Origin of the sequence: Mesorhizobium sp. BH1-1-4 (assembly GCF_020165665.1) — a bacterium.
GTDB lineage: Bacteria > Pseudomonadota > Alphaproteobacteria > Rhizobiales > Rhizobiaceae > Mesorhizobium.
Genome location: NZ_JAIUIN010000006.1, coordinates 277371 through 333255 on the forward strand (window position 1 = coordinate 277371; position 55885 = coordinate 333255).

The 55885-nt window shown below is 63.8% G+C and carries 56 protein-coding genes and 1 riboswitch (2 of these 57 only partly in view); of the genes, 36 read left to right on the forward strand and 20 right to left on the reverse strand.

Annotated features, from left to right (window positions below; translation table 11 throughout):
- On the reverse strand, positions 1-453 hold the beginning of the coding sequence (locus tag LB569_RS14180) for a carboxypeptidase M32 (RefSeq protein WP_224692858.1). It extends 1032 nt beyond the left edge of the window; 453 of the gene's 1485 nt are visible here — the first part of the coding sequence; it begins with the start codon at positions 451-453; the stop codon falls past the left edge of the window.
- Between the two features lie 140 nt (positions 454-593).
- On the opposite strand from LB569_RS14180, the gene LB569_RS14185 reads away from it, so the two are divergent.
- The gene (locus LB569_RS14185; RefSeq protein WP_224692859.1) at positions 594-947 is read left to right on the forward strand and encodes a DUF1304 domain-containing protein; all 354 of its coding nucleotides are present in this window, start codon (positions 594-596) and stop codon (positions 945-947) included.
- Between the two features lie 151 nt (positions 948-1098).
- On the opposite strand, the gene LB569_RS14190 is transcribed toward LB569_RS14185, so the two are convergent.
- From LB569_RS14190 to LB569_RS14220, 7 genes are all read right to left on the reverse strand, one after another.
- Positions 1099-1524 carry a hypothetical protein gene (locus tag LB569_RS14190; protein ID WP_224692860.1) on the reverse strand — a complete coding sequence of 142 codons (426 nt, stop codon included), beginning with the start codon at positions 1522-1524 and terminating at the stop codon, positions 1099-1101.
- Between the two features lie 250 nt (positions 1525-1774).
- Positions 1775-2806 carry a peptidoglycan -binding protein gene (locus LB569_RS14195; protein WP_140702405.1) on the reverse strand — a complete coding sequence of 344 codons (1032 nt, stop codon included), beginning with the start codon at positions 2804-2806 and terminating at the stop codon, positions 1775-1777.
- A gap of 1 nt (position 2807) precedes the next feature.
- Entirely contained in the window at positions 2808-3833 is a 1026-nt protein-coding gene (locus LB569_RS14200; RefSeq protein ID WP_140702403.1) for a MotA/TolQ/ExbB proton channel family protein, read from the reverse strand.
- A gap of 181 nt (positions 3834-4014) precedes the next feature.
- Positions 4015-4701, reverse strand: a complete 687-nt coding sequence (gene trhA / locus LB569_RS14205) for a PAQR family membrane homeostasis protein TrhA (RefSeq protein ID WP_224692861.1) — start codon at positions 4699-4701, stop codon at positions 4015-4017.
- A gap of 138 nt (positions 4702-4839) precedes the next feature.
- Positions 4840-5640: an inositol monophosphatase family protein gene (locus LB569_RS14210; RefSeq protein ID WP_224692862.1), complete on the reverse strand. Its 801-nt coding sequence runs from the start codon at positions 5638-5640 to the stop codon at positions 4840-4842.
- Between the two features lie 86 nt (positions 5641-5726).
- Entirely contained in the window at positions 5727-6293 is a 567-nt protein-coding gene (efp, locus tag LB569_RS14215) for an elongation factor P (RefSeq protein ID WP_019861758.1), read from the reverse strand.
- 140 nt (positions 6294-6433) lie between these two features.
- Complete coding sequence (locus LB569_RS14220; RefSeq protein WP_224692863.1) at positions 6434-7303, reverse strand: LysR family transcriptional regulator; 870 nt, start codon at positions 7301-7303, stop codon at positions 6434-6436.
- A gap of 104 nt (positions 7304-7407) precedes the next feature.
- Here LB569_RS14220 and LB569_RS14225 point away from each other — a divergent pair, with 104 nt between their 5' ends.
- The gene (locus LB569_RS14225; protein WP_224692864.1) at positions 7408-8424 is read left to right on the forward strand and encodes a zinc-dependent alcohol dehydrogenase family protein; all 1017 of its coding nucleotides are present in this window, start codon (positions 7408-7410) and stop codon (positions 8422-8424) included.
- 15 nt (positions 8425-8439) lie between these two features.
- Here the strand turns inward: LB569_RS14225 and LB569_RS14230 are convergent, their stop codons facing one another.
- From LB569_RS14230 to LB569_RS14240, 3 genes are all read right to left on the reverse strand, one after another.
- Complete coding sequence (locus LB569_RS14230) at positions 8440-9435, reverse strand: tetratricopeptide repeat protein (RefSeq protein ID WP_263494572.1); 996 nt, start codon at positions 9433-9435, stop codon at positions 8440-8442.
- 46 nt (positions 9436-9481) lie between these two features.
- Positions 9482-10129: a thiamine phosphate synthase gene (locus LB569_RS14235; protein WP_224692866.1), complete on the reverse strand. Its 648-nt coding sequence runs from the start codon at positions 10127-10129 to the stop codon at positions 9482-9484.
- A 130-nt stretch (positions 10130-10259) separates the two neighbouring features.
- The gene (locus LB569_RS14240) at positions 10260-11165 is read right to left on the reverse strand and encodes a DMT family transporter (RefSeq protein ID WP_224692867.1); all 906 of its coding nucleotides are present in this window, start codon (positions 11163-11165) and stop codon (positions 10260-10262) included.
- A gap of 132 nt (positions 11166-11297) precedes the next feature.
- On the opposite strand from LB569_RS14240, the gene LB569_RS14245 reads away from it, so the two are divergent.
- The 3 genes from LB569_RS14245 to LB569_RS14255 all read left to right on the forward strand — a co-directional run bounded on the left by LB569_RS14245 (position 11298) and on the right by LB569_RS14255 (position 13448).
- Complete coding sequence (locus LB569_RS14245) at positions 11298-11756, forward strand: Lrp/AsnC family transcriptional regulator (protein WP_224692868.1); 459 nt, start codon at positions 11298-11300, stop codon at positions 11754-11756.
- Positions 11757-11832: 76 nt separating this feature from the next.
- A complete protein-coding gene (locus LB569_RS14250; protein WP_224692869.1) occupies positions 11833-12561 on the forward strand; it encodes a class I SAM-dependent methyltransferase in 729 nt (242 codons plus the stop codon).
- A gap of 116 nt (positions 12562-12677) precedes the next feature.
- Entirely contained in the window at positions 12678-13448 is a 771-nt protein-coding gene (locus LB569_RS14255) for a sulfite exporter TauE/SafE family protein (protein WP_224692870.1), read from the forward strand.
- Positions 13449-13483: 35 nt separating this feature from the next.
- Here the strand turns inward: LB569_RS14255 and LB569_RS14260 are convergent, their stop codons facing one another.
- Positions 13484-14035, reverse strand: coding sequence for a DUF2269 family protein (locus tag LB569_RS14260; RefSeq protein WP_224692871.1), 552 nt, complete (start codon positions 14033-14035; stop codon positions 13484-13486).
- Between the two features lie 335 nt (positions 14036-14370).
- Here LB569_RS14260 and LB569_RS14265 point away from each other — a divergent pair, with 335 nt between their 5' ends.
- From LB569_RS14265 to LB569_RS14300, 8 genes are all read left to right on the forward strand, one after another.
- Positions 14371-14751 (forward strand): hypothetical protein, encoded by a 381-nt coding sequence (locus LB569_RS14265; RefSeq protein ID WP_224537546.1) that lies wholly within the window; start codon positions 14371-14373, stop codon positions 14749-14751.
- 385 nt (positions 14752-15136) lie between these two features.
- Positions 15137-15670 (forward strand): DUF1465 family protein, encoded by a 534-nt coding sequence (locus LB569_RS14270; protein ID WP_140702380.1) that lies wholly within the window; start codon positions 15137-15139, stop codon positions 15668-15670.
- Between the two features lie 93 nt (positions 15671-15763).
- Positions 15764-16273 carry a crossover junction endodeoxyribonuclease RuvC gene (gene ruvC / locus LB569_RS14275; protein ID WP_224692872.1) on the forward strand — a complete coding sequence of 170 codons (510 nt, stop codon included), beginning with the start codon at positions 15764-15766 and terminating at the stop codon, positions 16271-16273.
- Between the two features lie 13 nt (positions 16274-16286).
- Positions 16287-16907, forward strand: coding sequence for a Holliday junction branch migration protein RuvA (gene ruvA / locus LB569_RS14280; RefSeq protein WP_224692873.1), 621 nt, complete (start codon positions 16287-16289; stop codon positions 16905-16907).
- A 64-nt stretch (positions 16908-16971) separates the two neighbouring features.
- Positions 16972-17256 (forward strand): AbrB/MazE/SpoVT family DNA-binding domain-containing protein, encoded by a 285-nt coding sequence (locus tag LB569_RS14285; RefSeq protein ID WP_140702371.1) that lies wholly within the window; start codon positions 16972-16974, stop codon positions 17254-17256.
- Complete coding sequence (locus LB569_RS14290) at positions 17253-17657, forward strand: PIN domain-containing protein (protein WP_224537547.1); 405 nt, start codon at positions 17253-17255, stop codon at positions 17655-17657. Before LB569_RS14285 ends, LB569_RS14290 begins: the two co-directional genes overlap by 4 nt.
- Positions 17654-18691, forward strand: a complete 1038-nt coding sequence (ruvB, locus tag LB569_RS14295) for a Holliday junction branch migration DNA helicase RuvB (protein WP_140702370.1) — start codon at positions 17654-17656, stop codon at positions 18689-18691. The genes LB569_RS14290 and ruvB overlap by 4 nt, the downstream gene beginning before the upstream one ends.
- A gap of 165 nt (positions 18692-18856) precedes the next feature.
- Positions 18857-19753 (forward strand): metallophosphoesterase, encoded by an 897-nt coding sequence (locus LB569_RS14300; RefSeq protein WP_224692874.1) that lies wholly within the window; start codon positions 18857-18859, stop codon positions 19751-19753.
- An 8-nt stretch (positions 19754-19761) separates the two neighbouring features.
- Here LB569_RS14300 and LB569_RS14305 read toward each other — a convergent pair whose 3' ends face one another.
- Positions 19762-21012 (reverse strand): glycoside hydrolase family 5 protein, encoded by a 1251-nt coding sequence (locus LB569_RS14305; RefSeq protein ID WP_224692875.1) that lies wholly within the window; start codon positions 21010-21012, stop codon positions 19762-19764.
- Positions 21013-21065: 53 nt separating this feature from the next.
- Between LB569_RS14305 and ybgC the strand changes: the two genes are divergently transcribed.
- The 9 genes from ybgC (at position 21066) to ftsH (ending at position 31003) form a co-directional block, all read left to right on the forward strand.
- Positions 21066-21539, forward strand: a complete 474-nt coding sequence (ybgC, locus tag LB569_RS14310) for a tol-pal system-associated acyl-CoA thioesterase (RefSeq protein ID WP_224692876.1) — start codon at positions 21066-21068, stop codon at positions 21537-21539.
- 273 nt (positions 21540-21812) lie between these two features.
- Entirely contained in the window at positions 21813-22523 is a 711-nt protein-coding gene (gene tolQ, locus LB569_RS14315; protein ID WP_140702365.1) for a protein TolQ, read from the forward strand.
- 10 nt (positions 22524-22533) lie between these two features.
- Complete coding sequence (gene tolR / locus LB569_RS14320) at positions 22534-22989, forward strand: protein TolR (RefSeq protein ID WP_140702364.1); 456 nt, start codon at positions 22534-22536, stop codon at positions 22987-22989.
- 7 nt (positions 22990-22996) lie between these two features.
- A complete protein-coding gene (locus LB569_RS14325; RefSeq protein ID WP_224692877.1) occupies positions 22997-24154 on the forward strand; it encodes a TonB family protein in 1158 nt (385 codons plus the stop codon).
- Positions 24155-24192: 38 nt separating this feature from the next.
- A complete protein-coding gene (gene tolB, locus LB569_RS14330; RefSeq protein ID WP_140702362.1) occupies positions 24193-25497 on the forward strand; it encodes a Tol-Pal system beta propeller repeat protein TolB in 1305 nt (434 codons plus the stop codon).
- A gap of 247 nt (positions 25498-25744) precedes the next feature.
- Positions 25745-26251 (forward strand): peptidoglycan-associated lipoprotein Pal, encoded by a 507-nt coding sequence (gene pal, locus LB569_RS14335; RefSeq protein ID WP_127279987.1) that lies wholly within the window; start codon positions 25745-25747, stop codon positions 26249-26251.
- Between the two features lie 179 nt (positions 26252-26430).
- Positions 26431-27525, forward strand: coding sequence for a tol-pal system protein YbgF (gene ybgF / locus LB569_RS14340; protein ID WP_224692878.1), 1095 nt, complete (start codon positions 26431-26433; stop codon positions 27523-27525).
- A 58-nt stretch (positions 27526-27583) separates the two neighbouring features.
- Positions 27584-28951, forward strand: coding sequence for a tRNA lysidine(34) synthetase TilS (gene tilS, locus LB569_RS14345; protein WP_224692879.1), 1368 nt, complete (start codon positions 27584-27586; stop codon positions 28949-28951).
- Between the two features lie 123 nt (positions 28952-29074).
- Positions 29075-31003 (forward strand): ATP-dependent zinc metalloprotease FtsH, encoded by a 1929-nt coding sequence (gene ftsH, locus LB569_RS14350; protein WP_140702355.1) that lies wholly within the window; start codon positions 29075-29077, stop codon positions 31001-31003.
- Between the two features lie 229 nt (positions 31004-31232).
- Here ftsH and LB569_RS14355 read toward each other — a convergent pair whose 3' ends face one another.
- Entirely contained in the window at positions 31233-31691 is a 459-nt protein-coding gene (locus tag LB569_RS14355; RefSeq protein ID WP_224692880.1) for a hypothetical protein, read from the reverse strand.
- A 224-nt stretch (positions 31692-31915) separates the two neighbouring features.
- Complete coding sequence (locus tag LB569_RS14360; protein WP_140702352.1) at positions 31916-32755, reverse strand: hypothetical protein; 840 nt, start codon at positions 32753-32755, stop codon at positions 31916-31918.
- Positions 32756-33124: 369 nt separating this feature from the next.
- Here LB569_RS14360 and glmM point away from each other — a divergent pair, with 369 nt between their 5' ends.
- From glmM to LB569_RS14400, 8 genes are all read left to right on the forward strand, one after another.
- On the forward strand, positions 33125-34477 hold the full coding sequence (glmM, locus tag LB569_RS14365) for a phosphoglucosamine mutase (RefSeq protein ID WP_140702350.1): 1353 nt from the start codon (positions 33125-33127) through the stop codon (positions 34475-34477).
- A 237-nt stretch (positions 34478-34714) separates the two neighbouring features.
- Entirely contained in the window at positions 34715-35575 is an 861-nt protein-coding gene (locus LB569_RS14370) for an outer membrane protein (protein WP_140702348.1), read from the forward strand.
- A gap of 203 nt (positions 35576-35778) precedes the next feature.
- Entirely contained in the window at positions 35779-36636 is an 858-nt protein-coding gene (locus LB569_RS14375) for an outer membrane protein (RefSeq protein WP_224692881.1), read from the forward strand.
- A gap of 237 nt (positions 36637-36873) precedes the next feature.
- Positions 36874-38049 (forward strand): phosphoserine transaminase, encoded by a 1176-nt coding sequence (locus LB569_RS14380; RefSeq protein WP_224692882.1) that lies wholly within the window; start codon positions 36874-36876, stop codon positions 38047-38049.
- A gap of 64 nt (positions 38050-38113) precedes the next feature.
- Positions 38114-39715, forward strand: coding sequence for a phosphoglycerate dehydrogenase (serA, locus tag LB569_RS14385; RefSeq protein ID WP_224692883.1), 1602 nt, complete (start codon positions 38114-38116; stop codon positions 39713-39715).
- Between the two features lie 419 nt (positions 39716-40134).
- On the forward strand, positions 40135-40887 hold the full coding sequence (locus tag LB569_RS14390; RefSeq protein ID WP_224692884.1) for a gluconate 2-dehydrogenase subunit 3 family protein: 753 nt from the start codon (positions 40135-40137) through the stop codon (positions 40885-40887).
- Between the two features lie 2 nt (positions 40888-40889).
- Entirely contained in the window at positions 40890-42656 is a 1767-nt protein-coding gene (locus tag LB569_RS14395) for a GMC family oxidoreductase (RefSeq protein WP_224692885.1), read from the forward strand.
- Positions 42653-43870 (forward strand): cytochrome c, encoded by a 1218-nt coding sequence (locus LB569_RS14400; RefSeq protein WP_224692886.1) that lies wholly within the window; start codon positions 42653-42655, stop codon positions 43868-43870. The genes LB569_RS14395 and LB569_RS14400 overlap by 4 nt, the downstream gene beginning before the upstream one ends.
- Before the next feature lie 13 nt (positions 43871-43883).
- Here the strand turns inward: LB569_RS14400 and LB569_RS14405 are convergent, their stop codons facing one another.
- Positions 43884-44777, reverse strand: coding sequence for a DMT family transporter (locus tag LB569_RS14405; RefSeq protein WP_224692887.1), 894 nt, complete (start codon positions 44775-44777; stop codon positions 43884-43886).
- A gap of 211 nt (positions 44778-44988) precedes the next feature.
- Between LB569_RS14405 and LB569_RS14410 the strand changes: the two genes are divergently transcribed.
- Together LB569_RS14410 and LB569_RS14415 are read left to right on the forward strand one after the other, a co-directional pair.
- Complete coding sequence (locus LB569_RS14410) at positions 44989-46287, forward strand: adenylosuccinate synthase (RefSeq protein WP_224692888.1); 1299 nt, start codon at positions 44989-44991, stop codon at positions 46285-46287.
- A 75-nt stretch (positions 46288-46362) separates the two neighbouring features.
- The gene (locus tag LB569_RS14415; protein ID WP_224692889.1) at positions 46363-48081 is read left to right on the forward strand and encodes a hypothetical protein; all 1719 of its coding nucleotides are present in this window, start codon (positions 46363-46365) and stop codon (positions 48079-48081) included.
- Positions 48082-48107: 26 nt separating this feature from the next.
- On the opposite strand, the gene LB569_RS14420 is transcribed toward LB569_RS14415, so the two are convergent.
- From LB569_RS14420 to LB569_RS14435, 4 genes are all read right to left on the reverse strand, one after another.
- Positions 48108-48407, reverse strand: a complete 300-nt coding sequence (locus LB569_RS14420) for a CcdB family protein (RefSeq protein ID WP_140702330.1) — start codon at positions 48405-48407, stop codon at positions 48108-48110.
- On the reverse strand, positions 48407-48649 hold the full coding sequence (locus tag LB569_RS14425; RefSeq protein ID WP_140702328.1) for a type II toxin-antitoxin system CcdA family antitoxin: 243 nt from the start codon (positions 48647-48649) through the stop codon (positions 48407-48409). Before LB569_RS14425 ends, LB569_RS14420 begins: the two co-directional genes overlap by 1 nt.
- A gap of 192 nt (positions 48650-48841) precedes the next feature.
- The gene (locus LB569_RS14430; protein WP_224692890.1) at positions 48842-50659 is read right to left on the reverse strand and encodes an ABC-F family ATP-binding cassette domain-containing protein; all 1818 of its coding nucleotides are present in this window, start codon (positions 50657-50659) and stop codon (positions 48842-48844) included.
- A 1-nt stretch (position 50660) separates the two neighbouring features.
- Positions 50661-51320 (reverse strand): thiamine diphosphokinase, encoded by a 660-nt coding sequence (locus LB569_RS14435; protein WP_224692891.1) that lies wholly within the window; start codon positions 51318-51320, stop codon positions 50661-50663.
- 86 nt (positions 51321-51406) lie between these two features.
- A riboswitch (TPP riboswitch) is annotated at positions 51407-51521 on the forward strand.
- Positions 51522-51564: 43 nt separating this feature from the next.
- On the opposite strand from LB569_RS14435, the gene thiB reads away from it, so the two are divergent.
- The 4 genes from thiB to LB569_RS14455 all read left to right on the forward strand — a co-directional run.
- A complete protein-coding gene (gene thiB, locus LB569_RS14440) occupies positions 51565-52563 on the forward strand; it encodes a thiamine ABC transporter substrate binding subunit (protein WP_224692892.1) in 999 nt (332 codons plus the stop codon).
- 64 nt (positions 52564-52627) lie between these two features.
- On the forward strand, positions 52628-54247 hold the full coding sequence (thiP, locus tag LB569_RS14445; protein WP_224692893.1) for a thiamine/thiamine pyrophosphate ABC transporter permease: 1620 nt from the start codon (positions 52628-52630) through the stop codon (positions 54245-54247).
- Positions 54240-55016 (forward strand): thiamine ABC transporter ATP-binding protein, encoded by a 777-nt coding sequence (thiQ, locus tag LB569_RS14450; RefSeq protein WP_224692894.1) that lies wholly within the window; start codon positions 54240-54242, stop codon positions 55014-55016. Before thiP ends, thiQ begins: the two co-directional genes overlap by 8 nt.
- Before the next feature lie 323 nt (positions 55017-55339).
- Positions 55340-55885 carry the beginning of a M48 family metalloprotease gene (locus LB569_RS14455; RefSeq protein WP_224537818.1) on the forward strand. It continues 861 nt past the right edge of the window, so the window shows 546 of its 1407 coding nt (coding positions 1-546); it begins with the start codon at positions 55340-55342; its stop codon lies beyond the right edge, outside the window.

Below are 55885 nucleotides of genomic sequence, written 5' to 3' on the forward strand. Positions count from 1 at the left end.
GTCATAGGGAGCCAGGCCGAGCACGTCGGAGCGTAGGGCCGCCTCCTCGCGCACCAGAGCCACCACGCCCTCCAGCGCCGGCTGGAAGCCAGCCCAGTCGTTCTTGGCGCGCAGCGCGCGCCACAATTGCTCGCAGTGCATGCGCGCCGTGGTCTGGCGCTCGACGAATTCGACCGGCAGGCAGGTCAGGTTGGTGTATTGCCGCCGCAGTTCGGCGAGGGCCGCCCGCTGCTCATCGTCCAATGCCTCGCCTTCGGCCGCGGCGATCCAGTCCGATATTTCGGGCGCTGTCGCCCTGGCGTGGTACATGCCGGCAAGGGCCGCCATCGCCTCGGCGCGCTTCTCGCCGCCACCGACGGCCATGTGGGTCGCTTCATCGGCGCCGAGGATGGCCAGTGCATGTTCAAGCGCTTCGAGCTTGTGGCCGAGATCGTCGAGTTTGTGAAAGGACATGGCGGCTTCCGTGCTTGAGGACGGGGCGAAAAGACACCAACGCAAAAGCAATGGCAACCCTCGGATGCCTCCGGCGGATACACCTTGCGCAGGCGATGCCAGACATGAAATGCTGCGGGCGAGGCATGAAGGGGGAGCAGATGATCGGCAACCTACTGGTCGGGCTGGTGGCCCTGATCCATGTCTACATCGTCTATCTCGAGATGGTGCTCTGGGACACGCCGCGCGGGCACAAGACATTCCGCCTGACGCCGGAATTCGCCAGCGCCTCCAAAGTGCTCGCCGCCAATCAGGGTCTCTATAACGGCTTTCTCGCCGCCGGCCTGATCTGGGGGCTTTACCTCGGCGCCGGCGGTTTCCAGGTCAAGGTCTTCTTCCTGTTGTGCGTGGTCATTGCCGGTCTCTATGGCGCGGCGACGGTCGGCCGCAAGATCCTGTTCATCCAGACCGTGCCGGCGGCGATCGCCCTGATCGCGGTCTGGCTTGGGTGGTAGGCAGAATGGGTTGGTAGGCAGGATGGGTTGGTAGGCAGGGCAAGGCTGGCAGGCAAGATGGGCCGGTGAGGAAAAAGGACGCCCGCGGGATTGGGGTCCCGAAGGCGCCAAGATGGTCCCTTCCTCTTGGACCCTCTCAGACAGGATGGCTTCAGCCGTTCGGATAGTTTCCGCCGTCGGCACCATCACCCATCAGGAAACCGCTGCCGGTGTCGACCATCAGACGTTGATCGACATTGTCGAGCCGGCGCAGCAGGTCATGGTATTGCGCGGCCGGGATCCTGCCGTGATCCGACGCGGCTATCTTTTCGGCGGCCTGACCGATGCGGGCGGCGCGCATTTCCAGGCGCTCCGCGACGGCCGGGGTGATGTTGTTGGCCTGCCTGGCGTCGACGATGCCTTGATGGACGCCCTGAACCTGGTCAATGAGGGCTTCGACACGCGGACCCGTCAAGTCGGTCGGGGCGGTGGCATCGAGAGCGCCCTTGTGATGGCCCGCGGCGTAGGCGCCGGCGAGCGGGACGGCAATGAGAATTGCGGCAAGCGTTGCAGTCTTGAGAGATGCTGATGAGCGCATGGTGCGCTTCCTCCTGCTGGGAAGGGAGAGCGGCCGCGCCGCTCGCCTTCCGACCATTTTGGGTCGTCCAGTTCCGTCGCGTCGCGATGGGAGGCATCGCCGGCGGTTCTCGGCCCTGCACGGCAAGCTAGGAGCGCCTTGGCGCGAAGTGTAATTAAAAAAAGATAATCTTTTCAGGCCTTGCCGGCCGGTCTCTGCGTCCTAGAGTTGAGCCGGCGAACAACTTCGCGTGAGTTCGCGTGATGATGGATCAACGTTCGGTGAGCTTCAGCTCGATGCGGCGATTCTTGTTGCGCGCTTCGTCGGTGTCGGCAGGATCGAGCGGCTGGAACTCGCCGAAACCGGCGGCGACCAGCCGGTTGGCCGGCACGCCGTTCTCGATCAGGAACTTGACCACCGAGGTCGAGCGTGCCGTCGACAGTTCCCAATTGTCGCGGTAGCGGCCGTTGCCTGAAAGCGGCTTGTTGTCGGTGTGGCCGTCGACGCGCAGCACCCAGTTGATCTCCGGCGGGATTTCTTTCTGCAATTCGATGATGGCGTCGGCGAGCTTCTTCATCTCGACCTTGCCGGCATCGTTGATCACTTCGGAGCCGGTCGGGAACAGCACCTCCGACTGGAAGACGAAGCGGTCGCCGACGATGCGGATGTTCTCGCGGTCGGCGAGGATTTCGCGCAGCCGTCCGAAGAAATCGGAGCGGTAGCGGTTCAATTCCTGCACACGCTGCGCCAGCGCCACGTTCAGGCGGCGGCCGAGATCGGCGATCTTGGTGTTGGAATCGCGGTCGCGCGTTTCGGAAACGTTGAGGGCATCCTCGAGCGCGCCGATCTGCTTGCGCAAGGCCGCGATCTGCTGGTTGAGGATCTCGACCTGGCTCAGCGCCTGCTGGCTGATCTGGCGCTGGTTGTCGAGTTCACCGCCCAGTTCGGCGGCACGCTGGTTGGCGGCGTCACCGGCGCCGGCACCTTGTGCCAGCAATTGTTCGAGCCGGCTTTTTTCCGCCTCGGCCGCCGACAGGGACGCCTGCAAATTGGCGAGCGAATCCTCCTTGTCCTGCGCCGTCGAGCGCTCCAGCGCGAGTAGCTGGGTCAGTTCGTTGATCTGCGAATTGAGGCGCGACAGCGCCGTGTCCTTGCCGGAGATCTCGCGGCCGAGCAGGAACTGCGCCAGCACGAAAACGGTGAGCAGGAACATGATGGCGAGCAGCAGCGTCGACAGCGCGTCGACGAAGCCAGGCCAATAATCGATGCGGCGATCGGTACGCCGGCCCCTGGCAAGCGCCATGCTAGTGAACCTCGGGCTTCTTCAGGGCGTCGGCGATCTTCTCCAGCGTGTTGCGCATCGCCTTCTGCTCGTCGGACTGGGCCTCGACCCAGTCGCGCATGATCTGCTGCTCGGAGCGCATGTTCTTCACAAGGCCGGAAATGCCGTCGGCGAGATTGGCCATGGCGGTGGCGACACGAGGGTTGGAGCCGCCGCCGTTCTCCTGCATGCTGCGCAGCCGCTCCGACAACAGGCGGATCTCGTCGGAAGGTTCGGCCTTGGCCGGGTCGGAGACGACGATGTCGGACGACAGATCGGTGACCGAGGACAGCCAGTTTTCGAGTTCGGTGTAGAAGCGCGTCTGGGCGCGGCCGGCCTGCAGGTCGAGGAAGCCGAGTACCAGCGAGCCGGAGAGGCCGAACAGCGAGGACGAGAAGGCGGTGCCCATGCCGGCCAGCGGCGCCGACAGGCCCTGTTTCAGCGAATCGAGCACCGCCGCGGCGTCACCCGTGCCTGGATCGAGGGATTCGATGGTCTCGCGGATCGAGCCGATCGTGTTCAACAGGCCCCAAAAGGTACCGAGCAGGCCGAGGAACACCAGCAGGCCGACCAGGTAGCGCGAGGTATCGCGGCTTTCGTCGAGGCGCGTTGCGATGGAATCGAGCATTGTGCGCATCGAGGAGGTCGAAAAGGCCATAGACGAGGAGCGGCCGATCATCGCCTTCATCGGCGCCAGCAGCACCGGTTCCGTGGTTTCGGAGCCGGCGCGGAAGGAGTTGACCCAGCGCACCTCGCGAAACAGCCGCCCGACCTGCGTGAACGCCAGCAGGATACCGACGACCAGCACGCCGACGATCAGGCCGTTGAGGCCGGGATTGGTGACGAAAGCGGTCGTGACCTGGCGGGTCAGGATGGCGGCGATGAAGGCGACGATGGCCAGGAAAATGACCATGGTCAGCAGGAAGACCTGCGGACTCGACAATTTGTGCGGATCGTAGACCAGTACGTCGGAGCGCCTGCCCATGCCGAAGGATCTGAGAAAAGCCATCCGTGCCCCGTTTCCGATGCTCTATTTTGCCTTCACGCAATTCCGAACGGGAAACCGCTCACGCTTTCCCTGGAATTGCTCCAGCGCCGCCGATCACGTAGTTGGCGACTCTAAACGGAATTGTGACCAAATTGAATGGTGCTTGGCAATATTGCCACAGGCGGCCTTTGCGGCCGGCGCATCAGAGGCGGTTGATGACCAGGCAGTCGACCATGGCCGCCAGATGCAGGCCGGCGCCGGTGACGACGAAGCCGTGCCAGAGCGCGTTGTGGAAACGCAGCGCCTTCCAGGCGAAGAAGATGACGCCGCAGGAATAGACGACACCACCGGCGACGATGAGCATGATCGACGTGGTCGGCAGCGTCTCGACGAGCGGTTTGACGAGGATGATGCCGCTCCAGCCGATGGCAAGGTAGAAGACGATCGCCAGCCTGTCGAAGCGCCCCGGGAAAAACACCTTGATGATAATCCCCGTTGCCGCCGCGGCCCAGACCAGTACGATCATCCATCTCGCCAGCGGCGAGGCTCCCAACTGGGCCAGAAAGGGTGTGTAGGTGGCGGCGATCAACAGATAGATCGCGGCATGATCGAAACGCCGCAGGATCCATTTCGCGGGCGAGGTCACCGGCCACAGATTGTAGGTCAGCGATACCGAGAGCACGGTGAGCAAGGAGACGACATAGAAGGCGGCGGCGATGTATTCGCCGGGCCCGACCCGGAAGGCGGCGAGCGCCAGCAACGCCGAACCGGCGGCGATCGCCAGCACGATGCCGACCGCATGGACGATCCCGTCGGCGATCATCTCGGCGCGCGAATAATGCCAGCGTCCGATGAAGGGAATTTCCGTCTGTGGCGGCGTGTTGGTCATCTATCGTCCTAGCGTCGCCCTTTATCTGGGCAACCGCCGGACAGTATTTCAAGCTTTGTTTGCGGTTTTGCGACTGCGGCGGTTCAGCGCGCCAGGCATTTGCTTCCAGGCAAATTCCTGGGCGGCCCGCACTTTTCCTCAGCGCGGCGCCAGCGGCTTTTTCACCGCCTTCAGCAACGCGCGCTGGATGATCTCGTTGCCGGCGACGACCGAGCCGGTGTCGAGCATATCTTGTCCGCCATCCATGTCGGAGGCGAAGCCGCCCGCTTCGCGGATCAGGAGCAGGCCGGCGGCGATGTCCCAGGCCGACAGACCGACTTCCCAGAACCCGTCCATGCGGCCGGCGGCGACATAGGCAAGATCGAGCGAGGCCGAACCCAGGCGCCTGACGCCGGAGACCTCGGCCATGACGTTGCGCAGTTCGACCAGGAAATTGCCGTGATGGCCACGGCCGAGATGCGGTACGCCGCAGCCGATCACCGTGTCGACAAGCTTCGTGCGGCCGGCGACGCGCAGGCGGCGATCATTCATGAAGGCGCCGCCGCCGCGCTCGGTCGTATAGAGCTCGTCCATGGCCGGATTGTAGATGACGCCGGCAACGATCTGGCCCTGGCGCTCGAGCGCGATCGAGACGGCGAACAGCGGAATGCCGTGCAGGAAATTGGTGGTGCCGTCGAGCGGATCGACGATCCAGCGGTGCTGGCTGTCATCGCCGGCGACGGCGCCGCGCTCTTCCATCAGGAAGCCGTAGCCCGGGCGTGCCTTCGACAATTCGGCGAAGACGATGTCCTCGGCCTTGCGGTCGGCCTGGCTGACATAATCGCCGGGACCCTTCATCGAAACCTGGAGGTTCTGGACCTCGCCGAAGTCGCGCGACAGCGAGCGGCCGGCCTTCATTGCGGCCTGGACCATGACGTTGAGGAGGGCTGAGCGTGCCATAGTGCTTCTTCCTGGTGCGGCGCTTTAAACTCTGTCTCGATGCATGCCGGTGACCCAAATTGGGGGCCACTTTTGGGCGGCACGGATCAGTCGGCGCGGCGCACGTAAGTGATTTCGTTGGTGTCGACGATGATGCGCTCGCCGGCGCCGATGAAGGGCGGCACCAGCACGCGAATGCCGTTTTCCAGTACCGCCGGCTTGTAGGAGGACGCCGCCGTCTGGCCCTTCACCACGGGATCCGCCTCGGTGATGGTCAGCGTCACGTAGTCGGGGAGCGATATGCCGATCGGCCGCTCCTCGTAGAGCTGGACCGTCACCATCATGCCGTCCTGCAGGAACGCGGCGCGGTCGCCGACGAAGTCCTTGTTCAGTTCGAGCTGTTCGTAGCTTTGGGTGTCCATGAACACCAGCGCGTCGTCCTGCTCGTAGAGGAAGGAGAAATCCTTCAGGTCGAGCCGGATCTGCTCGACGGTCTCGGCCGAGCGGAAGCGCTCGTTGAGCTTGGTGCCGTTGATGAGGTTCTTCAGTTCGACCTGGTTGTACGCGCCGCCCTTGCCGGGCTTGACGGTGTTGGTCCTGACGGCCACCCAGAGGCCGCCATCGTGTTCGATGACGTAGCCGGGACGGATTTCGTTGCCATTGATCTTGGCCATGATGATGGGATCCGGGATGCTGCCAACGGCTGGGCCGTCGGTATGGGATGTTCGCCGTTACAAGCGATTTAGGGCTCCAAGACCACAAATCGCCCGGAGAGGCAAGGGAGGGCGGATCGCCTCCAGCCGGCAAGCCGGCATCAGGTCTCGATCTGGATGACTTCGCCGACGGTCCTTGCAATGGCCTGCGCTGCCTTTGCCAGACGGTTGAGATGCGGAGAGCGCAGCGCCACAACCTGCAATGAAAGGTCGAAATCTCCGGCATCGACAAGCGCCAGATCGTCGGGAAGCCCACGAGCCGCGAGCCGCGACGGCATGAGCCCGAGACCGTGCCCCCGACGTACCCATTCCATCTGCATCGCCGGGTCCTGAATTTCCGCCGCCAAGACGAGCCGATGCTGCTCGGCGCCCAAAATGGAGACGAGCCTCTGACGCGCGTCGCAGGGTTCGGGGCTAAGCACCCAGGGCGTGGAAGCCAGAGCGGCGTCCGTGAGGTGGGGTTTGGAAGGGCCAGCTTGCGCTATAATGGCGAGACGTTCGATGCCGAGGACGTCCAGGTTTTGATGATCGGCGGATCGCAGGACGATCGCCATATCGAGTTGACCGCGTTCGAACTGCTCGATCAGCTCCGCGCTCCAGCCGGTCTTGAGCCGCAAGGATATTTTTGGAAACGCGGCAGCCGCGCGGGCGATAGCGCCCGCAACAGTGGCGTCGGACAAGCCATGCGCCAGGCCGAGGCGCAGCACGCCCTGCGGTTCGGTGTCGCCGGCGAAGGCTTTCAGGGCCTCGACCGAAGCCAGTATGTCTTTGGCGCGCTCCAGGATCTCCAGTCCCGCGGCGGTCAGACGCGGCGGCTTTTGCCGGCGATCGAGAAGCGTGGTGCCCAGCATATCCTCCAGCCGCTGCATCTGACGGGTGACGGCAGGCTGCGTCAGAGGCAGGCGGCGGGCCACATTCTGGATCGAGCCCTCCTCGGCGAACAGAACGAGCGTGCGCAATTCCTCCAGCATTCGAATACCTCAAACACATAATCATTGTGATTAATATGAATTTGAAATCTGGATGCCGGCAAGCGATTTTCCTGGCGACGCGTATCCAAAGGAAAGCGGAGACAATGAAGGCAATCGAATTGCAAGCCCCTGGCGGCATCGACAATCTCAGACTGGTCGAGCGGCCGATGCCGGAACCAGGCCGCCAGGAGATGATCATCAAGGTCAAGGCGACGGCGTTGAATTATCGCGATGTGGAAATCGCCCGTGGCAGCTATCACACCGCCTTTGCGCTGCCGCTGGTGCCGCTTTCGGACGGTGTCGGGGAAGTGGTCGCGGTTGGCGCCGAGGTGACGCGCTTCAAGGTCGGCGACCGCGTCTGCGCCACATTCTGGCAGCGTTGGGTCGGTGGCAGTTTCGCTATGGCTGAGCCCTCCTATCAACGGGGCGGCCCGATCGACGGATTGCTCAGCGAGTTCGCCAGGCTGGATGAGCAGGCGGCCGTCCTTGCGCCGGACCACCTGAGCGATGTCGAGGCCGCGACGCTGCCTTGCGCCGCCGTGACGGCCTGGCATGCGCTGTTCACGGAAGGCCGGCTGGAGCCTGGCGAGACGGTGCTGAGCCTGGGCACCGGCGGCGTCTCGCTGTTTGCGGTGCAATTCGCCGCCGCCGCCGGCGCACGCGTTATCGTCACGTCGAGCAGCGACGACAAGCTCGCGCGCGCAAAGGCGCTTGGCGCCCATGACGGCATCAACTACCGCAGTGACCCGGATTGGGCGGCCGCCGTGCTGGCGCTCACCGGTGGGCGCGGCGCCGATCACATCATCGAAGTCGGCGGGCCGCAAAGCTTCGCCCAGTCGCTGAGGTCTTCGGCGCGCGGTGCTCAGATCAACGTGATCGGCTATCTCGGCGGCAGCGAGGGGACAATCAATCCACTCGACATCTTCCGCCGCCAGGTCAGGGCACGCGGGATACCGGTCGGCTCACGCGAATCCTTCGAAGCGATGAACCGGGGCCTTGCCGTCAACCAACTGAAGCCGGTGATCGACAGGGTCTTGCCGTGGCGCGAGGCGGCTAGCGCCTTCCACCATCTCGAACACGGCTCGCCCTTCGGCAAAGTCGTCCTGGATCACATGCAATGAGCGCGCGCCGTCCCCTCAGGGCAGGCGGTTCGCCTTCTGCAGGGCCTGCTTGGTCTGGTCGTCGCTCAGCCCTTGCAGGAAATCGTCCATCTCCGGATCGATGAGGCCGGCGCGGCGGGCGACTATGTACCAAGCGCCGGCGAGCACGAGATCCGGATCGGTGCCGATGCCTTGCATATAGAGTTTTGCCAGGCGGTTCTGGGCCGCGACATTGCCGCCTTCGGCGGCCTGCTTCGTCCAGCCGAAAGCCGATTTCAGGTCGCGCGCGCCGCCGCGGCCTTCGATCATCCAGGCGGCGAGGTCGATCTGGGCGGTGTCGTAGTTCTGGCGGGCGGCCTGCGCCAGCAGGCGCCGTGCCTGGGCATCGTCGCGCGGCTTGCCGCCGACGCCGTTGGCATAGATCTGCGACATGGCGTACTGCGCGTCGGCGAGACCCGTCGCAGCAGCGCGCTCATAGTAGGAAACCGCCTTGGCCAGGCCGGCGTCGCCTGGATCCTGCTGGACAAGCATCTGCGCGAAATTGAATTGCGCCAGCTGGTTGCCGGCCTCGGCGGCGGCCTGCATCAGGGCGTAGGCGCCCTTGGCGTCCTTCTTGACGTAACGGCCGTCGAGCAACATCAGCGCATATTGGAACTGCGATTCCGGCACGCCCTGCTCGGCGGCCAGCGCGTACCATTTCGCGGCCTCGGCTGAGTTCAGCGGCACACCCAGCCCACGCGACAGGATCTCGGCCACCAGCGTCTGCGCCGCCGGGTCGCCGTTCTGCGCGCGGACCAGCGCCAGATTGTATGCCGTCTTGTAAAGCCCGCGCTGGAAGGCGCCATAGGCGGCGTCCGCCGGCTTGGCGCCGAAGCGGTCGGGATTGACGCTGTCGACCGAGGGCAGCGGTGCGGGCTCCGCCGTGGTGGCGGGCTGCGGCAACTGGTTTTCGATCGGCTTGTCGGTGTGCACGCCGGTTTCAGGCTTGGGTTGCGGCAAGGGTATGGTTTCGGCGGCGGCGCCCTGGATCATCGCCGCCGCAAGCAGGGCCTGAAGGGAAAGCCTTGCCAGGGACACGTCAATCCTCGAAGCGCGGCGCTGTTTCGTCGAGCAGCGCATTGGCCCGGGCTATCGCTGCCTTCGGATCGACGCCGTCGGCGAACACGGCACTCGACAGCGCGACGAATTCGGCGCCGGTGGCGGCCACGGTTTCGACGGATGCAAGATCGGAACCGGCCTCGACGATGCAAGGGATCTGGATCATCCGCGCCCACCATTCCCCCAATGACAGGTTGCGCGGATGGGGCTCGGGCTTGTTGTCGTAGCCGAAGCGGCCGAAGAAGATGTAGTCCGGCCTTGTCTCGCCAAGCTCGAGCGCGTCGTCACGCGTCTTGGCGCCGCCGGCGCCGACCATCATTTTCGCCTGGAAATGCTCGATCGTCTCGGCGAGTTCGGCCTTGGAGACCTCGACATGGATGCCGTCGGCCTGGACCCGGCCGGCAATGCGGGTGTCGCCGGCGATGATGACAGCCACGCCCGCGGCCTGCGCCGCCGGCACGACCTGCTCGGCGAAGGCCTGGAAGGAGGCCTCGTCCATGCCGTTCTCCGGCAGGATCAGCGAGGCGACGTCGCCGCCGTCGAATGCGGCGGCAATGCGGGCGGCCGGCACGCCGGGCGGCGCGATCAGCACGATGCGGCAACGATTTGGGGGTGTGGCGTCGTTCATGGTTCTTCGATCCCGGGTTTCGCCTATGCCGGGCGAAGATGGTTGGATTGCGGCATAGAGCAAACTGCCCGCTTTGAACAGGCGGGCAGCCAGGATCGCGTTTTGACCGGCCTGCAGCCGGCGTGCCGCCTTACTTGATCGGCTGGGGGCTCGCGGCGGACGGTCTCGATTTCCACAATGTCCAGCCGAGGTTCATGCCGGCGGCAGCGATCAGGATGGCGGCGGCGCCGACGACCTGACTGAGATGCAGCCGGTGGCCGAAGGCGGTGACATCGACCAGGATCGCCACCACCGGATAGATGAAGGACAGCGACCCCTGCAGATGCGTCGGCAGTTTCTGGATGGCGCCGTACATCAGGATGTACATCAGGCCGGTGTGGACGATGCCGAGCGTTGCCAGCATGGCCCAGCTCCATGGGTCGGCGGGAAGATGCGAAAGATTGGCGAAGGGCGCCAGCATGACGACGCCGACGCAGACCTGGATGAGCGCGATCAGATGCGGCGGGGTGCCCTTGAGTTTCTTGGTGACGATTGCCGCGACGGCCCAGAAGAAGGCGGCGGCGAGCGCCATCAGGATGCCGGCGAAATAGTTCGTGCCGACATCGCCGGCGTCTGGGGCGGCCCCGACGATCAGAACCATGCCGGCGAAGGCGATGGCGAGCCAGGTCAGCTTGGCCAATGTCAGCCGCTCGGCGAAGAAGACCGCGCCGAAGCCGACCAGCATGAAGGGTTGCGTGTTGTAGACCGCGGTGGCGATCGAGATGGAGGCGCGTGAGAATGCGCTGAACAGCAGCAGCCAGTTGATGACGATGGCCGCGCCGCCAAGTGCCGCGAGGCCGACGATGCGCAACGACAGCCTGTTGCGCAACAATCCAAGCGAAACGCAGATGACGAGCAGCGTCAGCGCGCCGAACGCGCAGCGCCAGAACACGACATCCATGATCGGCTGGCCGGACATGATGACGAACCATCCGATCGTTCCCAGGATCGCCATTGCGGCCGACATCTCGACCGTGCCGCGTACCGTATCGTTCATGATAAGCCTCTGAACCCGTTGAGCCAGCATAATCTCATGCGATGTCGGGGCTTTCCATCTGCTCGTAAAGGCGATATGGATATATTTCCTAATTATATTAGGCGTCACCTTGGAATCCGCGAGAAAAAAGAAATGCTGGACGAGCTCGACCGAAATCTGTTGGAAATCCTGGTCAGGGATGCGCGGACCTCGCTGAAGGATCTGGCGGCCCAGGTCGGGCTGTCGTCGCCGAGCGTTTCGGAGCGGTTGCGGCGCCTCGAGGAGCGCGGCGTCATCCGGGCGTTCACCGTCGAGATCGATCCGCTGGCGCTGGGCTATACGCTGCAGGCGATCGTGCGGATCAAACCTCTGCCGGGCAAGCTGCACATCGTCCAGAAACTGATCGAGGAAATGGAAGCGTTTGGCGAATGCGACAAGGTGACCGGCGACGATTGTTTCGTCGCCCGTCTGTTCGTGCGCTCGATCGGCGATCTCGACTGCATTCTCGACCGTATCGCCGACAAGGCCGAGACCAGTACCGCCATCGTCAAGGCGCAGCCGATCCGGCGGCGTCCGCCGCCACTGGGGTTGCCGCCGGCCTCATCGTCTTGACTCCGCCAGGCCATGGTGGAAAGGCGCGGCCACCAAATGCCGGTCTTTCCGCCGGATGCCCGAGGAGCAAGAGAACATGGCGCAGAACATCTACGATCAGCCGGATTTCTTCGCGGGCTATAGTAAGCTTGGCCGCTCGGTCGAGGGCCTGGATGGTGCCGCCGAATGGCCGGCGCTGCGCGCGATGCTGCCCGGTGTCGCGGGCCTGAGGATCGTCGACCTCGGCTGCGGCTTTGGATGGTTCTGCCGCTGGGCGCATCAGCATGGGGCGGCGCAGGTGCTTGGGCTGGACCTATCGGAGAAGATGCTTGCCCGCGCGAGAGCGGCCGGCCCGGATACGGGCATCACCTATGCCGGAACCGACCTCGACCAGCTCAGCCTGCCACAAGCCAGCTTCGATCTCGCCTACAGTTCGCTCGCCTTGCATTATGTCGAGGACATCGAGCGCCTGTTCGGGACCGTGCATCAGGCCCTGTCACCCGGCGGCCATGTCGTCTTCTCGATGGAGCATCCGATCTACATGGCGCCGACCAGTCCCGGCTGGTCGATCGACGGGGCGGGGAAAAAGACCTGGCCTGTCGACCGGTATCTGGTGGAAGGGCCGCGCAAGACCGACTGGCTGGCCAAGGGAGTGGTGAAACATCACCGCACCATCGGCACCACGCTCAACACGCTGATCCGGACGGGTTTCACGATCGAACATGTCGAGGAATTCCGTCCGACGGACGCGCAGATCGCGGCCAGGCCGGAGCTGGCGGAAGAGCTGGAACGGCCGATGTTCCTGCTGGTTTCGGCGCGCCGATAGGTGTTCAAAGCTGGTCGGCCCGATATGCCGCTGCCAGCCTATATTTGCGGTCGCCGAGCAGGCGATTCTGGGCTATTCAGGCGTTGACGCGCTTTCCCTCCAGACCAGTCCCTTCCATGTCAGGCCTGCTTCTCGATCCGTGGTTCTACGCGGCCGCCATCCCGGCGGTCATTCTGGTCGGCCTGTCCAAGGGCGGCTTCGGCGGCGCCGTCGGTTTCGTCGGCGTGCCGCTGATGGCGCTGACCATGCCACCGGTGCAGGCTGCCGCCATCCTGCTGCCGATCCTGTGCCTGATGGACATCGTCTCGGTGTGGACGTGGTGGGGCGTGTACGATCGCAAGATGCTGGTCGACATGATGCCGGGCGCCATCATCGGCATCGGGCTTGGCTGGCTGACGGCGGCACTCGTCACCGAGGAAGCGGTGCGGCTGATCGTCGGCGCCGTCGCCATCATCTTCGTGCTGCGCTGGCTCTATCTGGAGTTTCGTCATGGTTCCGACCATGCAGCCCCACCCAATCGCGTGGCTGCGGCCGTATGGGGCACGGTCGCCGGGTTCACCAGCTTCGTCGCCCATGTCGGTGGACCGCCCTTCCAGGTCTATGCCTTGCCGATCCGGCTCGACCCCAAGGTGCTGTCGGGCACGGCGGCGATCTTCTTTGCCGCCACCAACGCGCTGAAGCTCATCCCCTATTTCGCGCTCGGCCAGTTCGACACCGCCAATCTGACGGCATCCGCCGTGCTGATGCCGCTGGCGCCGCTGTCGACCATCGCCGGCGCGTGGCTGGTGCGGCGCATGCGGCCGGAGGTTTTTTATCCCTTTACCTACGCCACTGTCGCGGTCGTGGCGCTGAAGCTTCTGTGGGACGGCATCGCTGGCCTGATGTAGCGGGCGTGTCGGCTTTGCGCCGCGCTCACGGTTGGTCAGGCGGTGCTCGGGACGAGGCGCCGGGCGCCAGCGAATGCCAGGATGGCGCCGATCGCGACAACCAACGCCATGCCGGCCAGAATGCCGATGTCATGTGGTGTCGGCTTGAGCACCATGTCGGCGACGACGACCAGCATCACGGCATAGTCGAACCGCGCTACGCGCATCATCCGCTGGCCAACGCCAAGAACGGCTGGCGCGACGCCGTCCTTGGCGATCATCGCGCCCATGCGCTCGCCGGTCGGCTTGAAGACGAACATGCCGATGAAGAAGGTCGTGGCGTAGCCTGCGAGGCCGATCACGACCCATAGATCGGAAAAGCCGACCCATAAGCCGCACATGACGAGGCCGAAGACCAGGGTCAGCATCGACATCGGCGCGAAGAAGCGGCCGCCCAGTTCGCCGCTGGCGCGCATCGCCTGCAGCTTGTCGTCGATGTTGCCGGCGCGCTCGGCAAGCAGGCCAAGCAGGAACAGAACGAAGCCGCCGCCGACCCACAGGGTGGCCGTGACGACGTGAAGGAATTTGACGATCGAATACCAGTCCATGCGTTGCTCCGTGGGACAGTTCGTCCGGGTTCGCGGTGGCGCGGATCTGCGCCAGCCGCCAGAGGAGCGGGCGTTTAGCGCGGCGCGTGTTTCGGAACGATGTCGTGAAAAATCCGGCTGTGTTTCGCCCCCCTTTTTCACGGGTACAACCTACAACGAACGCGGGTGCCCGGATTTGTTTCTGCTAATATACGACCTGTCGGGAGGGGAGGCGCGACATCGTCCGGAAACATGGGCGATGCTAGAGCGCCGACGCTGGCGAGCCGGCGGCGATGAAAATCGTCTGACAATCAACCCATTCCCGAAAACGGGAAAAGGCATCCAGGGGGACTAATATGCAAGGGGTAGCACGGAATTTCTTCACGCTGGCGATCATCTACGCGCTGTGCGGCATGGCGCTCGGCATTCACATGGCGATCAGCGAAGACCATGGCCAGATGCCGACCCACGCCCACATCATGGTGGCTGGCTGGCTGATGTCGGCGGTCTTCGGGTTCTTTTATCACCTGTTTCCGGCGGCCGGGCAAAAGACGCTGGCCCTCGTCCATTTCTGGCTGACGGCAATCAGCGGCATCGGGCTGATGATCGGCCTTTATATACTGCTTGCCGGAAATCCGGGGATCGAGCCATTGCTGGGGATATCTTCGATCGGCTTCTACGCGGGCATGCTGCTGTTCGCCTTCATTGCCTTGCCGGTGGTGTGGAAAAAGGCCTGAGGGAAGGCCGAAACCTGGCCTGTGCGGCTGTGCTGTTACGGCACAGGAGCAGCGTGTCGGGTCAAAAAATATCAGGGATGTTAAGGATTCATTAAGCTTTACAGGCGTTTACTATGTCCATCCAGTGATCTGGATTCTTACCGAGTGGTTGGAGCCACTTTGTTTGACGCCTCCCTGTTAAACTCCTGAGAGCCGCCTTATCCGCGGCTCTTTTTTTGTCCGCGTTCCGGCGGCATCCCGCGACGCCGGTCGCCGTTAACCTTCTGTTAAACATGTACTTGCCTTCACCCCGGACGAAGCGCATTTTCAAGCTTCAGTTTTATAAGGTCACGGGTGTATCGGCACAGAGCCGAATCGACCGGTTGCAAGTGCAGGGGCGTTATCAATGAACGAGCCGTCGAAGGGCATTGCGAAAACCGTCAAGCTGGCGGAACGCCGGGTGTTTTCGCACTCCTTCAAACCGCTTTACCAGGAAGGCATGGGCCTGGTTGAACAGGCGGCGGAGTATCTCGACGGCAAGGGTCGGGCCGAGGCCAAGAAACTGTCGCGGCTGGCGGCCACGCTCTACGCGGCCGAATCGATGCGGCTGACAACCAGGCTGATGCAGGTCGCCTCATGGCTGCTTTTGCAGCGCGCGGCGAATTCCGGCGAGATGACGCGCGATCAGGTCGCTTCGGAAAAGTCGAAGGTGCGCCTCGACACCGCTTCCGCCCATGACGAGGCGGCCGGCTGGGCTGAACTGCCGAACGATTTCCTCGACCTCGTCAACCGGTCGCTGCGCCTGCAGGCCCTGGTGCGCCGCATGGACGAAGAGATTTATGGCGCTGGCGCGATGGTCGACATGCAGCCCGTGGCTCGCCGGCCCAATCCGGTCTCGGACCAGATCAGCCTCCTCAACACCGCCTTCGCCCGCAACTGAGAAACGTCGAAGCCTTCCCCTGTTGGCGGGCGGTCGTTTCCGGTTTGTTCACTTTTCGCTGGCATCGCTGTCCGCCGGAGGTACACTCACGGCATGGGGGACGCGATTCGCATCATCGGTATCGATCCGGGGCTCAGGCGCACCGGCTGGGGCATCGTCGAGAGCCTCGGCAATTCCTTGCGCTTCGTCGCTTCGGGCACCGTGCGCTCCGAGGACAAGGCGGCGCTGGCGACGCGGCTCTGTCAACTGCATGACGGGCTCGCCGAGATCCTGCACCAGGCCATGCCGCATGAGGCCGCGGTCGAACAGACTTTCGTCAACAAGGACGCCGTGGCGACGCTGAAACTCGGCCAGGCGCGCGGCATCGCCATGCTGGTGCCGGCGCGGGCGGGCCTCGTCGTCGCCGAATACGCGCCCAATGCGGTGAAGAAAGCGGTGATCGGCGTCGGTCATGGCGACAAGAAGCAGATCCACATGATGGTGAAGGTGCTGTTGCCGAAAGCGACCTTCGACACCGAACATGCCGCCGACGCGCTGGCCATCGCGATTTGCCACGCGCATCACCGGCAAAGTGCCGCCTATCGGCTGGCGCTGGCATCATGAGAGGCTGTTTGTGATGATCGGCAAACTCAAGGGCACGCTCGACGAGATCGACGAAGACCATTGTCTCGTCGATATCCACGGCGTCGGATATGTCGCTTACTGCTCGACCCGCACGCTTGCCGCACTGCCTTCGCCCGGCGAAGCGGTGGTGCTGTTCATCGAGACCTATGTGCGCGAGGACATGATCCGGCTCTATGGTTTCCAGTCGCAACTCGAGCGCGAATGGTTCCGGCTGCTGATGAACAATGTGCCGGGTGTCGGCGCCAAGGTGGCGCTCGCCATCCTGTCGACGCTGGCGCCGGCCGACCTCGCCAATGCCATCGCGTTGCGCGACATCGCCATGGTTTCGCGTGCGCCCGGTGTCGGCAAGAAGGTGGCCGAGCGCATCGTCACCGAATTGAAGGCCAAGGCGCCGGCCTATGCCGGCGCTGCCTCCGGCACGATCGGCCTGAAACAGGAGCTCGGCGAAGGCGTGGCGCCGGCGCCGATCACCGACGCCGTCTCGGCGCTGGTCAATCTCGGCTATTCCCGCGACACCGCCGCCAATGCGGTGTCGGCCGCGCTGAAGACCGCGGGCGAGGATGCCGATGCCTCGAAGCTCATCCGCTTCGGGCTGAGGGAACTGGCGCGGTGATTGCTTGAAAACAAAATTCCAACTACAATATCCTTTGTAAGGAATTTCTTAGAAAGTAAGAAGAATGGGTGCTTATGCAAGCCTGACATCGAAAGGCCAGCTTACCATCCCAAAGGACGTCAGGGATGCGTTGTCGCTCAAGGCCGGTGACATGATCGCCTGGACGGTGGTGGATGGCTACTTGATCGGAACGCCGCGCAATCTCGACTTTGCTGACCTCGCCGGATTCCTGGGAGATCCACCCGGCGGTCCGGCTTCGTTCGAGGAAATCGATGCCGAGGTTCGGGACGCGGTTGGGCGGCATGTTGTCGGGGGTGCGCCGAATGGCGGGCGTGAGGGCGACGCGTGACGTCGATAGGCATCGATACGAACGTTCTGCTTCGAATGGTACTGAACGATGATGCCGAGCAAAGGGCAAAAGCCTTGGCTTTCGGCAAAGGTCTTAGTGAGGATACCCCAGGCTTTGTCAGTCTGATTGTCCTGGTCGAGTTCAGTTGGTCGCTCATTTCTCGCTACAGGATGTCCAAGGAACAAGTCCTTGCGGCAGTCCAAAGGCTGCTGAAAATCAGAACGTTGGTGTTCGAGGATTTCGATGCCATCGTGATCGCGCTCGAAAGGTCTAACATGCCGCAGGTTGACTTTTCCGATGCGCTCATCGCCGAACACAACCGAAATGTGGGCTGTTCCCACACGGTCACTTTCGATCAGCGGGCTGCAAGGTCCATTGCAAGCATGGAATTGCTGGCATGAGCCTTTCTCCCCGCCTCATTGCTCCCGACAAACGCGGCGAGGATGCCGAGCAGACCTTGCGGCCGCAGACGCTTGACGATTTCGTCGGCCAGGCGGCGGTGCGGGCAAACCTCAAAGTCTTCATCGAGGCCGCCAAGGGCCGCAAGGAAGCGCTCGACCATGTGCTGTTCGTCGGACCGCCGGGGCTAGGCAAGACGACGCTGGCGCAGATCATGGCGCGTGAGCTCGGCGTCAATTTCCGCTCAACCTCCGGCCCGGTTATCGCCAAGGCCGGCGATCTCGCGGCCCTGCTCACCAATCTCGAGGAAGGCGACGTGCTGTTCATCGACGAGATCCACCGGCTCAACCCGGCGGTGGAGGAAATCCTCTATCCGGCGATGGAGGATTTCCAGCTCGACCTGATCATCGGCGAGGGGCCGGCGGCGCGCTCGGTCAAGATCGACCTTGCCCGTTTCACGCTGGTCGCCGCCACCACGCGGCTTGGCCTGCTCACCAATCCGCTGCGCGACCGCTTCGGCATTCCGGTGCGGCTCAATTTCTACACGGTCGAGGAGCTGGAACAGATCGTGCGGCGCGGCGCCCGCATCCTGCAGATGCCGCTCGGCGACGACGGCGCGCTCGAGATCGCGCGGCGCGCGCGCGGCACGCCGCGCATCGCCGGCCGGCTGTTGCGCCGCGTGCGCGATTTCGCCTCGGTCGCCGGAGACGGCCATGTCGACCGGCTGGTCGCCGACGAAGCCTTGACCCGGCTCGAGGTCGACGCACTCGGCCTCGACGCGCTCGACCGCCGCTACCTCTCGATGATCGCCCGCAATTTCGGCGGCGGGCCGGTCGGCATCGAGACGATCGCGGCCGGCCTGTCCGAACCGCGCGACGCCATCGAGGACATTATCGAGCCCTATCTGATCCAGCAGGGCTTCATCCAGCGCACGCCGCGCGGCCGCATGCTGACCGCCAATGCCTGGCGTCATCTGGGCCTCGATGCGCCAAAGGATCTTGCGCAACAGCAGATCAACCTGTTCCAGGAAGAATAGCCGGGCAAGCGATCAGCGACGGGTTCCCGAACCCGTGATCAAGCATCAGTGAACGGGCCTGCGCAAATTCTCCTCATCTTCGCCGGCTTGCCGGCGTATTCATGGATTGTATCGGCCCGCTGCCTTCAGGGCATGCGTGAACGATCCAGGTGCCGGAGCCAACCAATGATAACCAGACGCGGATTCCTGCGCTTCATCGGCGGGTCGTTCCTGTCGGTTGCCTCGTTCAGCGCCTATGCCGTCGGCATCGAGCCGATGCTGCTGACGCATGTGAAGCGCTATGCGCTGACGCCGCCGCATTGGCCTGACGGCCTGAAGCTGCGCGTCGTCGCGCTCGCCGACATCCATGCCTGCCGGCCGTGGATGACGCCGGAACGGATTGCCTCGCTTGCCGAGGAGGCGAATGCCTTGCAGCCGGACCTGATCGTGCTGCTCGGCGACTACATCGCCGGCATGCGCCTGGTGTCGCAAAGGGTGACGCCGCCGGAATGGGCTGGTGCCCTGTCGGGCCTCAAGGCGCCGCTCGGCGTGCTGTCGATCCTCGGCAATCACGACTGGTGGGCCGACGGGTTCGCGCAGCGTGCCGAGGTTGGCCCGACGATCGCGCGCAAGGCCCTGGAGAAGGCCGGCATCCCGGTGCTGGAGAACGACGCCGTGCGCCTGGAAAAGGACGGACATGGCGTGTGGATCGCCGGCCTTGCCGACCAGTTGGCGCTATTGCCGAAAAGGAAGCACGAGCCTCCGAGGGGACTGGACGATCTCGACGGCACGCTGGCCAAGGTCAGCGACGCCTCGCCTGTCATCCTGCTGGCGCACGAGCCGGACATATTTCCAAAAGTGCCGTCACGTGTGTCGCTGACGCTGTCGGGACACACCCATGGCGGGCAGGTGCGGCTGTTCGGCTATTCGCCCATCGTGCCGTCGCAGTACGGCAATCGGTATGCCTATGGCCATGTCGTGGAGAACGACCGCGATCTGATCGTCTCGGGCGGGCTCGGCTTCAGCAACCTGCCCATCCGTTTCGGCATGCGCCCGGAAATCCTGCAGATCGACCTCGGCTGACCGGCACTTCAGGGCAGGCTTCGGATCGCGTCCATAACGTCAGGCTCGGCCTTGTCGCCATTGAACGCATCGACGACGCCGAAAGCGCCGCCATAGCTCCACACCGACCATGAAAAGCCGTGCGCCTCGGCGCGCGCGATCATGTCCCTGACATAGGCGGCACGGTAGCGCGCCGGCATGACATAGGCATTGCCATATTCCTGGCGGATCATGCCGAACTCGCCCAGCGTGATGTCCTCCGGCTTGATGCCGTTGGCCTTCGCCCAGGCTTCGACGGCCTTGAACGGCGCTTCCATCAGGCCAAGCAGCTTCTCGGGGCTGTCCATGCTGGCGACCTGCTCGTCGAGATAGGCAAGCAGGCCGCTCTGCCTCGCCCATGGCGCCTCGGCCTTGATCCGGGCGCGGATGGTGTCGAGCGTCACGTCGAGCTCAGCCTTGGGCACCGCCGTCAGCGGATAGGGCAGGCCGGTCACGTAAGGGATGAAGTCGCCAGCCCAGGTCGCGCCCTGGTGGGTGAGCAGGAACGGATCGTAGGAATGGAAGGTCCAGATCACGTTGTCGTCGGGGATCGCCTTCGGGTCGATCTTCTGCAGCGACGAGGCAGAGGAATAGCAGGCTCCGGTCAGGATCAGCGTCAATTTCGTCGCCGAGGCGCGCGCCGCGGCGAACAGCTTGCGCTCGCGGTCGGGCCACAGGCTGGTGCCGTCGCTGTCGCAATCGACGATCGGTTCGTTCATCGGTTCGAAAGCGACCTTTCCAGGATCCTCGCCCGCCAGCGTGCGCGCCATGCCGCGCACCATCTCGACGTAGCGGTCGAAGGTCGCGGGGTCGTCCATCACCTCAGCCATGCCGATCTTGCGGCTGCCGCCGGCCGGGATCAGGTGCATGTCGACGATGACTTTCAGCCCGGCGCGGTTGATCATGCGCGCCGAGTCCAGCACGCTGGCATAGAGTTGGTCACGCAGGTCCGTTGTCTTTTCCGAGAGGAAAGGCGACGGATCGACCGGCATGCGCAGGAAATCGAAGCCGGCATCCTTCAGCGCCTTGAGGTCATCCTCATTGAGGAACTTGCGCCATTCCGGGTAGGGCAGGATGGTTTTGGCATCGCGCCACTGATCCTCGCCCGGCCAGGTGATCCATTGGTCGAGGTTGAGACCGCGCTTCATCGAGAAGGTCGCCGCCTCACCCGAAAGTGTCGAAGCCGCCAGCGCCAGCACGACTGCCGTCAAGGTCTTGATCATCGTCGTCAACAGTGCCATCGGATCATTGCGCCAAAAATACCTGCCGTGTCGGCATCCAAAAGGGAAGCGCAATGGGCGATCATGGTGAATCCACGGCATTGCTGGCTGGGCTCTCCGGCGCGCTGACGACGTCCGGCCACCGGCTGATGGCGCGGGTCTATTATGCCGACACCGACTTCTCGGGCGTCGTCTACCACGCGCGCTATCTCGAATTCCTCGAGCGCGGCCGCTCCGACTATCTCAGGCTCACCGGCGTGCGTCACACCGAACTCGCCGAAGGCAAGCATGGCGAGAAGATCGTGTGGGTGGTGCGCCGCATGGAGATCGACTTTCGCGTCCCCGCCCGCATCGATGACATTCTGACCGTCGACACCCGCACGCAGGAGATTTCCGGCGCGCGCATCTTCATGGCGCAGCAACTCAAGCGGGGCGACGAGGTGCTGGTCGAGGCCAAGGTCGAGGCGGCGATCATCGGCGAGAACGGCCGGCCGCGCCGGTTTCCAAAAGAATGGGTCGCGGCGTTTATGCCAAAGACCTCCGGCTAGACCCCTGGTCTCAGCCGCTGGCAAATACCGGTCGCCCTGCTCCGGGCGCGGCAATGCGCCGCGCCTTATATACTAACCCATCCTTAACCATAACGGTTCATGAAGAGATTGGTGAAGATTGGCGTTATCCAGCGCCTTCCTTTCACCAATATTTGCCCCGAAAAGGCCGCTAACGGCACGGTTTGGGGTGTCCGGTAGCTTCGTGCGAACCGACCACAAGGGATGCCATGGGCCAGCCGCCAGCTTCGCCCGGAAAATCTTAAGGACGTAACGATGGAAAATATCGCACTCGCCGACCCGGGCGCGCAATTGTCGATTTGGGCGCTGTTCATGCAGGCCAGCTGGGTGGTCAAGCTGGTCATGATCGGGTTGCTCTGCGCCTCGGTGTGGACCTGGGCGATCATTGTCGACAAGCTGGTCGCCTATGGTCGCATGCGGCTGGCGCTGAACCGCTTCGAGCAGGTCTTCTGGTCCGGGCAGTCGCTGGAGGAGCTCTACCGCACCCTCGCCGACCGCAAGACGACAGGCATGGGCGCCATTTTCGTCGCCGCCATGCGCGAATGGAAGAAGAGTTTCGAGAAAGGCGCCAAGTCGCCGCTCGGCCTGCAGACCCGCATCGACAAGGCCATGGACCTGGCGCTGACGCGCGAGATGGAGAAGCTCGAGGGCCGCCTCGGCTTCCTCGCCACCACCGGCTCGGCGGCACCCTTCATCGGCCTGTTCGGCACCGTCATCGGCATCATGACCTCGTTCCAGGCCATTGCCGGTTCCAAGAACACCAGCCTGGCGGTGGTCGCGCCCGGCATCGCCGAGGCGCTGCTGGCGACAGCCATCGGCCTGCTCGCCGCCATTCCCGCGGTCATCGCCTACAACAAGCTGTCGTCCGACGCGAGCAAGATCGCGGTGCGCATGGAAGGGTTCTCCGACGAGTTCTCCGCCATACTCTCGCGCCAAATCGATGAAAAAGTCGCGCCGAAGGCCTGAGGAGTAACTGATGGGTATGTCCGTAGGCATGGGTGGAGGACGCGGCGGGCGCGGCCACAGGCGGCGCGGCCGCCATCACGCGCTGATGTCGGAAATCAACGTCACGCCGATGGTCGACGTGATGTTGGTGCTTTTGATCATCTTCATGGTCGCGGCACCCATGCTGACGGTCGGCGTGCCGATCGATCTGCCGGACACGCAGGCCAAGGCGATGAATGCCGACACGCAGCCGATCACCGTTTCGATCGACGCCACCGGCAAGATTTTCCTGCAGGAGACCGAGATCCCGATGGACGAGTTGGTCGCCAAGCTGCAGGCGATTTCCAAGACCGGCTACGAGGAACGCATCTTCATTCGTGGCGACAAGTCGACCGACTACGGCACGGCGATGAAGGTCATGGCCCGCATTTCGGCCGCTGGCTACAAGAACATCGGCCTGGTTTCACTGCAGGAACAGGATCAATAGACCCACGATGAGGACCGGCCTCACCACATCGGTGATCCTGCATACGGCGGCGCTGGCCTTCGGCCTGTTCACGCTGTCGGCGCCGGCCGCGCTGCCGTCGGCCGACGTGGAGTCGGTCGCGGTCGATATCGTGCCGATGGAAGCCATCGCGCAGACGCTGCAGGGCGACAAGAAGGCCGTGATGCATGAGAAGCCGGCGCCAACGCCGACCAAGCGTCCCGATATCGTGGCCGATGCGCAGAAAGTGGGCGAGAACAGCACCGACACGGACAAACCGATAACGCCGGAAGCCAGGCCGAAACCGGTCGACACGACGTCGGCCCCGCCCCCCGCGCCCACGCCCAAGGAACAGCCGAAGACCGAGGACGTGCCGAAACCGCAGGAAAAGCCGAAACCCACTCCGGCGACGGAAGTGGCGCCGGCGCCGACGCCCAAGGAAGAGGTCAAGCCCGAGCCGGTCAAGCAGACGGAACCCAAGCCGACACCGGCCAAGCCGGCGCCGACCCCGCCGCCGCAGGACAAGACCGCGGCCATCGATCCGACGCCCGAGGTCAAGCCGGATGCCGTCGCCGAGGCGATAGCCAAGGATCCGCCGACCGAAGAGACGCAACTGCCGAGTTCGGCGCCCGCGCCGGAAGCGCGGCCTAAGCCGCAGCCGGCACAGGCCGAAAGCGCCAAGGCGCCGGACCGCAAGGATGCCGAGAAGCCGGTCAAGGAAGCCTCGTCGAAGCCGAAGTCCGATGAAAAGCAGTACAACGCCGACGAGATATCAGCCCTGCTCGACAAGCAGAAACCGTCCGGCGGCGGCGCCAAGCGCTCGACACAGCAGGCTTCGCTCGGCGGTGACAAGGATCAGGGCCAGAAGCTGTCGAAGTCGGAGCAGGGGGCCCTGGAAGATCAGCTCGGTCATTGCTGGACCCTTCCGGTTGGCCTCGAAGGGTCCGAGGATTTCACCGTGGTCATCCGCTTCAACCTGGACGCCTCGGGCAAGCTGGAAGGCCGCCCGACTGTCGAAAAGTCCAGCGGCAACCCCCAATTCGACGCCAGTGCGGTTCGCGCCGTGCAGAAATGCGACGTTGCCGGATTGCAGGTTCCCGCGGGGAAGCAGGACATATGGTCTGACGTTCGCGTCAACTTCGATCCAAGAGCGATGCTTGGCCTTTAGCCTGAGCACCCAAAAATCAGCAAGAGAAGCGAGAAGACATGAAATCCATCCTCAAGCCGCTCCTGATGGTCGCCGCGATGGCGATGGGCATAATCTCTGTCGCCACCTTGCCTGCTCGGGCAACCCTCGAGCTCAACGTCAACAAAGGCAATGTCGAGCCGATGCCGATCGCCATCCCCGACTTTCAGGGAGAGCTCGGAGCGCAGATATCGGCAATCGTCACAGCCGATCTGAAACGGTCAGGACTGTTCGCGCCGATCGACAAGGCCGCCTTTGTCGAAAAGATCTCGAACCCCGACGCCCCTCCCCGTTATGAAGACTGGAAGGTCATCAACGCGCAGGCTCTGGTGACTGGAAGCGTCAGCAAGGAAGCGGATGGCCGCATCCGCGCCCAGTACCGGCTGTGGGATATTTTTGGCAACACGCAGCTGGCCGGCGAGCAGTTTTTCGCCAACGACGCCAATCAACGCCGCGTCGCCCACATCATCGCCGATGCGATCTATGAGAAGATCACCGGCGAGAAGGGCTATTTCGACACACGCGTGGTCTTCATCGACGAGTCCGGCGCCAAGAACGCGCGCAAGAAGCGCCTCGCCATCATGGACCAGGACGGCGCCAATGTGCGCTATCTCTCGGACGGCAGGTCGATCGTGCTGACGCCGCGTTTCTCGCCGAACCGGCAGGAAATCACCTACATGTCCTATGAGAGCGGGCAGCCCCGGGTCTATCTCCTGCAGATCGAGACCGGGCAGCGCGAACTGGTCGGCAATTTTCCGGGCATGACGTTCGCGCCGCGCTTCTCGCCCGACGGCCAGAAGGTGATCATGAGCCTGCTGCGCGACGACGGCAATTCCAATATCTTCGCCATGGATCTGCGCAGCCGTTCGACCACGCGGCTGACCAACTCGACCGCCATCGACACCTCGCCCTCCTATTCGCCGGACGGCAGCAAGGTGGTGTTCACCTCCGACCGTGGCGGTCGCGCGCAGATCTACGTGATGGGCGCCGACGGTTCGGGCCAGACCCGTATCTCCTTCGGCGACGGCGTCTATTCGACGCCGGTGTGGTCGCCGCGCGGCGACCTCATCGCCTTCACCAAGCAGAGCGGCGGCGAATTTCAGATCGGCGTCATGAAGACCGACGGCTCTGGCGAGCGCATCCTGTCGTCCGGCTTCCAGCAGGAAGGGCCGACCTGGGCACCCAACGGCCGCGTGCTGATGTTCTTCCGCGACTCCAATGGCGGCCCGAAACTGGTTTCCGTCGATCTCAGCGGCCGCAACGAGCAGCCGGTCCCGACGGCGAATTTTGCTTCGGATCCGGCCTGGTCGCCACTGCTAGAATAGTTTCGACTGATTTGCCACAGACATGGAAAAGGGGCCGTTTCGGCCCCTTTTCCATGTCTTCGTCGCGTTTTGGCCGCATTTCCGCCTAGGGTCCGCGCCAACTGTGGCTTGGACGAAACGGCTGCGGACGGGCAGCCTAACCAAATTTTAACCGTGTTTCTTGAATGCCGGTTAACCCAAACGTGGTTACTGGGTGATCAACGAAATCACTCGAAACACGACCACTCGAATACGAAGGAGAGGCGGCATGGGCCGTATCGCAGCACTTACCAGAAACCCAGTCATGATCGCGCTGGTGGCGATGCTCGCCGTCGCGGGTTGCGCCTCGAAGAAGACGCCGAACAACGCGGCTGATCTTGGCCTCAACGGCGCGGGCGCGGCAACGCCGGGCTCGGCGCAGGACTTCACCGTCAACATCGGCGACCGCATCTTCTTCGACACGGACTCGACCTCGATCCGTGCCGATGCGCAGACGACGCTGTCACGCCAGGCGCAGTGGCTGAATCAGTACAAGCAGTATGCCATCGTCGTCGAAGGCCATGCCGACGAACGTGGCACGCGCGAATACAATCTGGCGCTCGGCGCCCGCCGCGCCGCGGCCACCCGCGACTTCCTGGTTTCCAAGGGCGTCTCGGCCAGCCGCCTCAAGACGATTTCCTACGGCAAGGAACGCCCGGTCGCCGTGTGCGACGACATCTCCTGCTGGTCGCAGAACCGCCGCGCGGTCACCACGCTCAGCGGCGCCGGCTCCTGATCGGCAAAAATACAACACCTCTTTGTGAAAGGCGGCTCTCGGGCCGCCTTTTTCATATCCCGGTGCCCGAAACAAAATTTGGCCGAAGTCTCGCGCCCTGCTATGAGCCGAGGGCGCTTGGCTGGTCTCACATCGATTGGAAGGCGCGAACAAGCTAACGATTGGACGGCGAGAGGCACATGCATTTGAGATCGGTTTTGGGCGGCACCCTGGCGCTGCTGCTCCTATCAGGCGCAACCGCTTTGGCGAGCGGTACCGGGCAACCAACCGAGAGCGGCTTTTCCTTGCATCTGCCGACACTCGAGTTGCCCAGCCTTTTCGGTGAGAAGAAAAAGCAGGATCAGGTCCAGTTCGCGCAGTCGAGCGGCGCCGGCGTGACCGGGCTCGAGGACCAGTTGCGGCAGCTGAACGGCAAGGTCGAGGAACTCAATTTCCAGATCCTGCAGATGCAGGAACAGATCCGCAAACAGCAGGAAGACAATGAGTTCCGCTTTCAGCAGCTCGAAGGCGGTTCGCAAGGTGGACAACCGCCGGCGCAGAAGAAATCCGATGCCACCACCGGAACCAACACCGACGTGGCCTCGGCCCCGGCAACCCAGGCGCCGGCTGATGCCGGCGCCGCGCCCGGCGGCGATCAATCCGCGGGCGGCAAGACGGTCGAGGACGTCATCGTCGAGTCTCCCGATGGCAACCCTGGCAAGGTGACCTCGGGTACGGGAGCGCCCGAAAAAACCTTTGGTTCCATCACCGTCGACAAGAATGGCAATGTGATCGATGCCGGCGGCAGCACCCAGGCAACCGCGCCGGCACAGGACACGGCACCAGCCACCGGCGCGCCGGCCAAGGCCGGCAAGTCCGGCGGCACGGTGGTCGCGGCGCTGCCCTCCACCAAGGATCCCGAAGAGCTCTACCGCAACTCCTACCAGTTCATCCTGTCGGGCGACTACGGCACCGCCGAACAGGGTTTCCGCGACCATATCTCCCGCTTCCCCAAGGACGCCAAGACGGCGGACGCGCATTACTGGCTGGGTGAATCGCTGCTTGGTCAGCAGAAATACCGCGACGCGGCCGAGGTGTTCCTCGCCGCCAGCAAGGATTACCCCAAGGCAAAGAAGGCCCCCGACATGCTGTTGAAGCTCGGTGTGTCGCTGGTCGGCCTCAAGCAGCACGATGTCGCCTGCGCCACCTTCAGCGAGGTCGGCAAGCGTTACCCCGATATTTCGGCCACGCTCAAGGAACGCGTCAAGCAGGAGAAGGCCCTGGCTGCGTGCTGATTTTTCCGAGGCATGTCGTCGTCCCAAAACCGGGACCCCTCTTGCGCGACATGCATTGATGCTCGACTTCGGGCCTGATCTTTCGACCGGAATTTTTTCGCATATCGATTTTTCCAACGGCGCCGTTGCGGCCGTGTCCGGCGGCAGCGATTCGACCGCACTCCTTCTCCTTCTCAAACAACATCTCGACAAAACCGCACCGTCCGCGAAGCTGCTCGCGGTCACGATCGACCACGGCTTGCGGCAAGGTTCGGCCGATGAGGCGCGGGCCGTGGCGAAGCTTTGCGCGGAACGCGGCATCGCCCACCGCATCCTGGCCTGGGCCGGAGAAAAACCGTCGACCGGCCTGCCGGCGGCGGCGCGCGAGGCGCGCTACCGGCTGCTGGCGGGCGCCGCCCGGGCGGAAGGCATCGGCCTGATCGTGACCGGACATACATCCGACGACCAGGCCGAGACCGTGCTGATGCGGCGTGACCGCAACGATGCGGCCGGCGACGAGGGCCGGGGCCTTGCCGGCATGGCGCCCGCCACCTTGCATGACTGGCACGACTGGATCGTGCGACCGCTTCTTGGCGTGCGGCGCCAGGCGCTGCGCGATTTCCTGCGGCGCCAGCAGGTGGGCTGGGCCGAGGACCCGACCAATGCAGATGAAGCCTTCGAGCGACCGCGCATGCGCGCAACCCTTGCCGGCGAGGCCGGCGCGCGGCGCATGACCGAGGCGCTGGCATTGGCCGCGCGCGAGGCCGGCGCCCGGACGCGGCTTGGCGACGCTGCCGGCTGTCTGGTCGAGCGCTTTGCCAGCCAGCCGGCAGCGGGCCTCATCCGGCTCGATCCGGCCCTGCTCAGCGTGGCCGATGAGCGGGCGGCCGTTTACGCATTGCGCATTCTTCTGGCGACCTCGGGCGGGATGGCCTTTCCGCCGGACCAAGCCCGCGGCGAGGCGCTGTTCGGCCGGCTGAAGGCCGGATTTCTTTGCGCCACATTGTCGCGGACGGTGGTCGACTTCCGGCGCGCCGGCATCTTCCTGCGCCGGGAGATGCGAGGCTTGCCGGTGGCCGCGGCCATGGTAGACGCCGCCATCTGGGACGGCCGGCGCCAGATCACGTTGAACGACGCCAGCAACGCATTGTTGATCGCGCCCTTCGGGGCAGCGGCGGCGAAGCGGCTGGCTGTCGCCCGGGGCGAAACCCCGCCAAGCCTGATGCGCGCGGCGTTGGCCGCCGAACCGGCCTTGCAGCAAACCGCCGAGAGGGGTGGGCCTGCTGCCGATTGGCCGGCATCGCAAGGGTTCGTGGCCTCACCCGTCGTTGCTCCCTTCGGCCGCTTCCTGCCGTCCTTCGATCTGGCTCTGGCGCGCTCCGTGGCAGGGTTGATCGGAGCGGCGCCGCTTCCTGCCTTGCCGTGGCGCGGCCACAGTGCCGGTTGATGCTGCGCGAAAGCTTAACCCAGACATGCTGTTCTGCTTGGCAAGGGGAGGTGCTCTCCCTATGTTAGGCCCAAGTTTCCTCTCACCACGCGTGTCCGCTCGCGGACGCCAACGGGACAATTGATGAATCCGAATTATCGCAACCTCGCGCTCTGGGCGATCATAGCGGTCCTGCTCATCGCCCTCTTCAATCTGTTCCAGACGCCGCAGACGCGCGGGGCTTCGAGCGATGTGCCTTATTCGCAGTTCCTGCAGGATGTCGCGGCGGGCCGGGTCAAGACGGTGACCATTGCCGGCGCCCGCATCACCGGCACCTACACCGACAATTCCAGCGGCTTCCAGACCTATTCGCCGGGCGATCCCCAACTGGTCTCGCGGCTGCAGGACAAGAACGTCACCATAAATGCGCGGCCCGAGACCGACGGCTCCAATTCGTTGTTCGGCTACCTGATCTCCTGGCTGCCGATGATCCTCATCCTTGGCGTATGGATATTCTTCATGCGCCAGATGCAATCCGGTTCCGGGCGCGCCATGGGCTTTGGCAAGTCGAAGGCCAAGCTGCTGACCGAGGCGCATGGCCGCGTCACGTTCCAGGACGTCGCCGGCGTCGATGAAGCCAAGGAAGATCTGGAAGAGATCGTCGAATTCCTGCGCGATCCGCAGAAGTTCCAGCGCCTGGGCGGCAAGATTCCGCGCGGCGTGCTGCTGGTCGGCCCTCCCGGCACCGGCAAGACGCTGCTTGCCCGCTCGGTCGCCGGTGAAGCCAACGTGCCGTTCTTCACCATTTCGGGTTCGGACTTCGTCGAAATGTTCGTCGGCGTCGGTGCGTCCCGTGTCCGCGACATGTTCGACCAGGCCAAGAAGAACGCGCCCTGCATCATCTTCATCGACGAAATCGACGCCGTCGGACGTCATCGCGGCGCCGGTCTCGGCGGCGGCAATGACGAACGCGAGCAGACGCTGAACCAGCTGCTGGTCGAGATGGATGGTTTCGAGTCCAACGAAAGCATCATCCTGATCGCCGCCACCAACCGGCCCGACGTGCTCGATCCGGCGCTGCTGCGTCCGGGCCGTTTCGACCGCCAGGTGGTGGTGCCCAACCCCGACATCGTCGGCCGCGAGAAGATCCTCAAGGTGCATGTGCGCAACGTGCCGCTGGCGCCCAATGTCGACCTCAAGGTGGTCGCCCGTGGCACGCCCGGTTTTTCCGGCGCCGACCTGATGAACCTGGTCAACGAATCCGCGCTGATGGCGGCGCGGCGCAACAAGCGCCTCGTCACCATGGCCGAGTTCGAGGACGCCAAGGACAAGATCATGATGGGCGCGGAGCGCCGCTCCTCGGCCATGACGCAGGCCGAGAAGGAACTGACCGCCTATCACGAGGCCGGCCACGCCATCCTGGCGCTCAATGTTCCGTCGGCCGATCCGCTGCACAAGGCGACCATCATCCCGCGCGGCCGGGCGCTCGGCATGGTCATGCAGTTGCCGGAAGGCGACCGCTATTCGATGAGCTACAAGTACATGGTCTCGCGCCTCGCCATCATGATGGGTGGCCGCGTCGCCGAGGAGTTCAAGTTCGGCAAGGAGAACATCACGTCGGGCGCCTCCTCCGACATCGAGCAGGCGACCAAGCTGGCGCGTGCCATGGTCACGCGCTGGGGCTTCTCCGACAAGCTCGGCCATGTCGCCTATGGCGACAACCAGGAGGAAGTGTTCCTCGGCCATTCGGTGGCGCGCACGCAGAACATCTCGGAAGAGACCGCGCAGATCATCGACGGCGAAGTGCGCCGCCTGATCGACGAGGCCTACTCGACCGCGAAGTCCATCCTGACCAAGAAGAAGAAGGAATGGATCGCGCTGGCGCAAGGCCTGCTCGAATACGAGACGCTGTCGGGTGAGGAGATCAAGCAGTTGATCGCGGGCAACAAACCCTCGCGCGACCTCGGCGACGACACGCCGCCGAGCCGTGGCTCGGCCGTGCCGAAGTCCGGTGGTCGCCGCAAGAAGGGTCCCGAGCCGGAAGGCGGCATGGAGCCACAGCCGTCGAGCTAGAGCAGAGCGGTTCACCGTTCACGGAACGCCATGAGCCGGCCGGACGTACGTTGGAGCGCCATCCTCGGGCTTGTCCCGAGGACCTGCCAACGCAACCGAGTTGGCGGTTTTCAAACTCATATCCGGCGCCCAGATGTCGCCCGCGACAGCAGATCCTCGGGACAAGCCCGAGGATGAAGGTCCAACGTCCGCGGAAAACGGTGACCGCTTTATCCGCCGTATTCGATTTTTATGATTCAGCTTTAAGCCGCGTATTGCAAAGGCTGTAATAGCCGCCGCCCTTCTGGATCCAGCGAAGGCCGTTCAACGTCCCCGCCTCCTTGTTGCCGTGGTAACCCTGCAGGCAGGTCTTCATCCGCGCCTTCGCGGGCTTTTCGGCCTTGAACTCGGCGGCAAGGGTGGTCGGGAATGTCACGCCCGCCGGGGCTACAGTGGGAGCGACCGCCGCGCTGGCTTCCTTTGTCGGCTGCGGCTCGGGTTTGACCGTATCCGCGCTGGCACCTTCCGTAGCTGATGTCGCGCATTTCTCCTTGCGGAAAGCGGACCAGTCCATGCCGTTCAGGGTGCCGCCTTCCTTGGCTGCTCGATAGGTCTCTCCGCATTCCTTCATCGTCAGGGCGCTTGCCGGCGCGACGCTCCAAGCAACCGATGCCATCACAGCCAATACCGCCAATTTCAAACCGCGCATAAAACCCTCCTGGTTGGTAACAAGCAGACGTCTTTTTGTATACTGTTTGTTCTTGATATGTTCAATCAGAATCTTTGCGAGTTATCGGCGTGGGCGAATTGATGATGCCGACCCTTCCCCGGTAGGCTGATGCGAGCAAGGCCGCAGGCGCTTTAGCGCGCAACAAAAAAGGCCCGCGCATCTTGCGATGCGCGGGCCTTTGTTTGGAGAATGTGGCTAGGCGGTCAGCCCTTCAGCTTGGCGTTGCAAAGGCTGTAGAAACCGCCGCCCTTCTGGATCCACTTCAGGCCGCCGAGCGCGTTGGCGTCCTTGAGGACGTAGTATTGGTCGAGGCAGGTATGCATGCGGCCCTTTCCGGGGGTCTCGCTGGCATATTTCGCCGAGATCGCGGAGGGGAAAGTGACGCCCTTGGGTGCAACCGTCGTCGGCTTTGCCGGCTCCTTGGTGTAGGTCGCCTCGCTGGGGGCAGGCACGCTGTCATCGTCGGACGCGCCGGCGCCGCATTCGGCCTTGCGGAAGTCGTTCCACTTCTGGCCCTTCAACGTGTTTGCCGTCTTGGCCGCCTGGTACTTGGTGCTGCATTCGGCCATGGTCAGCCCTTTGCCGCCATCCGCCGGAGCGGCAGCCGCCTTGGTGGTGGCCGGCTTGGTGGTGGTTGCTGCAGCGGATGCGCCAGCGGCGCATTCGGTCTTGCGGAAGTCGTTCCACTTCATGCCGTTCAGCGTGCCCGCGGCCTTGGCCGCCTGGTATTTGGTGCTGCATTCCTTGGCGGTCAGCCCTTTGGCAGCGCCGTCATCGGCGGCGGCCGCGGCCTTGGTCGTCTTGGCCGGCTTCGTCTCGGCGGCTTTGGTCGTGGCCGCCTTGGTGTCCGTGGTGGCTGCGGCGTCGGTACCGCATTGCGCCTTGCGGAACTGGTTCCAGGTCGCCCCGGCAAGTGTCCCCGCGTCCTTGGCGGCGTTATACTTCGTGCTGCACTCGGCCATCGTCAGCGCATTGGCTGGCGCGGCCAGGAACAACGTCGCGACCGCAAGGCCGGTCAGAGTGGCAAGTCGGTGGATGAGCATAGCGTTTCTCCGTTGCTGCAGCCCATTATACGTCCCAGCGAATCAATAACGCTCAACGATCGGTTGCGCCAGATGCCAGGTGGCTTATATATCGCCGAAAGTCGCGTTCTAACGACAAGGTGATGAAATCATTGAGCGTCAGCGCCGACGTGACAAGAATTTTCAGGGTGCATCTGCGCCGAATGGCTCGCAAAACTGGTATATTGTGGCGCAACAGTGTTCCCATGCTAGGCGGTGGCCATGTTGTGTGCAGCGCACAACAATGATTTTCTAAGGATTGGTAACATATAATCACACAATGTGATCGAGGCGCGACGGCCAATTGTGGCATGACGTGCCGGCTAAGGACAATCAGGGATACTGGCTAGCATGGCAGGGAATTACTTCGGCACGGACGGCATTCGCGGGCGCGCCAACAAGTTTCCGATGACCGCCGAAATCGCGATGCGGGTCGGCATGGCCGCCGGCCTCTCGTTCCAGCGCGGCAGCCACCGCCATCGTGTCGTGCTCGGCAAGGACACCAGGCTTTCCGGCTATATGATCGAAAACGCGATGGTGGCCGGCCTTTGCGCCGCCGGCATGGACGTGTTCCTGCTCGGCCCCATCCCGACCCCGGCGGTGGCCATGCTGGTACGCTCGCTGCGCGCCGACATCGGCGTCATGATCTCGGCCTCGCACAACCCCTACTACGACAACGGCATCAAGCTGTTCGGGCCGGATGGTTACAAGCTCTCCGACGAGATCGAAGAACGCATCGAAAGCATGCTCGACAAGGATATCGAACTGGCGCTCGCCGATTCCGACGGACTTGGCCGCGCCAAGCGCGTCGACGGCGTGCATGACCGCTATATCGAATTCGCCAAGCGCACGCTGCCGCGCTCGATGTCGCTTTCGGGTCTGCGGATCGTCGTCGATTGCGCCAACGGTGCTGCCTACAAGGTGGCGCCCGAGGCGTTGTGGGAACTCGGCGCCGAGGTCGTGGCCATCAATGTCGAACCCAACGGCTTCAACATCAACAGGGAATGCGGCTCGACCCATCCGGCCGGGCTGCAGAAGAAGGTGCATGAAGTGCGCGCCGACATCGGCATCGCGCTCGACGGCGACGCCGACCGTGTCGTCATCGTCGACGAGAACGGTGCCATCGTCGATGGCGACCAGATCATGGCGCTTATTGCCGAGTCCTGGCACCAGAGCGGGCGGCTGGCCGGCGGTGGCGTCGTTTCGACCGTCATGTCCAATCTCGGCCTCGAACGCTTCCTCGGCGACATGAAGTTGCAATTGCACCGCACCAAGGTCGGCGACCGCTATGTCGTGGAGCATATGCGCGCGCATGGGCTCAATGTCGGCGGCGAGCAGTCGGGCCACATCGTTCTGTCCGATTTCTCGACGACCGGCGACGGCCTGGTCTCGGCGCTGCAGGTGCTGGCCTGCATCAAGCGGCAGGGCCGCCCGGTGAGCGAACTGTCGAGGAAGTTCGAGCCGGTGCCGCAATTGTTGAAGAACGTTCGCATCGCCGGCGGCAAGCCGTTGGAGGAAGCCCCGGTCAAGGCCGCGATCGAGGATGCCCGCAATCGCCTCGGCAAGGCGGGGCGCCTCGTCATCCGTCCATCCGGCACCGAACCGCTGATCCGTGTCATGGCCGAGGGTGACGATCCGCAACTGGTCGAAGCGGTCGTCAACGATATCGTCGAGGTCATTTCGGAAACCCGCAGCGCCGCCTGATCTGCGCTCCGCCTGGAAGACAACGCATCGAAAGCTCGCCCCTCGGCGGGCTTTTTTGTTGGCCGCGGAATCGGTTAAGTTCTGTCGAAATCATCGCCGAATCGCTCGGATTTTAGAGATTCGTGGTTAATCGACAGGGTTAAACGCCTTTTAACTTTTGCAATTCATTATCCACGCCTGAAAGCCAATCTCATTCGGACACGATCGGCGTTCCGAGGATTTCTAGGGGTGACAAGCATGTTCAATACAGCAAGAAAGGCCCTGTTCGCGCTGCTGTTCGCGGGCCTGGCCTGGCCAGTGTTCGCAGCCGACCTGCCCGAGCCGCAGGTCGAAGAGGCACCGCCGCCGGTCTACGAGCAACCGGTCGACGTTGGCGGCTGGTATATCCGTGGCGACATCGACTACCACAAGTCGAAGGTGGGCGACATCGACTACATCACTTACGGAGCCGACCCTTGCCCGTGCGGACCTCCTGTCGGGGTCGCCGGCAGCAAGTCCTTCGACTATGGCAAGCTCAAGGGCGGATTCTCGCTCGGCGCCGGCGTCGGCTACAAGATCAACGAACACTTCCGCACCGACCTGACCGCCGACTACTGGTTCAAGTCGAACTTTAGCGGCGGCACTTCGGATGCTACCACGACCTCGGTCGAATCGTCGAAGATGAGCGCCTTGCTGCTGCTCGCCAATGCCTATGTCGATATCGGCACCTGGCACGGCATCACGCCTTATGTTGGCGCCGGTATCGGTGGCGCGCGCGTCAAGTGGGATACTGTCTACGACCCGACGCCGGGCGCTACCGAGTCCAACCCGGGAACATCCAGCTGGCGCTTCGCCTATGCGGTCATGGCCGGTGCTTCCTACTGCCTCACCGACAAAGTCATCCTCGATGCCGGCTACCGCTTCTCCCATATCCAGGGCGGTCGCATGTTCGAATATGGTCCAGCCGGCGCCACGCCGGGCGCCGGGCCGGGCTTCGACCATGGCTTCAACACCCACGAGGTGCGCGGCGGCCTGCGCTACCAGTTCGGCGGCAACAATGGTTGCGCCGCACCTGTGGTGGCCTACCAGCCGGAACCCGAGCCGATCTACACCAAGTAACCGCCTCGGACTTCCAGAATTCGTCGACCGCCCGGCATCAGCCGGGCGGTTTTCGTTTGAGATGATCGAAGTCAGCCCGTTCGAAATCATTCGCTAACCCTCTGTTAGCCTTAACCGTGACTTAACCACTATGGTTAACAATGCTTCCTGAAACGATGGCGCTGTCAACATGTGCGACGCGCCGAATTCGGGAGCCGGGGACCATGATATCAACATCGCGTATGGCGCTGGCGCTTGCCGCATTCCTGTTGCCGCTGACGCCTGCCCTCGGCGCCGACTACGATCCGCCGATCTATGTCGACCAGGCGCCGGACTATGTGCCGGTCGAGGTTGGCTCGGGTTGGTACTTGCGCGGCGACGTCGGCTACGCGTTCAGCCACCCATTCGATCACGAGGAGGTCTCGAGCGGGCCCCTGAACAGCTTTACGTCCGAGAGCAGCCTTTTTACGGGCAGCGTCGGCATGGGCTATCACGTCAACGACTATCTTCGGGTGGAACTGAATGGCGGGATCCTGCCGACCAATAAATTCGCGGATCATCAGAAGCTTGCCACCACTTGTAAAGGCACGACGCTCGTAGATGACGGTTTCGGAACCATCAATTCCGCGCCCGCATCGCAGCCATGCGATCAGTTCGACAACGGCAGCAACAAAGCTTACAGCGTCATGGCCAATGGCTATGTCGATCTCGGCACTTATGTTGGGATCACTCCGTATATTGGCGGTGGTATCGGCCTTGCCTACAACAAATATTATAAGAGCATTGGCGCGAAGGATTGTGTGGAAACGCCGGTAAATTCTGCCGGAACGGGCGGGTTTTTCTGTAATGACCCTGCAGGGTATGATGGCCAAACCGATACGGCTGCCAAATTCAACTTCGCTTACTCGATTGGCGCCGGGCTATCTTACCAGGTTACCAAGAACGTTTCCGTCGATCTGGGCTATGAGTATTTCTCGGTGCCGGACGGCAGATATGTCGCTTATGACAATGGCGCCTTCAACATTCACAAGGGCATCGACTACCAGACGGTCAAGCTCGGGCTGCGCTACGATCTCTGGTAGGCTTGGCAAAGACCGGGACTTTGGCGGCGGATCCTGTGGTCCGCCGTTTGCGTTTGAAAGCGCGAGATCCTGATAGCGCGCCGTTCGCCAAAACCGCTGTGCACTTTGGGCGACGTGCATCTGGTATCCTGCCAGCGACAAAAACTTTCCTCTTGACGCCCGAGGCCTGAACGCATATCGCCGTCCGTGGGCCACCCCTCCCCAACGAGGGGCCACTATCTGGAAGGATAGACCACGATGACGACGCATGCGAAGCCCGGACTCCGTCCGGCAAATCCCAATTTTTCCTCAGGTCCCTGCGCAAAACGCCCCGGCTGGTCGGTCGAGGCGCTGAAATCCGCCGCGCTTGGCCGTTCCCACCGCGCCAAGATCGGCAAGACCAAGCTCGAGCAGGCGATCGAGCTGACGCGCGAGATTCTCAAGGTTCCCCAGGACTACCGCATCGGTATCGTGCCGGCCTCGGACACAGGTGCTGTCGAGATGGCGCTGTGGTCGCTGCTCGGCGAGCGCGGCGTCGACATGGTCGCCTGGGAAAGCTTCGGCTCCGGCTGGGTCACCGATGTGGTCAAGCAGCTGAAACTCGCCGATACCAGAAAGATCGAGGCCGGCTATGGCGCGCTGCCCGATCTGACCAAGATCGATTTCGACCGTGACGTGGTCTTCACCTGGAACGGCACGACCTCGGGCGTGCGCGTGCCGGACGGCGATTTCATCCCGGCGGATCGCAAGGGCCTGACCATCTGCGATGCGACGTCGGCCGCCTTCGCGCAGAGGCTCGATTTCGAGAAGCTCGATGTCGTGACCTTCTCCTGGCAGAAGGTGCTGGGCGGCGAGGGCGCGCATGGCATGCTGATCCTCAGCCCACGTGCCGTCGCACGGCTGGAGAGCTACAAGCCCGCATGGCCGCTGCCGAAAATCTTCCGCCTGACCTCGGGCGGCAAGCTGATCGAGGGCATCTTCAAGGGCGAAACCATCAACACGCCGTCGATGCTGTGCGTGGAGGACTATCTCGACGCGCTCAATTGGGCGAAGTCGATCGGCGGGCTCGATGCGCTGGTCGCCCGGGCAGATGCCAATGCCGCGGTTCTCGACCGGTTCGTGGAGGACTCATCCTGGCTCGGCCATCTCGCCGCCGCGCCGGCGACGCGCTCGAACACGTCGGTCTGCCTGTCCTTCAGCGACCCGGATATCGCGGCGCTCGACGCCGACGGGCAGGCGGCGTTCGCCAAGGGGCTTGTCTCGACGCTCGACAAGGAAGGCGTCGCCTACGACATCGGTTCCTACCGCGACGCCCCACCGGGATTGCGCATCTGGTGCGGCGCAACCGTCGAGACCTCCGATCTCGAGGCGCTGCTGCCCTGGCTCGACTGGGCCTTTGCCAGCCAGAAGGCGTCGCTGAAAGCGGCTGCCTGAGAATCCTGTGGCGGCCCGCGGGCCGCCCATTTCCGGATCAATCCCATTTTTCAAGGAGGCCGCCATGGTGCCCCGCGTTCTCGTTTCTGACAAACTCTCACCTACCGCCGTGCAGATCTTCAAGGATCGCGGCGTCGAAGTCGATTATCTGCCCGATCTCGGCAAGGACAAGGAAAAGCTGCTTGAAGTGATCGGCCAGTATGATGGCCTCGCCATCCGCTCGGCGACCAAGGTCACCGAGAAGCTGATCAACGCCGCAACCAATCTCAAGGTCATCGGCCGCGCCGGCATCGGCGTCGACAATGTCGATATCCCGGCGGCGAGCCGCAAGGGCATCATCGTGATGAACACGCCCTTCGGCAATTCGATCACGACGGCCGAACACGCGGTGGCGATGATCTTCGCGCTCGCCCGCCAGATCCCGGAAGCCAATGCTTCGACCCATGCCGGCAAATGGGAGAAGAACCGCTTCATGGGCGTCGAGATCACCGGCAAGACCTTGGGCGTCATCGGCTGCGGCAATATCGGTTCGATCGTCGCCACACGCGGCGTCGGGCTCAAGATGCATGTCGTCGCCTTCGACCCGTTCCTGTCGGACAAGCGCGCCGAGGAACTCGGCGTCGACAAGGTCGAACTGGACGAACTCTTCGCCCGTGCGGACTTCATCACGCTCCACACGCCGCTGACCGACAAGACGCGCAACATCATAGACGCGGCGGCGATCGCCAAGATGAAGAAGGGCGTGCGCATCATCAATTGCGCTCGCGGCGGGCTGGTGGTCGAGGCCGACCTCGTCGCGGCGCTGAAGAGCGGCAAGGTGGCGGGCGCCGGCATCGACGTGTTCGAGGTCGAGCCGGCCGAGCAGAATGCGCTGTTCGGCATGGAGAACGTGGTGGCGACACCACATCTTGGCGCCTCGACGGCGGAGGCGCAGGAGAATGTCGCGCTGCAGGTCGCCGAGCAGATGGCCGACTACCTGATCAAGGGCGCCGTCTCCAACGCCATCAACATGCCGTCGATCACGGCGGAAGAAGCGCCGCGGCTGAAGCCGTTCGTGAAGCTCGCCGAAGTGCTGGGCGCCTTCGTCGGCCAGGTCACCGACGATCCGATCAGCGAGGTCGAGATCCTGTTCGATGGTTCGACCGCGACGATGAACACGCGCGCGCTGATCAGTGCCGCGCTTGCCGGACTGATCCGCCCGCAGGTCGCCGACGTCAACATGGTGTCGGCGCCGATCATGGTGAAGGAGCGCGGCATCATTGTCGCCGAGGTCAAGCGCGACAAGTCGGGCGTGTTCGACGGCTATATCAAGCTGACCGTCAAGACCGAGCATATGACCCGCTCGATCGCCGGCACCTGCTTCTCCGACGGCAAGCCGCGCTTCATCCAGATCAAGGGCATCAATCTCGACGCCGAAGTCGGCCAGCACATGTTGTATACGACCAACGCCGATGCGCCCGGCATCATCGGCCTGCTCGGCACGGTGTGCGGCGAGAACGATGTCAACATCGCCAACTTCCAGCTTGGCCGCAACCGGCCGGGCGGCGACGCCATCGCGCTGCTCTATCTCGACGCGCCGTTCCCGGAAAAGGTGCTGGCGCAGGTGCGGGACCACAAGTCGATCGACTCGGCAAAGCGGCTGCAGTTCGACGTCGGCGGGATCTAATCCCCGCACCTATCACGGGCGACAAGCGACCATTTACGACGCCCCGTTTGCAGGCATGCAAGCGGGGCGTTTCCATCAGCGCCGACACCATCCGGCGGATTGCGCCGTCGCAGCCAGACGCCGCGCGCAACGGATGGTTGGCCTGTCGTATCCCGGTCAATTCGGCTATCGCCGGAGCGGCGGCCGACGGTCCCCTTTGCCTCCATCGAATAAGATTATATCGTTTAGTCGCCAATACATTAGCGGACGGCGATAAGCAGACGGCTTGGCCTAATCTAACGATTTCGTGATCTGCTTGACGATGGCGGTTTCTTTCCGCACGCTGACTCCAATGGATGGGCATGACTTAAACCCAACTAGTTTGGTCATGATTTGTGCGTGTTCCGTGGCGCGTGTCTGTTACTGTCGGAGTGCCTTCGATGGATCGTTATAATACTGTCCGCCTGAGCCGGCGTCTTTTTCTGTCTTCGGTTGCGATGTTTACGGTCACGGCAACATCGGCAAGCTTTGCCCGATCCTTGTCGGGCTCGCTGCCTTGGGCGCCGCTGTCGTCCGATCCGCCGGTGCAGGTCGTGTCAGGCGGCTGGCAGTTCTTCACGCCGCAGGAAGCCGCCCTGGTCGAAGCCATCGTCGACCGCATCATTCCCGCCGACGACCTGTCGATGGGCGGCAAGGAGGCTGGCTGCGCCGTCTATATAGACCGTCAGTTGACGGGCGCGTTCGGAACGTCGAGCCGGCTCTACACGAAAGGACCGTTCCTGCCGGGATTGCCCACGCAGGGATATCAGGGCGAGGCGAACCCGGCCCAACGCTATCGCTCGGGCCTTGCCGCCATCGACGCTTTCCTGAAGCAGCGCGACGGCAAGACATTCGTCGAGCTCCAGCCGGCCGACCAGGATGCGTTCCTGACCGCCATGGAAGCCGGAAAGGTCGAATTGCCCGGTGGCGTCAAGGCCGCCGGCTTCTTCGGGCTTCTGCTGCAGAACACCATGGAAGGGTTCTTCGCCGATCCGGTCTATGGCGGAAACAAGGACATGGTCTCGTGGCGCATGCTCGGTTTTCCCGGCGCGCGCTATGACTACCGGGACCACGTCAGCAAGCACAATCAACCCTATCCGAGGCCGCCCGTCTCTATCGAGGGCAGCCCGGAATGGCTGGTGAAAAGGAGCTGACCATGACGACGATACTGCCCCGCAAGGACGTCGTGATCGTTGGCCTCGGCTGGACTGGGTCCATCCTTGCGCATGAACTGACCGATCAGGGCCTGGACGTGCTGGCCATCGAGCGTGGCCCCTGGCGCGACACGGCAACCGATTTCAACATCGGCTACGCTCAGGACGAACTGCGCTACAGCGTGCGGCGCGACCTGTTCCTGCAGCCCGCCGTCGAAACTCTGACGATGCGCAACGACCCTTCGCAGACGGCGCTGCCGATGCGCGATTTCGGCTCGTTCCTGCCCGGCAACGGCGTCGGCGGCGCAGGCGTCCATTGGAACGGCCACACCTGGCGGTTCTGGGATTCGGATTTCCAGATCAAGACCAACCTCACCAAGAGGTATGGCGCGGCGCGGATCGCCGATCTCCAGGTCGAGGACTGGGGCGTGACCGGCACCGAGATGGAGCCCTATTACGACCAGTTCGAATATCTGGCGGGCATCTCGGGCAAGGCCGGCAACATCAAGGGGCAGATACAGGAAGGCGGCAACCCGTTCGAGGATCCGCGGTCCCGGGATTATCCGAACCCGCCGATGGAGATGACCTACGCGCCGACCCTGTTCGCCAATGCCGGCCGGTCCATGGGATTGCACCCGTTCCCGACACCGTCGGCCAACATGTCGCGGACCTATGTCAATCCGCTCGGTATCACCATGGGGCAGTGCACCTATTGTGGATTCTGCGAGCGGTTCGGCTGCGCCAATTATTCCAAGTCGAGCGCCCAGACCACCATCCTTCCCGTCCTGATGAAGAAGGCCAATTTCGAGGTCCGGACCGACAGCGAGGTGCTGCATGTCGATCTCGCCGCCGGCGGCAAGTCCGCGCGGGGTGTCACCTATGTCGATACGTCGGGACAGGAATTCTTCCAGCCGGCCGATCTCGTGCTGCTGTGCGCCTACGGCCTGCACAATGCCCGGCTGATGATGCTGTCGGGCATCGGCAAGATCTACGATCCCGTCACCGGCGAGGGCACAGTCGGGCGCAATTATTGCTACCAGACCAATGCCGGCGTGCAGGTGTTCTTCGATGACAAGAACTTCAATCCGTTCATTGCCGCGGGCGCGCTTGGCCAGACGATCGACGACTATAATGGCGACGCCTTCGATCATGGCGGGCTCGATTTCGTCGGCGGCGCGGGCATCAACTGCATCCCCACCAATGGACGTCCGATCGGGACAAGGCCGACGCTGCCCGGCACGCCGAAATGGGGCAGCGCCTGGAAGAAGGCGACCGTCGCGGGCTACAAAAGCACGCTCGGCTTCTCCTCGCAGGGCAGCAGCTACGCGACGCGCACCAACTATCTCGACCTCGACCCGACCTACAAGGATCGCTTCGGCCGGCCGCTGATGCGCATGACCTTCGATTTTCCAGACAACGATATCAGGATGTCGAACTATCTCTGCGACCGGATGGAGGAGATCGCCAAGACGCTTGGCGGCAAGCAGTACAATGTCGGCCGCCGCAAGAAGGGATGGGACAGCGTCCCCTATCAAAGCACCCACAATACCGGCGGCGCCATCATGGGAACGGACCCGAAGAAGAGCGCGGTCAACAGCTTCCTGCAAAGCTGGGATGTGCCCAACGTCTTCGTCATCGGCGCCTCGGCCTTTCCGCAGAATGCCGGCAAGAATCCGACGGGAACGGTCGGCGCGCTCGCCTATCGCGCTGCTGACGCCATCCGCAATCACTATTTGCGCAATCCCGGCGCGCCGCTGGTGCAGGCATGAAGGCGCTCGCAGCGTCACTCTACGCCGGCGCGGCCCTGCTGGCGATCACGCCGGCACTTGCCGCCGACCAGGCCGACCAGATCATCCGCGGCCAATACCAGGCCGTGCTCGGCGATTGCGCGGGTTGTCATACGAGGCCGGGCGGCAAGCCGTTGGCCGGTGGCCTGCCGCTCGAAACGCCTTTCGGCGCGCTGGTGCCGCCCAACATAACGCCGGACCACGAGACGGGCATCGGCAATTGGTCAGAGATCGATTTCCGCAACATGATGAAGACCGGCGTCGGCCACGATGGCGTGCGGCTCTATCCCGCCATGCCCTACCCCGCCTATACCAAGATGACCGAGCAGGACATTTCCGACCTCTGGGCATACCTCACCACGGTCGAGCCGGTCTCGAACAAGGTCGAGGCCAACCAGTTGCCGTTTCCCCTGAACATCCGGCTGTCGATGTGGGGCTGGAACCTGCTGAACTTCAGCGAGGCAAGCTTCAAGGCCGATCCCTCCAAGTCGGCGGAGTGGAATCGCGGGGCCTATATCGTCCAGGGCGCCGGGCACTGCGGCACCTGCCACACGCCCAAATCCTTCCTGGGCGCCGATCAGGACTCCAGCTTCCTGCAAGGGGCGTCGCTGCAGGGCTGGTTCGCTCCCGACATCACCAACAATGCACAATCCGGCCTTGGCAAATGGTCGCAAGAGGATGTGGTCGCTTACCTCAAGGCCGGCGTCAATGCGCATTCGATCGCGTCCGGTCCGATGGCCGAGGCGATCGAGAACTCGACCTCGAAGATGACGGATCCCGATCTCAAGGCCGTCGCCGTCTATCTCAAGAGCCTTGGGTCGGACACCGGCAATGCGCAGGCGCCCAAACCCGACGCGGCGCGGATGGTGGCCGGCGAGGCGATCTACCACGACAATTGTTCGGCCTGCCATGGCGGCGATGGCGCCGGGGCCGGGGCGTTGTTCCCGACGCTGGTCGGCAATTCCATCGTCGCCCAAGGCAATCCCGAAACGCTAGCCCGCGTCGTTCTCGCCGGAAGCCAGGCGGTGCACACGGCCGGCGCGCCGACGACGCCTTCGATGCCCTCGCTGGCATGGCGGCTGAAGGACCAGGAAATCGCCGACGTGCTGACCTATGTGCGCGGCAGCTGGGGCAATTCCGCTCCGGCAGTCTCGCCCGACGATATCGCGGCGGTGCGCAAGGAATTGGTACCGTAATTTCGGCGCGCCGTCAGAGGCGGGAGGTCCCGCGCCCGCTGTATTCGGCGAGCCCGATGCCGCCCAGAACGAGGACGAGCGCCAGCGCCTGATAGAGCTGGAACGTCTCGCCGACGATCAGCACCGAAAGCAGCGTGCCGAAGATCGGCACCAGATTGATGAACAGGCCGGCGCGGTTGGCGCCGATGAACTCGTTGCCCCTGATATAGGTTATCTGCGAGATCACCGAGGCGCCGATCGCCGTGTAGACGATGACAGCCCAGCCGCGCGCATCGGGCACGATCACCTTGCCGGCGGCGGCTTCCCACAGGAAAAAGGGCAGCGAGGTGATGAGTGCCGCGAAGGACATGGCCAGCATCAGGCTCTGCCAGCGCATCGCCGGCTTCAGCCGCAATCCGACCGAATAGCCGCTGTAGAGGACGACCGCGACCAGCATGATGGCGTCGCCGAAATTGAGCTCCAGCGTCAGCAGCCGGCGCGGATCGCCATGACAGGCCGTCAGGATGACGCCGAGGATAGTCAGCACCACGCCGGCGATCTGCGCCCAGTTCACGCGCAGGCGGAAGAAAATGAAATTGGCGGTCATGATCAGGATCGGCATCGCCGCCTGTTCGATCGAGACATTGATCGCGGTGGTGTAATTGAGCGCGGTGTAGAAGATCGTGTTGAACAGCGTGAAGCCGCTGGCGCCCAGTGCAGCCAGAACCAGCCAGTGCCTGCGCACGGCAGGCCAATCCTCCTGGATCGTGCGCCAGCCGATCGGCAGCAGGATCGCCACGGCCAGCATCCAGCGCAGAAAGACGAGCGTCATCGGCGAGACGTGGCCGACCGCCAGCTTGCCGGCCACAGAATTGCCGCCCCACAACAAGGTGGTGAGCAACAGGAACATGTAGGCGTTTCGATGCATGGCGGGCTTCCGGCCGCGGCATGGGCCGCAGTGTTTGCCGGCCTATTGCCCCCGTCGGCCCAAGTAAATGATGTCAAAGCCGAAAATTGTTGTGCCTCAGGGCATTTTCGGCGCCAAAGAAAGGTCGCACTCGCGAGGTCTTGACGCTATAGAGGCCTGTCGTTTCGAACCATATCCAAGCCGCGCTGCGGCGTCTCAAGGGAAAAGAAACATGGCCAATGTGGTGGTCGTCGGCTCGCAGTGGGGCGACGAGGGCAAGGGCAAGATCGTCGACTGGCTGTCGGAGCGCGCCGATGTCGTGGTGCGTTTCCAGGGCGGCCACAATGCCGGCCACACGCTGGTCGTCGACGGCAAGATCTACAAGCTTTCGCTCTTGCCTTCGGGCGTCGTGCGGGAAGGCAAGCTGTCCATCATCGGCAATGGAGTGGTCTTCGATCCGCATGCTTTCGTCGCCGAAGTGCAAAAACTCAAATCGCAGGGCGTGGACGTGACGCCGGATCGCCTGAAAATAGCCGAAAACACGGCGCTTATCTTGTCCGTACACCGGGAGCTGGACGGGTTCCGCGAGGATGCCGCTTCAAATTCCGGAACAAAGATTGGCACGACCCGCCGGGGCATTGGTCCGGCCTATGAGGACAAGGTGGGTCGGCGCGCGGTGCGGGTGATGGATCTGGCGGATTTGGAAACGCTTCCCTTGAAGGTCGACAGGCTGCTGACGCACCACAATGCGCTGCGTCGCGGGCTTGGCCATGACGAAGTCACGCATGATGCGATCATGCAGGAATTGACCACGGTCGCGAACGAGATCCTGCCCTATATGGACCGTGTCTGGAAGGTGCTAGACGACAAGCGCCGCGCCGGCGAGCGCATCCTATTCGAAGGCGCGCAAGGCACGCTGCTCGACATCGACCACGGCACCTATCCGTTCGTAACCTCGTCGAACACGGTCGCCGGCCAGGCCGCCGCCGGCTCCGGTGTCGGCCCCGGGACCATCGGCTATGTCCTGGGAATAACCAAGGCCTATACGACGCGCGTCGGTGAAGGCCCGTTCCCGACCGAGCAGAAGAACGAGATCGGCGAGTTCCTCGGCACGCGCGGCCATGAATTCGGCGTCGTCACCGGGCGCAAGCGCCGTTGCGGCTGGTTCGACGCGGTGCTGGTGCGCCAGGCTGTCGCCGTCAACGGCATCAAGGGCATCGCGCTGACCAAGCTCGACGTGCTCGACGGGCTGGACGAGATCAAGGTCTGTACCGGCTACAGGCTCGATGGCGAGACGATCGACTACCTGCCGGCAAGCCAGGGCGCGCAGGCCCGCGTGGAACCCATCTACGAGACGCTGGAAGGCTGGAAAGGCACCACCGCCGGCGCACGCAGCTGGAACGATCTGCCGGCGCAGGCGGTCAAGTATGTCCGATACATCGAGGAGCTGATCGGCGCGCCGGTGGCACTCCTTTCCACCAGTCCGGAACGGGACGACACGATACTTGTGACCGATCCGTTTCAAGACTAGTTTCTGAAGCCTTTCCGGGCATCGCGGCTGATTTGCGGGGGCCGGCGCGGAAGCAAAATACAGGTCGACTGAAGCATGGCAGATTTCGTTGCTGTTCTGAAAAACGCCTTCGAGAAGCACGGCGACGAGACGCCCGAGAAGCGTGCGCGCATCTATAGCAGCGTTCGTTCCATGCTGGCCAAGAAGCTTGCGGAATATTCGCCGCCGATGGCTCCCGAGGCCATAGACAGGCAGAAACGCTCGCTGGAGGACGCTATCGCAGGCGTCGAACGGGACTATGCCAAGGCTGTGCCGGAAACGGATCCGCTCGCGGAGCTGGAGCACATCTTTTCCTCCATCGACCGTAACAAGAACCAGTCGAACCACACCAAGCAGCCAGTGAAGGCGGAGGCTGCCGCCATTCCCGCGCCGTCTCCGTATCGGCCCGCCCCTGCCCCGGCCAGGCCAGAGCCGTACAAGCCGGCGCAGCCCGTGGCGAACCCCGAACCCTACCGTCCCGCTCCAGCCGCCAAGGCCGAACCGGGCTGGCAAAGGCCGACGCCGGTGCAGCCCGTTCCGGACTTTTCGGAAAAGCCCTTGGCGGGGATGGAAACGGATCGGGAGGACGACCAGGACGACGTCTTTGCCAATGACGAAAGGCCGGCGGGCACCGACACTTTCGAGCGTTTGCGCCCGGCCGAACGCAAGCGCGGCTATGGCGGGTTGATCGCCGCCGCCGTCGCGCTGCTGGTCGTTGCCGGCGGCGGTTACGGTATCTGGCTGAACAAGGACGCCTTCGGCAAGATGCTGGGCCTGGGCGACAGCAAGGTTGTCGCCAAGGTCGAACCGGTGAAACCGGCGCCGGCCAAGCCCGCGACCGATGCGGCGGCGACGCCACCGGCGCCCGCGGGTGCCGAAGGCACGAAATTCACGCAGCGGCTGACGCCCGAGGGTGGCGAAACCGATCCCGGCCCGGCCGGTGGACAAAGCGGCATAGGCGAGGGTGAATCCGTCGCCGCGCTGACGACGCCGCCAACGGCAACGAATGCGCCGGCCACCGCGGCGCCGGCGGTTCCGGCACCGGCCGATACGCCCGCGGCAGGCAGGCCGACCGCGACCACGCCCGCGCCAGGCGCCACGCCGGCGACACCGCCCGCCGCCGGAGCCGCGCCCGCGGCACCGGCCGATGCGGCCGCCACACCGCCGCCCGCGCCGGCAGGTGCCACGCCGGCGGCTCCGGCCGTGGCTCCAGCCTCGGTTCCGGTCGGCCAGAAGGCAATCTTCTATGAGGAGCGCACCAGCACCGCCCAAGGTTCGGCCGAGCCCGGCAACATCGTCTGGTCGCTGGTGCAGGAATCGCCCGGCGGCGACCTGCCGCCAGAGCCGGCGATCCGCGCCGAGGCGACCATTCCCGGCAAGGACATCCAGCTGCGCATGACCATCCGCCGCAACACCGACCAGACCTTGCCGGCCAGCCACATCATCGAGATGATCTTCCTGACGCCCGACGGCTTCGAGGGCGGCGGCGTCGACAACATATTGCGCGTCGCCATGAAGAGTTCGGAACAGGACGCCGGCAGCCCCTTGATCGGCATTCCGGCCAAGATCGCCGACGGTTTCTTCCTCGTCGCGCTCAACGACACCAAGGCCGACGAAGACGCCAATATGACCCTGTTGCGCGGCCAGGACTGGATCGACGTGCCGGTCGTCTACAAGACCGGACGGCGGGCGCTGCTGACCATGGAAAAGGGCATTCCCGGCGAGAAAGTGTTCGACGAGGCGATCAAGGCCTGGCAGGCGAAGACGGCGGGTTGAGCAGGCGGCGCAACGGCCGCCTTCGATCAGAAGCCCTGGAACAGCATGTCGAGCGCGGCGACGATGTCATCGTGATGTTTCGTCAAGTTCAGCCGACTTTCACCCAATTCGCTTGCCGGAACGGTAGCAATCAGGTGTGTCGCCATAACCAGCTTCCGGCCGTTGATGTCAAAGATCGGATGAAGCTTTCGCATCGGCGGCGGCACCGTTGCGACCGGCAGAAGCGGGACGACCACGCGCGTCCTGAAATTGTCGAGCAGATCGGATTGAACGTCGAGCAAATAGTTGCCTTCGACGCGACCGGCGAAGACATCATAGCGGGGCATCAGAACTGCCGGTACTCTTCCAACGGGATTCCGTTTTTGTCGATGTAGTCGTTCCACGACTCCATCGTGGCACGGTTCTCAAGCTTCCATAACCGCGTTTTTTCGGCCGCCACCGCTTCCGCGATACCGGCTTCCGCGGCGCGCGAGACATTCACATCAAGCCCCTTGGCTTCCCTCATGAGGTTAGAGTCGATCGACAGATTTGCCGGTTGGCGGATCGCATTCAGGGCAATCTTACGCATAATAGCCTCCGCAACATGCGCATAATGTATGCGCATTCCGGTGCGGAGGCAATAATCAGTCAACTCTGGCTGCGGACGGAGCGTCGGGCCTTCGCTGCGGCTCCCAGCCTTTCGGGCGTTCAAGCTTTCGCCGTTTGTGGCTTCAATCGAAAGATCGTTGTCGATCGCGATCGGCCTACGGCCGAACGCTCTTCACCCTTCCATCTCTTCCCGCAGCATCTCCAGTTCCAGCCACTCTTCCTCGAGCGCCGCCAAGGTGGCGCGCTCCTTGTCGAGGGCGGCGATGGTTTTCTGGAACGAGACCGGATCGCGCTCGTAATAGGCCGGATCGGCGATGTTGTTCTCCAGGCGCGAGATCGACGCGGTCACCGCCTCGATCTTCTTGGGAAGCGAGTCCAGCGCGAATTTCTGCTTGAACGACAATTTTTTGGCCGGCCCCTTTTGTGCGGCGGGTTCAGCCTTGGCAGTGGGCGCATCGCTGGTTTCGGACTTGGCGCGCGCCTTGCGGTCGTCGAGCCTGGTACCGCCCCGCTGCGCCAGCATGTCGGAATAGCCACCGGCATATTCGACCCAGCGGCCCCCGCTTTCGGGCGCGATGACGCTGGTGACGGTGCGGTCGAGGAAATCGCGGTCGTGGCTGACCAGGATGACAGTGCCGGCGAACCCGGCGACCAGTTCCTGCAGCAGTTCCAGCGTCTCCATGTCGAGATCGTTGGTCGGCTCATCGAGCACCAGCAGGTTTGCAGGGCGCGCCAGCACGCGCGCCAGGATCAGCCGCGCCCGCTCGCCGCCGGACAGTTCGCGCACCGGCGTGCGCGCCTGCTCCGGCTTGAACAGGAAATCCTTCATGTAGGAGACGACATGGCGCTGCTCGCCATTGATGACGAGGTTCTCGCCGCGCCCGTCGGTCAGGTATTGCGCCAGCGTCTCCTGCGGGTCGACCGCCTCGCGCTTCTGGTCGAGCGTGGCGATCTCCAGATTGGTGCCGAGCCGCACCGAGCCGGCATCCGGCGCCAATTCGCCGGTCAGCATCTTCAGAAGCGTCGTCTTGCCGGCACCATTTGGCCCGACCAGACCGACGCGGTCGCCTCGCTGGATGCGGGTCGAGAAGCCCTTGACCACGGTGAGGTCGCCAAAGCTCTTCTCGACGTTCTTCGCTTCGATCACCAGCTTGCCGGACTCGGCGGCGTCGCTGGCGACCATGGTCGCGCTGCCTTCGGCGCCGCGATGACCGCGAAACCGCTGGCGCATGGTCTGCAGTTCGCCGAGGCGTCGCATGTTGCGCTTGCGCCGTGCCGTCACGCCATAGCGCAGCCAGTGTTCCTCGCGCACGATCTGGCGGCCGAGCTTGTGCTGTTCGCGCTCTTCTTCTTCCAGCACAACGTCACGCCATTCCTCGAAATGGCCAAAACCTTTATCCAGCCGACGGGTCTGGCCACGGTCGAGCCAGACGGTGGCGCGCGACACGCGCTCCAGGAAGCGGCGGTCGTGCGAGATGACGATCAGCGCCGAGGACGTGCGGACGAGTTCCTCTTCCAGCCATTCGATCACCGAGAGATCGAGGTGGTTAGTCGGCTCATCAAGCAGCAGAATGTCGGGCTCCGGCGCCATTACGCGAGCCAAAGCGGCGCGCCTGGCCTCGCCACCGGAGAGGTCTGCTGGCCGCTCCTCGCCCGACAGGCCGAGATGTTCCATCAGATAGCTGGCGCGGTAGGGATCGTCGGCAGGCCCGAGCCCGGCTTCGACATAGGCGCGCACTGAGGCAAAACCGTCCATGTCGGGCATCTGCGGCAGATAGCGCACCGTCGCCGAAGGTTGGCGGAACACCTCGCCGTCCTGCGGTTCGATCAGGCCGGCGGCGATCTTGAGCAGCGTCGATTTGCCCGACCCGTTGCGGCCGACCAGCGCGATCTTGTCGCCGGCCGACGCGGTCAAGGCGGCGCCGTCGAGCAGCGGCGTGCCGCCAAAAGTCAGTCTTATCCCGTCGAGATTGAGAAGAGGCGGGGCCATGTCAGCTTTCAGGTGAGGGATAGGGATGGGCGAGCAGCAGCGCGCGGCCGTTGCCGAGCGCTATCTCGAGGCGGCCCCCGGTCTTGTCGAAGTTGACCTCGTTGGAAATGGTCAACGACGAACCGAAAGCCACCTCGACCTTGTCGAGTGGCCATTTGGCGCCGGTGACGGTCAGACCGGAGAGTTCGGAAAAGCCCAGAATGGAAAACAGCGTGCCGTCGGCATAATCGAAGCTCGCCCTGCCGTTGAGCAAGGGGACAGCCTCCTGGGCGCCGCTGGTCAAAAGCACATCCGTTCCGGCCTCGGCCAGCCGCAGGCCAAGTGCCAGATGCAGGAAGGCGTGATCGGCGCGCTTGCCGCCGAAGGCGCCCGCCAGCACGAGACGGGTCGCCCCGTGCCCGAGTGCCGCCGCGATCGCCAGTTCGCCGTCGGTCTTGTCCTTTTCCGCCGGGAAGGTCTGGCGGGGCACGGCGGCGAGGTCAGCAGGCAGATCGGCCGGAACCGAATCGAAATCGCCCACCCACAATTCCGGGACAAGGCCCAGCACCCGGGCATGGCCGATGCCTGCGTCGGCGGCGATGACGCGCGAGCCTTCGACCTGGCGGTCGAGCCGGGGCGTGCGGATGAGATCGCCGCCAAGCAGGATGGTGAATATGCTCATATCCCGTCGCCTTACCAGCCCGGCACGGGAAACGGAAGGCGGCAAACTCCCACTTGCGCGGGTCTTCGGGCCGGCCTATGTGTCGGAACGCTCTAACGGGGTGCCGGACGCGAATTTCGCGGGCCGGCTGAGAGGCAGTCTCGCCAACCCGCTGAACCTGATCCGGTTTGTACCGGCGGAGGGATTAGACGTTTCGGACAGTCCGACGCCTCAATTCCTTTCAACGCAAACGAAGGAGGCGCCGATGCGCGCAATTTTATATTCTCTCATCGCAGCCACGGCAGTGGCCTTGTCCGGGCCGGCCTTGGCCAAGGACAAGCTCACCGTCTACACCTATGAGAGCTTCACCGCCGACTGGGGTCCAGGTCCCGTGGTGAGGAAGGCATTCGAGGCCGAATGCGGCTGCGATGTCGAGTTCGTCTCGGTTGCCGATGGCGTGGCGCTGCTCAACCGCGTCAAGCTGGAAGGCGCCTCGACCAAGGCCGACATCGTGCTCGGCCTCGACACCAATCTCACCGCCGATGCCAAGGCCACGGGCCTGTTCGCGCCGCATGGCGCGGTGAGCGATGTCGATGTGCCGGGCGGCTGGAGCGACGATACTTTTGTCCCCTTTGACTATGGCTATTTCGCCGTCGTCTACGATACGCAGAAGCTGACGATGCCGCCGAAAAGCCTGAAGGACCTGGTCGAGGGCAGCGCCGACGACAAGATTGTCATCCAGGATCCGCGCACCTCGACGCCCGGCCTCGGCCTGCTGCTCTGGGTGAAGTCGGTCTATGGCGACAAGGCGCCGGAAGCCTGGGCCAAGCTCAAGACCAAGGTTTTGACCGTGACGCCGGGCTGGAGCGAGGCCTATGGCCTGTTCACCAAGGGCGAGGCGCCGATGGTGCTGTCCTACACTACCTCGCCGGCCTATCACATGGTCGCCGAGAATACCGAGCGCTACCAGGCCGCGTCGTTCGAAGAGGGCGAATACCTGCAGATCGAGGTCGCCGGCATCACCACCACGGGAGCCAAGAATCCGCTGGCGGAAAAGTTCATGGCCTTCATGACCGGACCGAAATTCCAGGACGCCATCCCCGAGACCAACTGGATGTTCCCGGCCGGCAAGACCGACAAGCCGCTAAACCCGGCCTTCGACAAGCTGGTCAAGCCGACCAAGACCTTGCTGTTCAGCCCGGAGGAGGTCGCGGCCAACCGCAAGGCCTGGGTGGACGAATGGCTGGCGGTGATGAGCAAGTAGGTTTTATGGGCTAATCATCCTGAGATGAGTGCTCTAAGCTTGGCCCATTTGCTGACGGTGCGGCGTGCAACGCGCGTCTGATCCCCGCATCACCGCCGGCGTCGTCGCGCTCGCCGGGATCGCGCTGCTGATCGGCGGCGCCTTTGCCGGGCTGCTCCTCGAAGGCGCGCATGACCTCTCCGGCGCCTGGGCGGCCTTCGATCCTTACCTGCTGCGCGTGGTGCGCTTCACGCTCTGGCAGGCAACCCTCTCGACCCTGCTTTCGGTGATACCGGCGCTGTTCGTGGCGCGAGCCCTGTCCCGGCATCCACGCTTCTTCGGCCGCGCGTTCATTCTGCAACTCTTCGCCGTGCCGCTGGCGCTGCCGGCGATCGTCGCGGCGCTCGGCATCCTGGCGCTCTATGGCCGTGCCGGTTACTTCGCCGGCATGCTCGGTGCCGTCGGCGGTCAGGGCTGGCCGGGCATCTACGGCCTGTCCGGCATTCTCGTCGCCCATGTCTTCTTCAACCTGCCGCTGGCCACCCGCCTGTTCCTGGAAGCGTTGCAAACCATTCCCTCCGACCAGTGGCGGCTGGCAAGCCAGCTCGGCATGGGCGCGCGTCCGGCGTTCCGGCTGATCGAATGGCCGACGCTGCGCGCCGCTCTGCCCGGTGTCGCCGGGCTGGTCTTCATGCTCTGCATCACATCCTTCACCATCGTGCTGACGCTCGGCGGCGGGCCGGCCGCGACGACGCTCGAAGTCGGCATCTATCAGGCCTTGCGCTTCGATTTCGATCCGGCGCGTGCCGTCGCGCTGACATTGCTGCAGATCGCCTTGACCTTCATCGTGGTGTTGGCGCTGGCGCGGCTCGGCGCCAATGTCGTCGGCGACGCCAACCTCCCGGTCGCGCCGCGCCGCTATCTCTCTGTCAACGGGACCGAAACCACACTGAATGCCTTGCTCATCGTGCTGGCGCTGCTGTTCGTCGCGGGACCGATGGCCGCGACCGTGATGGCCGGATTGGGCGCCGATCTCGGCCGGTTGGCCGGGGAGGCCACCGTCCGGCAGGCGACGCTGACCAGTGCGGTGCTGGCCTTCCTGTCGGCATGGCTTTCCGTGATGCTGTCGCTGGCGCTGACCATGGCGCGCCGGGCGCTGGCACTGAACCGACGCGCCGGTCCGAGGACGCTGCTCGAACATGCAACCGACACCGGCGCCGGCTTTGTCCTCGTGGTGCCGCCAATCGTCATCGGTGCCGGCTGGTTCCTTCTGTTGCGCCATGCCAGCGACGTCTTTGCCATCGCCCCGATCATGGTCGTCACCGTCAACGCCGTCATGGCGATGCCTTTCGCGCTGCGCGCCATCCGCCCCGCCTATGATGCGGCGAGCGAGCGCCACGAACGGCTCTGCGCGCAGCTTGGCATTTCCGGCCTGGCCAGGTTGCGGCTGGTGGACTGGCCGTCGCTGCGGCGCCCGCTTGCCACCGCCTTTGCCTTCGCCATGGCGCTGTCGCTTGGCGATCTCGGCGTCATCGCCCTGTTCGGCAGTGATTCCGTGCAGACCTTGCCCTACCTTCTCCTGGCACGCATGGGCAGCTACCGCACGCAGGACGCCGCCGGCCTGGCGCTGCTGCTCGGCCTGGTCTGCCTAGCACTGGTGCTGGCAGCGGACTGGCTGGGAAGGGAGAGGGGCCGCGATGTCTGACGGAGCGATTGCCACGAAAGGTGTTCCAGTGCGGCTGGAGAAGGTTTCGTTCACCTATGGCGAGGCTCCGCTTTCCTTCGATGTCGCGTTCGCGGCGGCCGAAATCACCGCCATCATGGGGCCGAGCGGATCGGGGAAGTCGACGCTGCTCAATCTGCTGGCCGGGTTCGAGACACCACTGTCCGGCCGTGTGCTGATCGGCGGAGCCGATGTCGGCGCCGAGCCGCCAGCCTCGCGGCCGGTGTCGATGATGTTTCAGGAAAACAATCTTTTCGCCCATCTTTCCGTCGAGCAGAATGTCGGGCTCGGCCGCTCGCCATCGTTGCGGCTGACAGAAGCCGACCACGCCGATATCGCGGAGGCGCTTGCGCGCACCGGCCTCGCCGGCAAGCAGAAGCGGCTGCCGCGCGAACTCTCGGGCGGCGAGCGCCAGCGTGTCGCCCTTGCCCGCGTGCTGGTGCGTGACCGCCCGGTGCTGCTGCTCGACGAGCCCTTCGCCTCGCTTGGGCCCGCCCTGCGAAACGACATGCTCGACCTGGTTGCCGACCTGCATGCCGAGCGTGGCATGACGGTGCTGTTCGTCACGCACCAGCCGCAGGATGCCCGCCGCATCGGCCAGAATGTGGTGTTTCTGGACAATGGCGCGGTCGCTGCCGCAGGCGCCGCGGACGATTTCTTCGCCGGGGCTGGTCCAGAGGCATTCCGGCGCTATATCGGCGCCAGTGCCGGGGATTCCGTATCACGAGATATTGCCCGGAAGCCGACATAATTTACGGTCAAACCGGCTTCTGGCGAAGGGACGCTTGCTTGCCATGGTCCATGTAGTGTGGCTAGGTCCGCCCTATTGGTCCGGCACAGGCCGTGATTTGCCTACAGCATCCGCCGCACGCCCCCGAGGGACGCGTGACGGATGCTGTAGCAGTTTGTTTTTTGCGCATGACGGCTCCGAAGATCGCCCCCGATTTTCATGGTCATGCGCCCAGGATCTGAAAGGAAGCCGTTCTGGCGATCGGCGTTGACAGAGCAAGACGCAATCCGCTGGCGCGCTTTCTGGCGCTGGCCGGCTTTGCCGTGGCTCTCGCCAGCTGCCAGATGTTCACGCCGCCGGACGTGCAGGAATCCGGCTTCCAGCCGTCCGACAAGCCGATCACGGTGGATAATGTCGCCGCCAACAGCAAGCTTGCCGAACTCGCCAAGGCGCAGCATCCGCGCATCCTGGCGACCTATGGCGGCGAGTATTCCGATCCCAAGCTCGAGCGCATGGTCGCCAAGGTGGTCGGCAATTTGACCGTGGTGTCGGCCAACCCGACCCAGACCTATCGCATCACCATCCTCAATTCGCCCAACGTCAACGCCTTCGCGCTGCCGGGCGGCTATCTCTACATCACGCGCGGCCTGCTCGCGCTGGCCAATGATTCGTCCGAGCTCGCCGCCGTCATCGCGCATGAAATGGGCCACGTCACCGCCAATCACGGGCTGCAGCGCCAGCAGTTGGAGGCCGAGGAAGGCCTGGCAACCAAGGTGGTTTCCGATGTGCTCGGCGACAGCCCGACCGCCAAGGCGGCGCTGATCCGCGGCAAGCTCAGGCTGGCGCAGTTCTCGCGCAACCAGGAACTGGAGGCCGACGCCATCGGCATC

Excerpts from the sequence above, each read along its gene's own strand:
- LB569_RS14185 (WP_224692859.1), top strand. The coding sequence starts at position 594 with ATGATCGGCAACCTACTGGTCGGGCTGGTGGCCCTGATCCATGTCTAC.
- LB569_RS14190 (WP_224692860.1), bottom strand. The coding sequence starts at position 1,524 with ATGCGCTCATCAGCATCTCTCAAGACTGCAACGCTTGCCGCAATTCTC.
- LB569_RS14195 (WP_140702405.1), bottom strand. The coding sequence starts at position 2,806 with ATGGCGCTTGCCAGGGGCCGGCGTACCGATCGCCGCATCGATTATTGG.
- LB569_RS14200 (WP_140702403.1), bottom strand. The coding sequence starts at position 3,833 with ATGGCTTTTCTCAGATCCTTCGGCATGGGCAGGCGCTCCGACGTACTG.
- trhA (WP_224692861.1), bottom strand. The coding sequence starts at position 4,701 with ATGACCAACACGCCGCCACAGACGGAAATTCCCTTCATCGGACGCTGG.
- LB569_RS14210 (WP_224692862.1), bottom strand. The coding sequence starts at position 5,640 with ATGGCACGCTCAGCCCTCCTCAACGTCATGGTCCAGGCCGCAATGAAG.
- efp (WP_019861758.1), bottom strand. The coding sequence starts at position 6,293 with ATGGCCAAGATCAATGGCAACGAAATCCGTCCCGGCTACGTCATCGAA.
- LB569_RS14220 (WP_224692863.1), bottom strand. The coding sequence starts at position 7,303 with ATGCTGGAGGAATTGCGCACGCTCGTTCTGTTCGCCGAGGAGGGCTCG.
- LB569_RS14225 (WP_224692864.1), top strand. The coding sequence starts at position 7,408 with ATGAAGGCAATCGAATTGCAAGCCCCTGGCGGCATCGACAATCTCAGA.
- LB569_RS14230 (WP_263494572.1), bottom strand. The coding sequence starts at position 9,435 with ATGATCCAGGGCGCCGCCGCCGAAACCATACCCTTGCCGCAACCCAAG.
- LB569_RS14235 (WP_224692866.1), bottom strand. The coding sequence starts at position 10,129 with ATGAACGACGCCACACCCCCAAATCGTTGCCGCATCGTGCTGATCGCG.
- LB569_RS14240 (WP_224692867.1), bottom strand. The coding sequence starts at position 11,165 with ATGAACGATACGGTACGCGGCACGGTCGAGATGTCGGCCGCAATGGCG.
- LB569_RS14245 (WP_224692868.1), top strand. The coding sequence starts at position 11,298 with ATGCTGGACGAGCTCGACCGAAATCTGTTGGAAATCCTGGTCAGGGAT.
- LB569_RS14250 (WP_224692869.1), top strand. The coding sequence starts at position 11,833 with ATGGCGCAGAACATCTACGATCAGCCGGATTTCTTCGCGGGCTATAGT.
- LB569_RS14255 (WP_224692870.1), top strand. The coding sequence starts at position 12,678 with ATGTCAGGCCTGCTTCTCGATCCGTGGTTCTACGCGGCCGCCATCCCG.
- LB569_RS14260 (WP_224692871.1), bottom strand. The coding sequence starts at position 14,035 with ATGGACTGGTATTCGATCGTCAAATTCCTTCACGTCGTCACGGCCACC.
- LB569_RS14265 (WP_224537546.1), top strand. The coding sequence starts at position 14,371 with ATGCAAGGGGTAGCACGGAATTTCTTCACGCTGGCGATCATCTACGCG.
- LB569_RS14270 (WP_140702380.1), top strand. The coding sequence starts at position 15,137 with ATGAACGAGCCGTCGAAGGGCATTGCGAAAACCGTCAAGCTGGCGGAA.
- ruvC (WP_224692872.1), top strand. The coding sequence starts at position 15,764 with ATGGGGGACGCGATTCGCATCATCGGTATCGATCCGGGGCTCAGGCGC.
- ruvA (WP_224692873.1), top strand. The coding sequence starts at position 16,287 with ATGATCGGCAAACTCAAGGGCACGCTCGACGAGATCGACGAAGACCAT.
- LB569_RS14285 (WP_140702371.1), top strand. The coding sequence starts at position 16,972 with ATGGGTGCTTATGCAAGCCTGACATCGAAAGGCCAGCTTACCATCCCA.
- ruvB (WP_140702370.1), top strand. The coding sequence starts at position 17,654 with ATGAGCCTTTCTCCCCGCCTCATTGCTCCCGACAAACGCGGCGAGGAT.
- LB569_RS14300 (WP_224692874.1), top strand. The coding sequence starts at position 18,857 with ATGATAACCAGACGCGGATTCCTGCGCTTCATCGGCGGGTCGTTCCTG.
- LB569_RS14305 (WP_224692875.1), bottom strand. The coding sequence starts at position 21,012 with ATGGCACTGTTGACGACGATGATCAAGACCTTGACGGCAGTCGTGCTG.
- ybgC (WP_224692876.1), top strand. The coding sequence starts at position 21,066 with ATGGGCGATCATGGTGAATCCACGGCATTGCTGGCTGGGCTCTCCGGC.
- tolQ (WP_140702365.1), top strand. The coding sequence starts at position 21,813 with ATGGAAAATATCGCACTCGCCGACCCGGGCGCGCAATTGTCGATTTGG.
- tolR (WP_140702364.1), top strand. The coding sequence starts at position 22,534 with ATGGGTATGTCCGTAGGCATGGGTGGAGGACGCGGCGGGCGCGGCCAC.
- LB569_RS14325 (WP_224692877.1), top strand. The coding sequence starts at position 22,997 with ATGAGGACCGGCCTCACCACATCGGTGATCCTGCATACGGCGGCGCTG.
- tolB (WP_140702362.1), top strand. The coding sequence starts at position 24,193 with ATGAAATCCATCCTCAAGCCGCTCCTGATGGTCGCCGCGATGGCGATG.
- pal (WP_127279987.1), top strand. The coding sequence starts at position 25,745 with ATGGGCCGTATCGCAGCACTTACCAGAAACCCAGTCATGATCGCGCTG.
- ybgF (WP_224692878.1), top strand. The coding sequence starts at position 26,431 with ATGCATTTGAGATCGGTTTTGGGCGGCACCCTGGCGCTGCTGCTCCTA.
- tilS (WP_224692879.1), top strand. The coding sequence starts at position 27,584 with ATGCTCGACTTCGGGCCTGATCTTTCGACCGGAATTTTTTCGCATATC.
- ftsH (WP_140702355.1), top strand. The coding sequence starts at position 29,075 with ATGAATCCGAATTATCGCAACCTCGCGCTCTGGGCGATCATAGCGGTC.
- LB569_RS14355 (WP_224692880.1), bottom strand. The coding sequence starts at position 31,691 with ATGCGCGGTTTGAAATTGGCGGTATTGGCTGTGATGGCATCGGTTGCT.
- LB569_RS14360 (WP_140702352.1), bottom strand. The coding sequence starts at position 32,755 with ATGCTCATCCACCGACTTGCCACTCTGACCGGCCTTGCGGTCGCGACG.
- glmM (WP_140702350.1), top strand. The coding sequence starts at position 33,125 with ATGGCAGGGAATTACTTCGGCACGGACGGCATTCGCGGGCGCGCCAAC.
- LB569_RS14370 (WP_140702348.1), top strand. The coding sequence starts at position 34,715 with ATGTTCAATACAGCAAGAAAGGCCCTGTTCGCGCTGCTGTTCGCGGGC.
- LB569_RS14375 (WP_224692881.1), top strand. The coding sequence starts at position 35,779 with ATGATATCAACATCGCGTATGGCGCTGGCGCTTGCCGCATTCCTGTTG.
- LB569_RS14380 (WP_224692882.1), top strand. The coding sequence starts at position 36,874 with ATGACGACGCATGCGAAGCCCGGACTCCGTCCGGCAAATCCCAATTTT.
- serA (WP_224692883.1), top strand. The coding sequence starts at position 38,114 with ATGGTGCCCCGCGTTCTCGTTTCTGACAAACTCTCACCTACCGCCGTG.
- LB569_RS14390 (WP_224692884.1), top strand. The coding sequence starts at position 40,135 with ATGGATCGTTATAATACTGTCCGCCTGAGCCGGCGTCTTTTTCTGTCT.
- LB569_RS14395 (WP_224692885.1), top strand. The coding sequence starts at position 40,890 with ATGACGACGATACTGCCCCGCAAGGACGTCGTGATCGTTGGCCTCGGC.
- LB569_RS14400 (WP_224692886.1), top strand. The coding sequence starts at position 42,653 with ATGAAGGCGCTCGCAGCGTCACTCTACGCCGGCGCGGCCCTGCTGGCG.
- LB569_RS14405 (WP_224692887.1), bottom strand. The coding sequence starts at position 44,777 with ATGCATCGAAACGCCTACATGTTCCTGTTGCTCACCACCTTGTTGTGG.
- LB569_RS14410 (WP_224692888.1), top strand. The coding sequence starts at position 44,989 with ATGGCCAATGTGGTGGTCGTCGGCTCGCAGTGGGGCGACGAGGGCAAG.
- LB569_RS14415 (WP_224692889.1), top strand. The coding sequence starts at position 46,363 with ATGGCAGATTTCGTTGCTGTTCTGAAAAACGCCTTCGAGAAGCACGGC.
- LB569_RS14420 (WP_140702330.1), bottom strand. The coding sequence starts at position 48,407 with ATGCCCCGCTATGATGTCTTCGCCGGTCGCGTCGAAGGCAACTATTTG.
- LB569_RS14425 (WP_140702328.1), bottom strand. The coding sequence starts at position 48,649 with ATGCGTAAGATTGCCCTGAATGCGATCCGCCAACCGGCAAATCTGTCG.
- LB569_RS14430 (WP_224692890.1), bottom strand. The coding sequence starts at position 50,659 with ATGGCCCCGCCTCTTCTCAATCTCGACGGGATAAGACTGACTTTTGGC.
- LB569_RS14435 (WP_224692891.1), bottom strand. The coding sequence starts at position 51,320 with ATGAGCATATTCACCATCCTGCTTGGCGGCGATCTCATCCGCACGCCC.
- thiB (WP_224692892.1), top strand. The coding sequence starts at position 51,565 with ATGCGCGCAATTTTATATTCTCTCATCGCAGCCACGGCAGTGGCCTTG.
- thiQ (WP_224692894.1), top strand. The coding sequence starts at position 54,240 with ATGTCTGACGGAGCGATTGCCACGAAAGGTGTTCCAGTGCGGCTGGAG.